Below are 52,017 nucleotides of genomic sequence, written 5' to 3'. Positions count from 1 at the left end.
TAATAAAGAAAGTAAAGAAAATTCTAAAATAAGTTTTGCTAATGCTTTTTTAAAACAAAATGCTAGTAAGTTAAATGAAATTCAAAATGCAAATTCACAAACTCTAGCAAGAAGTGAAGTATTAAATTCTACTAATACAACAAATACTAGCAATAACACTAATTTTAGTATAAGTAGTAAGACAAGTTCTCCTAATTATGGTATATCTAGTGAATTTAAAAACTCTATTTATACTCTAAAATATAAACAAGCAGATATAAGTAATACTTCTACTAATACAGCCTATGGTTATAGTGTAGATAAAGATGGTTATATGGGAGAAGATTTTAACAAAGCTGCAGGACTTCCTGAAGATTTTAAGATACACAAATCTACTTTAGATGAGATTAAAAAAGCTGCCGAAAATGATCCTGTTGCTTCAAGTACAAAAGAATACTTAGGCGTAAGCGAGTATTATACTAATATAGATATGGCTGAAACCATAAAACAATATTATAATCTTTTTTCTAATGCTTTAGGTCAAAGTTTTCCAAATGATAAAACAAGTTTTAGCCAAGCAGATATAAATTCTATGCCTAAGGGGTATGCTATAAATGGAATAAAATCGATGGATTTTAATGATCCAAGCAATAGAATGAATATTACAGGTTTAAAAGATTTTTCAAATTCTTTAATTTCAAATGTTTATAAAACCCCTGAACAAGCAAAAGAAGCTGATGATCTTTGGGTTGATTCAGGATATATGATTGATGGATTATTGCCTAAAACTTTAGGTTTATCCTTAGAAGAAATCAAAAATGTTTCTAAAGGTGAAGATTGGCAATTTAATCCTGATATGTCAGTTTATCCACAAAATGAAGATGGAAGTTATTCTAAAGAAGCTTTGTTTATGAGTTTTTTAAAAGCTCAAAATGGACAACCTGTTGAGAGTCCAAAAACCACACTTAATCCAACAATAGAAGCTTACAATAGAGCTATGGCTAAAGAGAGTTTTTCAACTACTAGTGTAGATATAGGTGATATTATGACAGGCAAAGTAGATTTTGCAAGTCTATTTAAATATCTAGCTAGTAAAAATGGAAAATTAGAAGGGCAACTTTATATGTATGAAAATAACATTCCTAAAGAATCTGCTATGGGTAATTGGGCTTTAGATGCTGAAATTAAACAAGCCATTGCCAATGGCTGGAAAGCAAAACCTAGCACCATTAATTCCTACGCTGATTCTATAATGGATAGATTAAATAATCTTATAGGACAAACTAGGGTTTAGAAGTTTTAATTTTTTAAGTTTGAAACAAATTGCTAATAACAAAATAAGATAAAATTAGTATAATTTTTTTACAAAAAATTTTGAAAGGAAATTATGAAAAAAATTATTTTGATTTTTATCTCTTTTTTTGCTTTAAATTTGAGTGCAAAAGATTTGGTTGTAGGAATGGAGCTTGGATATCCGCCTTTTGAAATGAGCGATAAAACAGGCAAAGCAAGTGGAATTAGTGTGGATTTTTTAGAAGCTTTTGCAAAGAAAAACGGCTATAAACTTGTAGTAAAAAATATCGCTTGGGATGGTTTGATACCTGCTTTAAAAACAGCCAAGATAGATCTTATCATGTCTTCTATGACAATTACCGATGAGAGAAAGAAAGTGGTGGATTTTAGCATTCCTTATGCTAAGGCAAATTTGGCTATTTTAACTCCTTTGAACTCTGATATTACAAATATCAAAGATTTAGATAAAAAGGGCAAAGTTTTGGCTTTAAAGCGTGGTTCTACAGGGCATTTATATGCGGTTAAAAATTTAAAAAATGCAACTATTAATTTATTTGATAAAGAAAATGCTGCTATTTTGGAAGTGATTCAAGGTAAGGCTGATGGATTTTTTTATGATCAACTTACGATTTATCGTACTTGGCAAAAACATCAAGATACAACTAGAGCCATTTTGGCACCTTTTCAAGAAAATCCTGAGTTTTGGGGTATAGCAGTACAAAAAGGCAATGCAAAACTTAAAAAAGAGCTTGATGAATTTATTGCAGAAAGCAAAAAAGATGGGCTTTTTGATTCTTTAGGAGAAAAATATCTTAAAGATGTTAAAGATACTTTTAAAAAGAATAATTTAGAATTCTTTTTCTAAGAAGGATTTTCCTTCTTAGGTTACAAAGCTTTCCACAAGCCTTTGCACTAGCAAATTCCATCCATCTACTAATACAAAAATTAAGAGTTTAAAAGGTAAAGAGATCATAGTAGGAGGTAGCATCATCATACCCATAGCCATTAAAACTGAGCTTACAACCATATCTATGACTAAAAAGGGTAGGTAGATTAAAAACCCTATTTCAAAAGCGGTTTTAAGCTCTGAAATCATAAAAGCAGGAACTAAAACCGTAAGGGGAACATCATCTATGGTTTTGGGATTGGGTAGATTGCGTATGCGATAAAAAAGGGCTAAATCTTTTTCGCGAGTATTTTTAAGCATAAAATCTTTAAAAGGCTTTGCTCCTTTTATAAAAGCCTCTTCATAGCCTATTTTTTCTGCTAAATAAGGTTTTATACCTTCATTATAGGATTTTGTAGCTACAGGTTCCATGATAAAAAAAGTTAAAATTAAAGCCAAGGTTACTAAAATGGTATTAGGTGGCATACTTTGCGTCCCCATAGCTTGTCGCAAAAATGAAAATACCACAATAAGACGCAAGAAAGAAGTCATAACAAAAACTATACTTGGAGCGAGCGCAAGTATGGTTAAAACAATCACTATATTTAAAGTAGTAACAAGCTGATTAGGTGTATTGGGTGCACTTAAGCTTAAATTTACTGTAGGAATAGTTGCTTCAGCAGCAAATAAGCTCATGCTTAAAAGTAAAAATAATAATATTTTTTTCAAAATTTAAAAACCTTTTTTTGTTTTTTACTAAAGAAATTTAAATTTTATCTTTTGATGACTAAAAACTAGTTTAAGGGTATTAGGATTTTAACTTTAAACTGCTAAAATAGTCTTTTAGACTTCTTAATAACAAAGGTAAAAAATGAAAACTTCTATTTTGATTTTAGCGGCAGGATTAGGCACTAGAATGAAATCACAAAAGCCAAAGGTTTTGCAAGAGCTTTGTCAAAAAAGTATGATTTTACACATTTTAAAAAAGGCTTTTGCTTTAAGTGATGATGTAAGTGTAGTTTTATCGCATCAAAAAGAACGCGTTGAAAAAGAAATTTTAGAACATTTTCCAAAAACACAAATTTTAGAGCAAGACTTGCAAAATTATCCAGGAACTGCGGGAGCTTTAAGGGGGTTTGAGCCTAAAAATGAAAGAGTGTTGATTCTTTGTGGCGATATGCCTTTGGTTGAGCAAACAAGTTTGGAAGCTTTGTTGGGTAATAATGCAAAATTAAATCTAGCAGTTTTTAAAGCAAGAGATCCTAAAAGTTATGGTAGAGTGGTAATAAAAAAGGATAGTGTTGAAAAAATTGTTGAATTTAAAGATGCAAATACACAAGAAAAAGAGATAAATACTTGCAATGCTGGGGTTTATGTGATTGACTCGAGGCTTTTAAAAGAGCTTTTACCTTTGATTGATAACAATAATGCGGCAAAAGAGTATTATTTAACCGACATTGTAAAACTAGCAAAAGAAAAAGATGTGATGATTAAAGCGGTTTTTGTAGATGAAGATGAATTTATAGGGATTAATGATAAATTTGAACTCAGTATAGCTGAAAATTTCATGCAAGAAAAAATTAAAAAATACTGGATGCAACAGGGTGTGATTTTTCATTTGCCGCAAAGTAGTTTTATAGGTACAGATGTTGAATTTGTAGGTGAATGCGAAGTATATGAAAATGTAAGGATAGAGGGTAAAAGTAAGATTATAAACTCTATCATTAAAAGCTCAAGCGTGATAGAAAATTCCATTGTAGAAAACAGTGATGTAGGGCCTTTGGCGCATTTGCGTCCAAATTGTGAGTTAAAAAACACTCATATAGGAAATTTTGTAGAATGCAAAAATGCAAAGTTAAATACCGTAAAAGCAGGGCATTTGAGTTATTTAGGAGATTGTGAGATAGATAGTGGAACCAATATAGGCTGTGGGACTATCACTTGTAATTATGATGGGGTAAAAAAGCATAAAACCATCATAGGAAAAAATGTTTTTGTGGGTTCTGATACGCAATTTATCGCACCTGTAAAAATCGAAGATGAAGTGATCATAGCAGCAGGAAGCACAGTAAGTGTCAATGTAGAAAAAGGTGCTTTATTTATCAATAGAGCAGGGCATAAGATGGTAAAAGATTATTATTACAAGAAATTTCAAAAATGAAAACCATACTTTTGGCTATTAGTGGCAGTATAGCTTTTTATAAATCTTACGAGCTTATTTCTTTGTTTAAAAAAGAAGGCTTTAGGGTAAAAGTTTTGCTTTCTAATGGTTTGTTAAAATTTGCTAGTAAAATGAGTTTTGAAGCCTTGGCTGATGAGATTTTATGCGAGGAAAATGAAAGTTGGCAAAACTCAAACAATCACATAGCTTTTAGCAAGGATGTAGATCTTGTTTTGTTTGCCCCTGCAAGTGTTAATTCTATCAATAAACTTGCTTTTGGTATAGCGGATAATCTTTTTATCCAAACCTTAATTGCAGCAAATAAACCTCTTATCATAGCTCCTGCGGCAAATACAAATATGTTTCATCATTTTAGCACGCAAAATTCTTTAAAGATGCTTAAAGAAAATAAAGCTTTGATTATAGAGCCTATTTGTAAAGTTTTAGCTTGTAAAGATGAAGGCGTAGGAGCCTTAGCTGAAGTTAAGGATATTTTTAATATCACCAAAAGAGAACTTTTAAAAGAAAAGTTTTGGTGTGATAAAAGCGTAGTTATCACAGGTGGTGGAACAAAAGAAAAGATCGATGATGTGCGTTGTGTGAGTAATTTTTCAAGTGGAAAAATGGCAAAAGCTATAGCTGACGCTTTTTATTTTTTAGGAGCTAGGGTAAAACTTTTAAGCTCTGTGGAATTTGATACTCCTTATGAGCTTTGCAAATTTGAAAGTTCTAAGGATCTAAAAGAGCTTTTGGATAAAAATTCAAGTCATGACTTTTTGATTATGACGGCTGCAGTGAGTGATTTTATCCCTCAAAGTGTAAAAGGAAAAATTAAAAAAAATGAGCATTTACAGGGTTTAAACTTGCATCTATCTTTAAATGAAGATTTGCTTAAAACTTGCAAATTTCAAGGCAAAAAGATAGGTTTTAAGATGGAATTTGATTCTCAAAATGCCTTAGAAAATGCGAAAAAATCTTTAAAAGATAAGCAACTTGATATGGTTTGCCTTAATATCATTGATCAAAAAAATTATTTTGGAAGCGATCAAAATGAACTTTATTTTATCACTTTCAACAATGAAAATAAAAGCACCTTGCAAAGCAAAGAAAAATTGGCATTTGAATTAGTAAAATGGTGTGAAAAATTATGAGTATGATTAATTCTACCTTGCCTATACAAATGAAAGTTTTGGCTAAATCAGGCTATGGACATTATACGCTTTTGTTAAATCACAAAAAGATTCAAACCAAAAGCATGATAGAGCTTGAAATTGGCGCTGAATATTTAGCCGAACTTTATATGCAAAATGGTGGAGTTATACAATTTAAACATCTTTCAAAGCGTCCTAATTTCAAACCTTTTGAAGAGGGATTGGCTTTGATAATCGCTATTTTAGAGGATAAAATTTCTTATAAAAAATTCATCATACAAAATCTTTTAGATTGTAAAGATATAGAGCGTTATCAGATATTAAAAGAAATGCTTTTTGCAAGTTTTGAAAATATTTATCATATTCCTTTTATCTTTGAAAATAAATCTTGCTTGTTTCAAATGCGTAAAAGAGCAAAATATTTAGAAATTTACTTATATTTTAGTGTTTTTGGAGCTTTGAAAATTTTGATAGATTCACAAGGTGTTAGCGTTTTTACACCTTTTGCCAAGGTACAAAAATTTTTAAACGAACATTTAGATTTTAATGTATCGCAAGAAAACAAGATTGAACCTTTGTTTGTTTTCAAAAGGCTTTTTGATTTTAAAGGATGAAAAATGAATGAATTAAAACACCTTGCTGTTGTTATGGATGGTAATAGGCGCTGGGCTAGGGCTAAGGGTTTTTTGGCAAAACTTGGATACTCCCAAGGAGTCAAAACTATGCAAAAATTGATGGAAGTTTGTATGGAAGAAAATATTTCAAATTTAAGCCTTTTTGCTTTTAGTACGGAAAATTGGAAGCGTCCTAAAGATGAAATTGATTTTATTTTTGAACTTTTAGATCGTTGTTTGGATGAAGCTTTAGAAAAATTTGAAAAAAATAATGTGCGTTTAAGAGCTATAGGTGATTTATCGCGTTTGGAAGATAAAGTAAGAGAAAAAATTACCTTAGTTGAAGAAAAAACAAAGCATTGTGACGCACTTTGTGTTAATTTGGCTATAAGTTATGGTGCAAGAGATGAAATTATAAGAGCTGCTAAGCGTGTGATCGAGAAAAAACTTGAGCTAAATGAAGAAAATTTAACGCAAAATTTAGATTTACCTTTAGATGTGGATTTGATGCTTCGCGTTGGAAATGCTAAAAGACTTTCAAATTTCTTACTTTGGCAGTGTTCATATGCTGAAATTTATTTTAGTGAAACTTTATTTCCATCTCTTACCAAGAGAGAATTTAAAAGGATTATTAAAGAATTTAGAAATAGAGAAAGAACTTTTGGAAAATGATACTTTTCATAATAATCCTAGGGGCTTGTTTAGGTTCTTTTTGCGCAAGTTTGGCAAGTAGGATAATTGAAAAAAAGCCTTTTTTTATCTCGCGCTCTTTTTGTTTTTCTTGTGATACAAAATTAAAATACTATGAAATTATTCCTGTTTTTTCTTATATTTTTTTAAAGGCAAAATGTCAAACTTGCAAATGTCATTTACCTATTTCTTTATTAATCAATGAAATTTTAGGCATAATTTTGCTTATTTTGGTTTATTTTTTAAGTCAAAATTTTTATGATTTTTTATTTTTATCTCTATTTTTATTTAATCTTTTCTTGCTTTCTTTAATTGATATTAAACTCAAAGCCGTACCACAAATCTTACTTTGGAGCGCTTTTTTATTTGCTTTTTTTTACGCCTTTAGGGAAAGTGAAATTTTACATTTTTTGATTTTTAAAGAGTTTAGCAGAGGTTTTTTACTAAATGCTTTTAGTTTTGGAGGATTTGTTTTTTTATTAAAAAGTTTAGTTTTTTTTCTAATGAATTTCCGAAAAAAAGATGAAATTTTGGAAAATTTGGGCGATGCTGATATTATCATTATGTCTTGTATAGGTGGAATTTTAGGTTTTGAGTATGGATTTTTAGTATTACTTATAGCTTCTATTTTAACTTTGCCTTTTTTTATTTTTTTTAAAATTAAAGCAATAAAAGAGCAAGAACTTGCTATGATACCCTTTTTAAATATCGCTTTTGTGGCAGTTTTATTTTATAAAAACTTAGGATTATTCTAATGAAGCTTAGTTTAAGATATGTTTTAAATCAATTTTTAAGTACGAATTTGTCTATATTTTTCGTACTTTTTGCTATTGTATCTATGGTGTTTTTTATTCAACTTGCAAAACTTACTTCAAGTATAGAGATTAGTTTTTTGGATCTTTTAAAGCTTTATGGATTTATGTTGCCTAGAATTTTAATTTTTACCTTGCCTATATCTTTTTTTATTTCTTTAACTTTGGCTTTGTTTAGGCTTTCTAAGGAAAATGAAAGCATAGTACTTTTTACTTTGGGATTTTCACCAATGATTTTGGCAAAATTTTTCCTTAAAATTGCAAGCTTGATTAGTGCTTTTATGCTTGTTGTGGCTTTGGTAATGATACCTATAGTATTTGAACTTCAGGATAACTTTGTAAACTATAAAAGCACTCAAGTGAAATTTAACTACAAAACAGGAGAATTTGGACAAAAATTTTTAGACTGGATGATTTTTATAGAAAAACAAGATAGTGATAAGTATGAAAACATAATTATGTATCGCCCTAAACATAAAACAGATGATAAAGAACAACTTATCATAGCCAAAGAAGCGCATGTGCAAAGAAAAGATGATAGCTTTGCTTTTAGCTTGAATCAAGGCAAAATGTATAATTTTGAGCAAGGTCAAAGTATTTTTAGTGGAGAATTTGACACTTTAGTAGTAAATACTCAGTTTAATACAGACAATCTTCAAACAAAGAAATTTTATGAATACTGGAATGATTTAAACGAAAATCCACAAAGAGCAAGAGAATTTGTGATTTATACAACTATAGCCTTGTTTCCACTTGCTAGTACGCTTTTTGCGCTTTGTTTTGGTTTGGTTACTTATCGTTATGAAAAAGGCTATGTGTATTTAGGTATGTTTGGAGTGATTGCTATATATTTTGGACTTTTAAGTTCTTTTTCTCAACCTCCAATTTTGGCTTGCCTTGGAATTTTTTCTTTAAGTTTATTTGTTTCGGCTTATTGTTTTAAGAAAATGATTTTGAGTCGTTATTGATGAAAATAAAAATTATATTTTCTTATGATGGCTCTGCTTTTTTAGGTTCTGCTACTCAGCCTCATAAAAAAGGTGTTCAAGATGCTTTAAGTGGTGCCTTATCGCATTTGGGTATTGTTTCACCTCTTTTGATGGCTTCTCGTACAGATAAAGGAGTACATGCAAGCTATGCTGTAGCTAGTGTGGAGTGTGGAGATCATTTTGTAAATTTAGAATATCTTCAAAAACAGCTTAATAAATTTTCCCATCCTTTTATCCATATCAAAAAAATTGAAAAAGTAAAAGATGATTTTGAAGTAAGATTTGATGTAAAAAGTAGAGAATACCGCTATATATTTTCTCACTCTTCTTATAGTCCTTTTATGGCTTCTTATGTACATTTTTATCCTAAATTTGACTTAGATAAGGCTAACGAGCTTTTGGGTTTTTTTGTGGGAAAAAAGGATTTAAAGTTTTTTTGCAAAAGTGGAGGAGATAATAAAACGACTTTAAGAGAAATTTTTATTGCTAGAGCTTATGCTTATAAAGATTTTAGCATTTTTCATTTTAAAGCTAATGGTTTTTTAAGAGGGCAAATTAGATTAAGTGTAGCAAGTGTTTTAAAGGTTTTAGAAGGAAAAATGAGTGAAAAAGAACTCAAAGAACAGATTGAGGCCAAAAAGCAATACAATCACTTTTTAGCACCGCCAAATGGGCTTTATTTAAGCCGTATATGTTATTAAAAACTTTCATAGAAATTAAAGGCCTTTTGGGTTAAAATTTTTCTTATTTCTTCTTGATGTTCTTTACCTTTGGTTTCTAGGGTAATTGAAATCATCGCATCGCCATAATCAAGCTTGGTGGAAAATCTATCATAGTCGATTTTTACTATATTTGCATTGGCTATTTTTAAGCTGTCTGTAAGGTGTAATAATGCCCCAGGTTTATCTACTAAAGTAACATGAATTTGCATTTTTCTGTAAGATTTAAATAAACCTTTTTCTATGATGATATTTAGCATTTGTGCATCGATATTGCCTCCGCTTAAAACTATGCCAATTTTTTTATGATTTTGTGTATTTATTTTTTGATGAAGTAGGGTGGCTACACTCGCAGCTCCTGCGCCTTCAACTATGATTTTATGTTTTTCAAGTAAAAACAATACTGCATTAGCGATTTCTTCATCATCAACTTGGATAAAATCATCTACGCATTCTAAAATAATATTAAAATTAATAGGATTTGCATCACGCACAGCAATACCATCGGCTATAGTGCGTACGCTTTTTGCATTTTTGATTTTTTTAGCATGAAAACTTTCATACATTGCAGGAGCTCCTTTGGCTCCAACGCCGATGATTTTAATGTTTGGATTGATTTGTTTAGCTGCACTTGCGATACCACTTATAAGTCCTCCACCTCCAACAGGTGCGATAATCATATCAAGATCGCTTATTTCATCAAGCATTTCAAGCATCAAAGTTCCTTGTCCTGCCATTACAAATTCATCTTCAAAAGGATGAATAAAGCTAAGATTATTTTCTTTAGCATAAGAGGTTGCAAAGGCATAGGCTTCATCAAAATTATCCCCTTTGAGTATCACCTCTGCTCCTAAGACTTTTGTAGCAGAAACTTTTAAGAGCGGAGTGGATTCTGGCATTACGATAACTGCTTTAATGCCAAATTTTTTTGCACTAATGGCCACGCCTTGAGCATGGTTTCCTGCACTTGCCGCAATGACTCCATGTTGTTTTTGTTCAGCGCTAAGATTGGCTATTTTATTATAAGCTCCACGAATTTTATAAGCACCTGTAATTTGTAAATTTTCATTTTTAAGATAAATCTCACTTTGACAAATATCACTTAAAAAAGAAGAGTATATGAAAGGAGTTTTGTTTACAAACCCTGAAATTTGTTGTTTTGCTTTGTAAATTTTATTAAGCTCTAACACTATTTTTCCTTTGTTTTAAAATACGGATATTCTAGCATAATGCAACGATTTTGTATAAAATTTATATCTAATTTTTTACATTCTTTTTTGGCTGTTTCATTACTAATACCAAGTTGAAGCCATAGGTTTTTAATATTTTTTTCAACAAGCTTAGGAAGAATTTCTAGTGCCACTTCGCCTTTTCTAAAAAGTATAAGTGTATCGATTTTTTCTTCTATTTGATCTAAATTTCTATAAACTTTTTCATTTAAAATAAACTCTTCTTTAGGATAAATAGGAAAAATTTTATAATTTTTTCTTTGTAAAAATTCTGCTACCCTATAAGAAGCTTTTGTCTTATCTGGACTTAAAGCAAATATGGCAATATTTTTACTTGTATTTATAATATAAGAGATAGTTTCTTTTTCATTCATTATTAACCTTTGTTTTGGTATTTTATCTTAAATGATTAAAAAATTAACTAAAATGAATTCAAAAAATGAAAAAAGTGTTATAATATAGCAAATTCCGAAGTTTAATAAGGAGGGAAAAATGGAAGAATTTTATCCATATACTTTAACAATCCATCTTCTTTGTGCTATTTTGTTTATAGGTTATTTGTTTGTTGATGTATTTGTTTTGGGTGTAGTTAAAAAGAAAAATCCTAATTTTGACAAAAGTCTTTTTAGTGCTACTGGAGTTAAAATAATGCCTTTTGTGGTTCTTTTGCTTTTTTTAAGCGGAGGTGCTTTGGCAGGTTTTCATTTTAAACCTTTAAATTTACTTTTTGCTGTAAAAATTATTTTGGCTTTTGGAATTTTATCTTTAGTTGTTTTTTCTTTATTTTGTCATTTTACATTAAAGAAGAAAAATCCACTCGGTGCTTTTATTCATCCTTTTGTATTTGTGCTTTGTATCGCGATAGTAATACTGGCTAAATTAATGAATTATTTTTTTATACCTTGCTAAGAAATACTCCACATTCAAGATGTGGAGTATTGGCAAATTGATCAAAAAGAGCAAACTCTTCCACTCTATGTGTTAGGCTTAATTCTTTTAAATTTTCTTTTAAAGTGATAGGATTGCAAGAAATATAAATAATATTTTCATATTTTTTTATTAAGTCAATTACGCTTTTATCAAGTCCTGCACGGGGTGGATCAACTAAAACATGAGAGAAATTAAAATCATCTAATCGAATATCTTTTAAACGAAAAAATTCTCTTTCTTTTTTGATAGCAAGACTTAATTCTTCGCTTGAAAGTCTTGCAAAGTGGATATTTGTTGTATTGTTAAGCTCGCAATTTTTTAAAGCAAAATTAATATTGCTTTTTGAAATTTCAGTGGCTAAAATTTTAAAAAAGAATGGTGCTAAAGCTAAAGTAAAATTTCCATATCCACAGTAAAGCTCAAGTAAATCCATTCTTTTTTGAGTGCTTAAAATTTCACATACCCAAGTAATCATTTTTTCATTTATAGCAGTATTAGGCTGAATAAAACAATCGTTGTTAAATTCATAAAATATTTTTCTATCTTGAATATTTAAAGTTTGTCTTAGATTTTCTGTTTTAAAAATAAGTTTTTTGCCTTTACTTCTTGCTATAAGGTTGATATGAAGAATATTGCTTAAATTTTCTAAATTTGACTTTATATCTTCTATATTTTTATGATAAAGTAAAGTTACGCTAAGTTCTTGCTTTGTGGTTAAAAACTCCACGCCAAAAAGTTTTTCTTTTAATTTATTATCTTGACGCAAGCATTCTAGAAGTTTTGGCATAAAAGCGCAAATTTTTTCATCAGCAAAATCTAAATATTCTATAATATACTTTTTTTTGCTTTTTGGATCAAACATTGCATAAAAAAGCGTATCATTTTCATGATAAAATGAAAGTTCAGCTCTTGTACGATAATGTTTATCTTTTGAGGCAAAAAGTTTAAATTCCTTTGTATAAAATTCTTTAAAATATTTTTTTATGAAAGAGTGTTTTTCATCTAAAGTAAGAAAATTTCCAAAATTTTCAAGACTCATGGAACTTTCTTTCCGATGAGTCTTAGTAAAAGCGTAATAAGTATGAAATTCAAAGGCAAGACAAGCCAAACACTAAGTCCTAAAGATACAGGAATATATCCAGCGATTAAAGAAATACCACAGATAAATAAAGCATAAGGAATTTGTGTTCTTACATGCTCCATATGATCGCATTTTGCGCTCATAGATGAAAGGATTACATTATCTGAAATTGGTGAGCAATGGTTTCCAAAAATCGCACCTGTTAAAACGCAGCTTATATTAATAACCATATAATGATGCATAGCATTTGCATCCATACCATTGATTTTGGCGATTTCATGAGCTAAAGGCACAGCCAAAGGCATTAAAATCCCCATAGTTCCATAGCTTGTTCCTATGGCAAAAGAAATGGCTGAAGCAAAAGCAAAAATAGTAGCAGGCAAAATAAACTCAGGCAATTTATCTGCAAGTAAACTAGTGATAAATAAAGAAGTTCCTAGATCTTTTACTATACTTGAAAGCGACCAAGCAAATAAAAGCAATACTATGGTAAAAATCATGGTTTTCCAGCCATATATCCAAGTTTCTACCGCTTCTTTAAGATTGAAAATTTTACGACGCACCCCGATAAAAATCGCTACAATAGCAGCAAACAAAGCAGCTTGGAATAACACCACAGAAGAATCAGCATTTCCAAAAGCAGCCCTAAAAGTTTCAAAAGACAAAGGATTGGCGCTTGCTTTTGCAAGTTCTTCGCCTTCTAAAGTGCTAAGTCCATTAAAATAAAATCCTAATATAGCTAAAATGATTAAAGTAAAAATAGGAACAATAGCATCAAAAGCACGAATTTTAATACCTTCTTTTGGCGCTAAAAACTGATCTTCTAATTCAGCAGTATCTAGTATGCCTGATTTAGGTAGAGGTGCAATTTGTCCTGTGGTTCTTGCACGCACTTCAGCCTTGTACATAGAACCAAACTCACGTCCCATGATTGCAGTCATGGCTACAAAAAAAAGCATGAAGATATTATAAAAACGATAAGGTATGGTTTCGACAAAAATTCCAAAAGCACTAATATCGCTAATGCCTATGTGTTCATAAGCGGTTTTAATTAAGGAAACTTCTAAGCCTATCCAAGTAGAAATTACAGCTATTCCTGCTACGGGAGCGGCAGTAGAATCGATAATAAAGGCAAATTTTTCACGAGAAATTTTAAATTTATCCGCCAAAGGACGCATAATTGGACCTACGATCAGTAAATTAGCATAATCATCAAAAAATATTAAAAGCCCTAAAAACCAAGTGTTAACTTGAGCTGATACAGCTGATTTGGCTCTTTTGGCAAATTTTAATGCTACAGCTTTTGCACCACCCATTTTTGTGATAAGTGCTACAAGACCACCTATACAAAGAATTTGCAAAATGATTCCTGCATTTACTGGATCTGAAGTTGAGCCTAAGATGTAAGAAATAATCTTTGAAAAAGATTCTACTGCGGTATTGTAATAATTTACAAAAGCTAAATGTTGTGCTTTAAAAATATTTACAGAAAGGCTAAGTAGAAAAGTTCCGCTTAAAACCCCAGCAAAGAGTGATAAAATAACATCTTTTGTGATAAAGGCTAAAGCAATAGCAACTAAAGGTGGTATAAGCGTAAAAGCTCCAAACAAATTAGCATTTGCAGCTGCTTCTGAGGAGTTTGCAAATGCAACTAAAGGTAAAAACAATAAAACTAAAAATTTATTCATTCATCTCTTTCTATATAAAATCCATTCCAAGTTTGTGTTACCGGCATAAGCTCGATTTCATTAACATTAATATGGCTTGGTAGGTTAATGATAGACATTACTACTTTGGCAATATCATTAGCACTGATAAATTGCGTATTTTCATACACTGCATCAGCTTTTTGGATATCTCCTTTAAAACGCACTTCACTAAATTCAGTTTTGCAAAGTCCTGGAGCAATGTTTGTTACTTTGATATTGCTTCCTCTAAGATCATTTCTTAAGGCCAATGAAAATTGTCCTACAAAGGCTTTGGTTCCACAATACACATTGCCTCCAAAATAAGGATTGCGTCCCGCAACTGAACCTAAGTTAAAAATATAAGCATTTTTTTGTTTACGAAGTATAGGAATAACAGCTTTTGCAACATATAAAAACCCTTTGATGTTTGTATCTACCATAGTGTTAATATCTTCAAGGTTTAATTTATCAAATTCATCTACCCCTAAAGCCAAGCCTGCATTATTAAAAAGCACATCAATTTCTTGAAATTCTTTAGGTAAATTTTCAATAGCCCCAAAGATTTCTTTTTGATTTCTTACATCTATGCAAAGGGTGTAAATCTTATCTTTATGAGCATTTTTTAGCTCTTCTAGACGCTCTTTGCGTCTAGCAAGGGCGATTACTTTGTAGCCTTCTTGTATAAAAGCTTCAACACAAGCTCTACCAAAACCTGAACTAGCTCCTGTAATAAATGCGGTTTTCATTCTAAACTATCTCCGTAAAATAGATTTTCATTTGCTTTTAAACCCAAGCTTTTTAGATAATCAGCATTTTCTTTTTTACCTGCTGATAGTGCAAAGTCAAGCGCATTAAAACCAAGATCATCAACAGCATTAAAATTTGCTCCTTTTGAAATAAGAAGTTTTAAAATTTCAACATTGCCATAGGTTGCAGCATGCATTAAAACATTTTTTGAAGTGTGCTCTAGAGCACAAAATGTAATAAAATAAGGCGTATTTGAACCTATGTTCGCACTTAATGCTAATTTTTCATTGTTATTAATATATTTTTGATTAACATTTGCTCCATTATCAAGAAGTAGTTTTATGATATCAAGACGATTAAACTCTATGGCATAAAAAAGCGGGGTTTTACCAAAGGCATTGGCTTGATTAACATTTGCTCCATTTTGGATCAAAAAGTTTGTATTTTCATAATTTTCCAATGCGTAAAAAATAGCACTTTCATAACCTTCATCAATCCTAGCACCAAAACGAATCAAAAGTTCTAAAATTTCTTTTTCTCTTTGATTTAGAAGCGCTGCTTGCAAGGCTATCGTAAGATCATCTTGGCTTGGATTATTTGAAAAAATAAAATCTTGTATATAAGATACCGAATAATTTTTATTTGACATGATTTTTGCTAAAGGACTAATGTCTTTGTAAATTTTTGTTTCACCAACAGCCCAATTTAAAAATTCGTTTAAGGCATTGCTAGCATAGTAAATATTACTACCTTTGTCAAAATTAAAATTACTTTCAAAATACTTTTCTAAAGGTTCTATAGCATTGTTATATTCTTTCCAAAAAGCTTTGTAAAGTCTAAAATTTCCTATACTTTGATATGCCCAATATCTAAAATAAGATTTTAAAATATCATATTTTTTTTCTAAATTTTCGGGTGTATCTAAAGTTTTTTGATAAGCGATGGGATCGATAGCTATTTTTAATAATAAAAAATCAAATTGTTGTAATTTGGGCAAATAAGCCACACCATTACAAGAGCTATTGCTTCCGCGAATTTCATTGGAAATCGCATAGAGTTTTTTTGTAAAATCTTGATTTTTTAAAGATTCTTTACAGCTTGAAGCTATATTTAAATAATCTAAATTTGAACTTTTATTTAGCAATATTTTATTATTTTTAATGTTGTCGCAGTTAATGGCATCGCTAGCCATTAAACTTGCAAAACAACAAAAGGAAGTGAATAATAACTTCAATATTTTTCCTTTGAAAATTTTAATTTTGTTATTTAATCCAAATAAGTATTAAATTTGAATTAATTTTCAAGTTTGAAATTTTCAATCTCATTAAAATTTAAATATCTATAGATATTTGCCTTATGCTCATCACTTAGTTTTTCGCTGACAATTTGTAAGTATTCTTCCTTGCTTGGAATTTTACCCAAAATCGCACAAACTGCCGCAAGTTCTGCGCTGCCTAAATATACTTTAGCACCCATTCCCATACGGTTGTCAAAATTTCTTGTAGAAGTTGAGAAAACTACAGCTCCATCATTTACTCTAGCTTGATTACCCATACACAAAGAACAACCAGGAACTTCTATTCTAGCACCTGCTGCACCAAAGATGCTGTAATAACCTTCATTAGTAAGTTGTGCTTTATCCATTTTTGTTGGAGGCACTACCCAAAGTCTGGTTTTAAGTATGCCTTTATCTTTTAAAATTTCTCCTAAAGCTCTATAATGTCCTATGTTTGTCATACAAGAACCTACAAAAACTTCATCTATATTTTTTGGACGCTTATCATCGGCTAAAATTTCGCTTAAGGTTGCCACATCATCAGGGTCATTTGGACAAGCTAGGATTGGCTCTTTAATGTCATTAAGATTAATATCTATAATATAAGCGTATTTTGCATCTTTATCTGCTCTTAAAAGAGTAGGGTTTTTAAGCCATTCTCTCATTTTTTCAGCCCTTCTAGCAAGAGTAGCTTTATTCTCATATCCTGCTTCTATCATAGCTTCAATTAAAGAAATATTGGATTTGATATATTCGCTTACACTTTCTATGCTTAAATCCACACTGCAAGCAGCTGCAGATCTTTCAGCACTTGCATCACTAAGTTCAAAAGCTTGTTCGACTTTTAAGTTTGGCAAGCCTTCTATTTCTAAAATTTTTCCTGCAAAAATATTTTTCTTATTTTTCTTTTCAACGGTAAGTTGTCCTTGTTTGATTGCATAATAAGGTATAGCATTAACCAAATCTCTTAAGGTAACTCCAGCTTGTAATTCCCCGCTAAAACGCACTAAAACACTTTCAGGGACATTTAAAGGCATAGAACCAGTAACTGCAGCAAAAGCCACAAGTCCACTTCCTGCAGGGAAAGAAATTCCTATAGGAAAGCGTGTGTGAGAATCCCCACCCGTTCCTACGGTATCTGGCAATACAAAACGATTAAGCCAAGAGTGAATAACCCCATCACCTGGTTTTAAACTTACCCCACCACGACTTGTCATGAAATTGGGCAAGGTTTTATGTAAATTTGAATCGCTTACTTTTGGATAAGCAGCTGTATGGCAAAAGCTTTGCATCACAAAGTCTGCATTAAAACCTAGGCTTGCAAGTTCTTTAATTTCATCTCTAGTCATAGGACCTGTGGTATCTTGAGAGCCTACAGTTAAAGTTATAGGTTCTATATACATACCTGGACGCACGCCTTCAACTCCACAGGCACGACCTAGCATTTTTTGAGCCAAGGTATAACCACCGCTTGAAGATTTAGGTTGTTCAGGTTTGGTAAAGATATTTTCACTTTCCATTCCTAAAAATTCTCTAGCCTTAGTACAAAGCCCGCGACCTATGATAAGTGGGATTCTTCCTCCTGCTCTAACTTCATCTAAGAGAGTGTTTGGACTGAGTGTAAATTCTGCAATTGTAGAGTCATTTTTTATAATTTTTCCCTCATAAGGATGAATTTCAAACTCATCGCCCATTTCTAAGTTTGTTACATCACAGATGATAGGTAAAGCCCCGCTATCTTGAGCAGTGTTAAAGAAAATCGGTGCTATAGTTGAACCCATTACTATACCACCGCTATGCTTGTTTGGCACACCTTCTATTTCTTTTCCTAAATGCCATTGTATAGAATTTATTGCTGATTTTCTACTTGAACCTGTTCCTACAACATCACCTACATAAACTACTTCTCGACCGCTTTTTTTAAGCTCTTTGATTTTTTCTAAGGATCCTGCTTGTCTTACCTTTAGCATGGCATTTGCATGCAAAGGAATATCGCTTCTTGTAAAAGCATCTCCTGCAGGGCTTAGATCGTCGGTATTTGTTTCGCCTGCTACTTTAAAAACTATACATTTAATCACTTGAGGTAATTTTTCTTTTTTGTTAAACCAGTCCGCATTTGCCCAGCTTTGTAAAACTTCCTTAGCGTGTGGATTGTTTTTGCTAAGTTCAGCTATGGTATGAAAATTATCATGAACAAAAATAATATTTTTCAACACTTCTGCAGAATCTTTGGCTATGTTTTCATCTTTTAAGGCATCGATTAAAACTTTAACATTATATCCGCCTAGCATAGTTCCAAGCATTCTTAAGGCTCTTTTTTTGTCTATATTTGGAGCACTGATTTTGCCTTTAAGTATAGAATCTAAAAATTCACATTTTACTAAAGCTGCATCATCAACACCAGGATTTACTCTATTTTCTAAAAGATTTGCAAGCTCTTCATTATTTTCATTTTCAAGTAGTTTACAAAGTTCTTTAGTTTGATTTGCATTTAAAGGAAGGGGTGGTATACCCAAAGAGGCTCTTTCTTCAACAAGTTTATTGTATTCTTGCATAAAAAACATTTTCTACTCCTTAAATATTTTTTATTATAATTGTAGCTCTTTGAAGGATAAAAAATGTTTAAAGTTTATTATAAAATGCCTTTATGTTACCTATCTTTACATAGTGATGGAAAATTTTTAACTAGAGTCGATTTTTGTGATAATAAAAGATCAGAAAAAAATTGTAGTTTGCTTGACTTAGCAAAATATGAACTTGATTTATATTTTACTCATAAGCTTAGAAAATTTAGCATTCCTGTTTTGATACAAGGTACAGATTTTGAATCAAAGGTTTATAAGGCTTTAATGAAAATTCCTTATGGTAAAATAGCTACTTATAAAGATATAGCAGAAAAAATTAATCATCCAAAAGCTTTTAGAGCTGTCGGAAATGCAAATTCTAAAAATCAAATTCCTATTTTTATACCTTGTCATAGAGTTATTGCAAGCAATGGCATAGGAGGATATAATGGAGGGCTTGAAATAAAAAGATTTTTGCTTGAAAATGAAGGAGTGAATTTAAAATAAGCTTGGGGTTTGATTTTCTTTGTTTTCAAATTCTTGTTCAAAAATATCATAATTTTCAAGAATTAAACAATATTTAAAATTTTTTAATTTTCTTAAATCTGAAAGCTGATTATAGGAAAAATCACAAAATAAAGAATTTTTAGAAGCAATTTTAAAGTCTTTTATGTTTTTAAATTTTTCTTTCCAGAATTCAAAGGTATTTTGGTTGTTGCTTACAATAAACGCTTGAGAGCTTGAACCAAAAGGAGTGATTTCAAATTTATCATCAATAAAATAAATTTTAAAATCATCAATCTTATTAAAGTCAAATATTATTTTTTGATTTTTTTCTTTTAAAAAAGAAATAATTTTTGCAAAACTATTTGCGTAAAAAAAAGGTAAATTAAGATTTTTAAAATATAAATTTTCACAAATCAAAGTTGTAAAAAAGAAGCTAGATCGCGATAATAAGGTAAAATTAGCATCTTTTAGACTATGAGAATAGGCGCAAAGTTTATTTAAGTAATTTTCTTCACAGTAGCAAAAAATTTCACCCTTTTTTGCTTTGATTAGTTTTTCAAAATCAGCAAAAATATTTCCTTTTAAAATGTTAAAATAAAAAGCCTTGCAAAGACTTAGTTCGTAAGATTTAAAAAGTAAAAATTCACATTCTTTATCTTCACAAAAAAAGCGTAAAAATCTTACAAGAGCTTGTTCTAGATTTTCTACTCTAAAGTAAAAAATGTCTTTATCTTCAATAGCAATGTCATTTTCTGTAATTATAGCATAAGCGCCTTTTTTTATAGCTTGGGCAATTTCTTTTTTATCGTTATTAAAGAAAGCAAAGCCTGCTTTAAGTTCGTTTAAATTTATGGCAAAACCTTCCACACTTAAAACGCTACCTTCATGAATGAGCATTGCGTTTAAAAGTTCGCCTAAATTGCTAATTTGCATATTTTAGCCTACTAAAGAACCGTTTTGTACAAGTTGTTCAGGGGTGATTAAAACAAGTTTATCTCCGCTTTTTGCAGAAAGTATCATACCATCGCTTTCATGTCCAAAAATTTTAGCTTTTTTAAGATTGCTTATAACACATACTTGTTTACCGATTAAATCACTGGCTTTATAGTATTTTGCTATGCCTGAGAGTACTTGACGGATCTCTTTATTGTCAAGTTCGAGTTGAAATTTTAAAAGTTTTTCACTCCCTTCTATATTTTGACAATCAAGTACCTTGGCAACTTTGATTTCAATTTTTGCAAAATCATCGATTTTTATTTTAGGACTTTCTTCTTTTTTAGGTTCTTCTTTAATTTCTTGTTTTAAAAGAGTTTTTTCTACTTTTGGAAATAAAGCTTCACAAGGATTTGCTTTAAAATCTAAAAGTTCATTATCAAGTATCATTTTTGCGTAATTTACAGACGAAATTTCAAAATTTAAAGCCAAAGCTACTTTTTGACAAGACTTTGGTAGAGCAGGGCTTAGCAAAAGACTTGTTTTGGCTAAAATATTTGCACAAAGTGCCACTAAAGCATTAGCTTGTTCGTGTTTGTTTTCTTTGATTAAATTCCAAGGTTCGTATTTGCTAATGGCTAAATTTGCCACACTTAAGGCTTTAAAAAGTTCTTCTAAATAACGATTACACTGTAAGTTTTCTAAAAATTCTACCGCTAAATTTAAGTGTTCTTTTGCTTGATTTAGTTCGGCATTGTAAAATTTTAAAACACCTTCTTTTGAAATATTTCCTTGATCATATTTTGTACTCATACCTATAATGCGATTAAGTAAATTTCCAAATTCATTGCTGAGTTCAGCATTGATACGATTTATCAGCATATTTTCGCTAAAATCCCCATCATTACCAAAAGGCACTTCTCTAAGCAAGAAATATCTAAAAGCTTCGCTTCCATAAGCATCAACTATTTCTTTAGGTTTTACAACATTGCCTTTAGATTTGCTCATTTTTTCACCTTCTTTAGTCCACCAGCCATGTGCACCTATAAATTTTGGCAAAGGCAAATCCACGCTCATTAAAAAAGCTGGCCAATAAATGGCATGAAAACGCAAGATATCTTTTCCTACTAAATGTACATGCGCAGGCCAAAATTTAGCATTTTCTCCCTTGCTTTGAAAATCAAGCGAACTTATATAGATAAAAAGTGCATCAAGCCATACATAAATAATATGTTTATCATCATTAATTTCTTGAGGCAGTTTAATCCCCCAATCAAAACTTGTTCTTGTAATGGAAAGATCTTTAAGGCCGCTTTGGACAAAATTTATAAGTTCATTTTTTTTGTTTTTTGGTAGGATGGGATCTTTTTCTTCATACCATTGTAAAATTTTATCTTGATATTTTGAAAGTTTGAAAAAATAGCTTTCCTCTTTTAAAATTCTAGTTTGTTTGCTACAATCCGGACAAGAACAATCATTGATAAGCTGACTTTGAGTAAAAAAGCTTTCACAAGAAATACAATAGTGTCCTTCGTATTCATCTTTATAAATATCACCTTTTTGCCACATTTTTAAAAACATAGCTTTAACAAATTCAATATGCCTTGTATCAGTTGTTCTTGCGTAAATATCATAGGTGATTTCAAATTCATCCCATAATTTTTTAAATTCAAAACTGATTTTATCAGCATATTCTTGAGGAGTGGAATTTCTTAGTTTGGCAGCTTCTTCGATTTTTTGTCCATGCTCATCTGTTCCTGTTAGAAATCTTGTTTCATGTCCTTGCAAACGATAAAATCTTGCTAAAGTATCGGATATGATGGTAGTATAAGCATGACCTAAATGAGGTACATCATTTACATAATAAATTGGTGTTGTAATATAACGCATTTTTTTCCTTTAAAAGTCAAATCCGCCTTCGGTTTTACCCTTAGACATACTATTATAGACTGCATCAACATAATTTTTTCTAGTTTGGCAGTTAAAAATTTCATTGCAATTATAACAAGAGTTTAGGTTTTTTGAGTTTTGACATGAAAGTAAAATTTCTTTCTTTTTATCCATATCTTGCTCAAATTCATCTCTAGTTTCATTCATTGTAAGCCTTTAAAAGTTTTGAAATTTCATATTCTGAGCCAAAAAAACAAGGAGTTGTCGCATGGATTTTATCAAATTCAAGTTCAAGCAACGAGTGATTTTTTCCATTTGTAGTTTTTCCGCCTGCTTTTTCTATGATAAAGGCTAGAGGAAAGACTTCAAAAAAAGCACGAAGTTTGCCATTAGGCGCATCTTGTGTTGCAGGATAACTAAAAATCCCACCCCCTTTTAATAAAATTTGATTGATATCGCTTACCATAGCCCCAGAATATCTTAAGCGATATCCTTCATCAAAAAGACTTTTGACAAATTTAGCGTGTTTTTCTTCCCAAAATTTTTGCGTTCCGCCTGTAGCATTAATTTTGCCTTTTTCATTCATTTTAAGATCTTTTATAAAAATAAATTCATTATTTGCATTTAGGCGATAAAGTTTTGGTTGATCTTTGCAAATCACAAGTTCTAAGCGCGCTCCATACATACTATAAAGTGCAGCTCTTAAATTTTTGGCATTTGCTTTTTCTTCATAGATGGCAAAAATAGAACCTATAGCAAAATTAACATCCATTAAGCTAGAACCGTCTAAAGGATCATAAGCTACGATAAAATTTGCTTTTTTATTAAGCGTTAAAATTTCGTCTTTTTCTTCACTTATGATGGCTTTAATGCTTGAACATTGACTTAGGGTTTTTGTGATGATTTCATCGCTTAAAACATCAAATTTGAGTTGGGTATCGCCTGTAAAATTTTGATTTTGACTGTAGCTTGTATCGGGAAATTTTAAAGCGTTAGAAATTTCTAAAACAGCTTTTTGTATATAAGAAATCACTTCTTGCATTTTATAATTCTCCTTGTAAATTTTTAGCATTTTTAAGTATGTATCGACAAATAGCTTGTATATCGTTTAAATCAAGCCAAGTAAGATAAGGGTGAGAAATTTTTTCATAGCTTGCAATGGCGTTTGAAAAAGTAAAATAACTTTCATCAATTTCTTTGCAAAATACACTAATGCGTGGTAAATCAAGAGTTTTTAATCCTTCAACCAAACAAATGTCAAAATCAGGGCTTAATTTTAAAGCTTTTAAAATATCTCTATTTTCATGAGAAAAAAAAGTTGTTCTTGTAGGACTTAAAACCATGACTTCAGCTCCACTTTGAAAAAATTTAAAACTATCTTTACCGTTAAAATCAAATTGAGCTTTATCGGCAGGATCGTGTTTAATGATTAAAACTTTTAAATTTTGTTGCAAAAAATTATCAGCTATTTTGGTAATAAGTGTAGTTTTTCCTGAATTTGAAGGCCCGCTAAAAGCTATGATAAGTTGTTTCATAAAATATACTCTTAATTTTTTTTGTAAAATTATATCTTTTTAAACCAAAAAATAGGGTTAAAAGGCTACAATAATACTAAAAAATATGGAAAAAGAATGAAAATTTATAGTGTAATTTTAGGTGCTTTTTTGCTTGGAGCTTGTTCTTTAAAAGATCAGGCGATTGTGGATACAAATTTAAAATCTCAAACTTTAATGTTTACTCAAAAATACAAAATCACACAAGATAAGATTAATGCCATTGTAACCATGTCTTATTTAAACCCAATTCTAGATAAAACAAGTAAAGATGATGTATTGGCTTTGTCTTTTACTCCAAATACATTAAAAATTCAAAATTTAGAAGTTTTTATCAATAATAAAAAAGCCAATATTGAAAAACTGGATGATGAGTATTTAAAATATATAATACAAAACAACTATACTGATTATTTTAAAGTATCTCTTCCTAGTGTCAAGGAAGAGACTAGGCTTGTAGCTAAGATTTGTTTAGATCATTTGCCTTGTTTTGAATTAAATTTTCAAAAATATCCGAAATCTTTATACTATCGTTCAGAAGATGTCGATACACAATATAATTAGCTAGAACTTTTTTTCCGTAAATTCGGCTTTCTTGATAAGGAACTAGCTCCATAGACAAGAAAGGTTCAAATTTGCCCGTCTTAAACATATCATTTCTTGCAAGCATACGGTTAGTAAATCCTATACCACCATTATAAGCATAAGCGACAAAAAGTGGAGATTTTAAACGTGATTCAAGGTAATTTAGATGATAATTTCCAAAGTAATATGCTATTTCAGGTTTAAACATAAAATCTTGATCGAAATTTGGAATTTTTAATTCTTTTTCTCCTATGTGATTGGCTAAAAATGGCATAAATTGCATCATGCCTAAAGCATAAGAAACTGAAATAGCAGTTGGAATAAAACGACTTTCTTGTCTGGCAATAGCCAAAATTAAAGCTTGTCTTGTTTTATTATAGTCTTTTATATTGTCATAATAAGGCATTATAAAATAATGTTTTTTAAAATTATTTTTGCGTTCTAATATGTAAGCATAAATAGGCAAGGTTTCTTGTGTGTCAAATTCTTTTGCCAAGACATCTAGTTGACTTGCATTAGCATCGCGAATTTGTTTGTTTATTTTTTGCCAAGCAAAAGGATCTTGCATATTAAAATTATTTTTTTTCTTGCTTGGATTAAGGCTTTCTATCTTTGGAAAAGGTGTGTTAGTAAGTTCTTTTGCGTAAAGACTATAAATATTTAAAGAAGAACTTTGCGATAAAGTTTTTAAATCTTCTTCATTGTTTTTAATCAACCACATCCAAAATATAGCATTGTCTTTATTGCTTTGCGATTTAAAACTTTGAGCCGCCTTTTTAAAAAAGTCATAAGCAAGCTCTGTTTTATCATAAGTTAAGGCATTGACTCCTAAATAGAAAGCAGAATCTTCACTTACATTTTCAGGATTTATTTCTAGCATAGAATGTCTAAATTTTGGATTTTCTTTTTTAATAATAATATTTTGTGCAAAATCTTTAAAACCAATGTGGTTTGGTAGTTTATTGACTAAACTTGTATTTAAATCTAAGTCGTATTTTTTAGAATAATTATAAAGTTTAAAAAAACCATTAATATCTTCTTTTTGTACCATATAGCTCATAGGATCAGAAGTATTAAAAGCTAGCAATAAATTTGTCAAATCAGGTCTTTGATTTTCAAAGGTTTGAGCTAAAGTAGTTCGGTCTTTGGAATTTAAACTCGCTATAAAAACTAATGAATTTAAGCGCACACTTTGACAAGTTAAATTTGCATCTAAGATAGTATTTGCTGTATAGGTATAGCATTTAGCATATTTTGGGTTGATATAAGGCTTTAAAGGGATGATTTTTTCAAGTTCGGATTTAATTTTTCCTATATAGCGAAAAATATGAGAATTTAAATCCTGTGCATCTTTTTTACTGATTTTATTTTTTTCTAAAAGCCTATAAATATAATAATCCTTAGCAAGTGAATTTTCTTCTTTTTTGAGTTTTTCTATGCTATATTGTGTAGCATTTAAACTTGAAAAAATAAATAAAAAAACGAGTATTTTTTTTATCACAATATACTCCTTAAGATATTCCCAAGAAAAATACCAAGAAACTGCAATGCTAAGACTATAATCAAAGGTGCAAGATCAATATTACCAATGCGTGTTGGAATTTTTCTAACTAAGGCGTAAGCAGGGTAGCTTAGTTTATATAAAATTTGCACTATAGGATTATAAGGATCAGGATTTACCCAGCTTAAAAGTGCCGTGATAATAATAATCCAAGTATAAATGTTAATGACAATTTGTAGTACTTGAAAAATAGAAATAATAAAAGAGTCTATAACCATAATTAAATCCTTGCTAATTCGTGAATAAAATTTTTAATATAAGGATAAAGATCGCTAAGCTCAGGTCCGTGAATATTTCCTGTTAAAATTATCCTTAAAGGCATGAAAAATTTTTTACCTTTTAAGCCGCTTTTGCTTAAAAGTTCATTTTTAAAATCTTCATAGTTTTCAAAAAGTTCAATATCTTTTAAGAGTTCTTTTAAAATTTTACATTCTGTTTCAAACTCTCCAAAGTCTTTTGTGTTGAAAATAGCTCGCATTTTTTCTTTAAGTTCTTTTGTGGTGCTTGCTTCTTGAGTGTAAAATTTAGCAAGTTGTGCAAGATCTTTGTTTAAATCTAAAGTTTTATTAAGCTCATCATCTTTTATCATTTTGATATGTTCACGATTAATTTGCAAAAGTTTTTTAAGATCAAATCTTGCTGGAGCTTTTGAAACTTTAGAAATATCAAACCATTTTATAGCTTCTTCTAAGGTAAAAATTTCACAAGGAGTTTTATTGCCTAGCATGATAAGATAATTTGCGATTGCACTAGGTAAAATTCCACTTTCAAGTAGCCATTTTACAGAAGAATGTGCTTCTCTTTTGCTCATTTTAACACCTTCTTCGTTTAAAATGATAGGCAAGTGCGCATAAGTTATGGCTTTGTTATAGTCTAAACTTGCGCGGATATGTTCTTGTTTTGGAGTGTTTGAAACATGATCTTCTCCGCGTATAATACAAGTAACATTTTCAAGCATATCATCAACCGCACAAGCAAAATTATAAGTTGGAGTTTTATCCGTTCTCATAATCACAAAAGAGTCTATATTTTCAGGTTCAAAACTTAATTCACCTTTGATAAAATCTGTAAATTTCATAGTGTGAGTAGGTTTTTTAAGACGGATAACAAAGGGTTTTTCACATTCTAAAACATCGATATCGGCTAGTTTTTCACAAGTGCCATCGTAGCGATAAGCTTTACCTTGTTTTTTAGCTAGCTCTTTTTTTGCTTCAAGTTCTTCTTCGGTGCAAAAACAAGCAAAAGCTTTCTTTTCACTTATAAGTTTTAAAGCCATTTGGCGATGGAATTTTAAATTTTCACTTTGTATATAGTAATGCTGCCATGAAATACCAAAAAGATTTAAAATTTCTTTGATTTCTTCTTCTTTTCCTGCTATATTTCTAGCCTTATCAGTATCTTCAATACGTAAGATAAAATCCATATTTTTTTGTCTTGCACAGATATAATTAAAAATTGCTGCGCGTAAATTTCCTATGTGCATATCACCTGTGGGAGAAGGTGCAAAACGGTACATTTTATAGCCTTTAAAATTATTTAAAAGTTTATTATAACAGAAAAATTTATACGGATATTTAATTTTACTTGGTTATAATACTTTTATGATATTTTTAATTTTTTTTTTCATTGTATTATTGATTTTTGGCTTAGCAAATGTTTATATTTATAAAAGATTAATCAAGAAAATTACTCTTTTTAAGTATTTTTATAAAATTTTTGCCTTTATTTTTATTGTGCTTTTTTTAGCCCAAGCTGTGTTTTTAATATTTCGTAGAGATGAATATTTAAGTGATACTTGGTATGAAATTTTAGCCATGCTTTATGCGCCGACTTATTGTTTGTTTTTTATGACTTTAGCTTGGGATTTTATTAAATTGATTTTAGCTCTTATGGGTAAAAGAGATAAAAAATATAATCTTATTTTGCGTTTGATTTTTGAGCTTTCTCTTATAGTTTTAAGTGTGTTTTTAATTTATATAAGTATAAATAATGCTCTAAAAACACCTGAAGTAAAGAGTGTTGATGTTGAAATACCAAATCTTAAACAAGATTTAAAAATTGTCATGCTTACTGATATACATTTGGGTAAAAATTTGCATGAAAATTTTTTAGATAAGCTCATCACTAAAGTGAATTTGCAAAGTCCTGATATGGTTGTAATAGTAGGAGATCTGATTGATACTAATCCTAAAGATTTAAAAAATTACATCTCAAAACTTAATGATTTTAATTCCACTTATGGAACTTTTTATGCCTTGGGAAATCATGAGTATTATCATGGTATCAATGAAGTTTTGGATTTGCTTAGAAAACATACTAATATGAAAATTTTAGTCAATCAAAATTTAGATTTAGATTTTATAAATATTGCTGGACTTGGGGATTTAGCCGGACTTGATAAGGGTTTATATGCTCCTGATTTAGCAAGAATAAAAGTGGATTTAAATACAAGCAAACCTAGTGTTTTACTCACACATCAACCCAAAACAGCTTTGCTTTATGATTTAAGTGATTTTGATCTTGTTTTAAGCGGGCATACTCATGGAGGACAAATTTTTCCTTTTATGTTTTTAGTTAAACTTCAGCAAGGTTTTGTTCATGGGCTTTATGATTTAGGAGAAAAAACTAAGCTTTATGTGAGCAGTGGAGCAGGATTTTGGGGACCAAGTCTTAGAGTTTTTGCCCCAAGTGAAATAGTGATTTTAAATTTAAAAGGAAAAAAATGAGTTTTTCGAAAGAAAGTTCGAGACTTTTTGGTTTTGTAGCAGGGGTTAAATTTCCTAAAATGATACAAAAAGTTATTAATGAAAATTATGTTAAGTATTTTAATATCGATATGAGTGAATTTAAAGCCCCTTGTGAATACGAGAGTTTAAATGCTCTTTTTACAAGAACTTTGCAAATTCCAAGAAAACTTGAAGAGGGCTTTATCAGCCCAAGCGATGGTAAAATTTTAGAGTGTGGAAGTACTTTTTTGGCAAATGAAGAACATTTTGCTTTTTCTATAAAAGGACATACTTATAGCGTTGAGGAGCTTTTAAAAGATAGTTTTGAAAAAGATGAACTTAAAAATGGGCTCGATTATGTCAATATTTATCTTTCTCCAAAAGATTATCATCGTTATCACAGCCCTTGTGATATGCAAATTTTAAGCGCAACTTACACAAGTGGAGTGCTTTATAGTGTAAATGAAAAACATTTAGAACGCATTAGCAATTTATATGTAAAAAATGAAAGAGTAAGTTTGAAATGTCAAAATGAAAAAGGTATTTTTTGGCTTGTTTTTGTAGGAGCGCAAAATGTAGGAAAAATGCGTTTTAATTTTGATATAAGCATACAAACCAATGCTAAAATTTCTCATAATTTTACTAGAAAATATGAAAATTTAAATCTAAAAAAAGGCGAAGAACTAGGAAATTTTGAACTGGGTTCTACTATAGTTTTAATCTCTCAAAAAGGACTTTTAACTTTTAATTTAAAAGCAGGGCAGGGTATTAAATTTGGAGAAAAAATAGCGGATTAGTTTTTAGGAGTTTTATTTGCCATTTGATAGATAAAGGCAAAAACTTCAGCTACAGCTTTATACATATTAGGTGGAATTTCATCGCCTAAGTCAAGTTTGCTTAAAATTTCTATTAAATCTTCATCTTCTTTAATAGGAACTCCGTGTTCCTTGGCTAAAGAAATAATTTTAGCAGCACTTTCGCCTTTGCCACTTGCAAGCACTTTTGGTGCAGAGTTTTTTTCTTTTTGATAGCCTAGAGCTACAGCTTTTTTAATCGATCTTTTAATTTTGCTCATACTTTTTTATCCATACCCATTTCAAGATCTAAATTTTTCATATTTCTAGTATCAAATTTACTTCTTATGATATCACCTACAAAGAAATTTGCACTTAAAAGTCCTGCTTTATTGATATTTCTTTTAAGCTCATGGGCATTTTCATAGATGGTTTTTCTAAATTCAATATTTTCTGCCATAATATTAATATCTATATATTTTTCATTATTTAAAGAAATAAGAATTTCTAAATCCCCAAGTTTTGCAAATTCGAGTTTAATCTGAGCAAAAAATTTGTCCTTTTTTCCGCGTCTAAACATAATTTTAGAATCATTTAAATCATCCCAAGAAAAAGGCAGATAAGTATTTATAGAATCATTAGCTAAAGACATAAGCTGATTGATTTCAATTTGCGCTAAAAGACGATTAGCTTGATTGTATACAGCTTCATTGCCTTCATTTTTAGCTAAATTTGAAATTTGCAAAAGTGTTGATTTTACATCATGATGTAAAGATTCAGCTATATCTTGTTCTGTTTTTGGTTTAATTTGCGCTAGATCTTTGGTAGAAAGATTGAGTTTGTGTTCGAGATTTTTAAGTTCTGCTTGATTAAGCTTGGCATTTTGAGTATAGGGTTCAAGTTCTTTCAAGCTTTCATTAAGTCTACGAGAAAGATTGTTTAAATTTTTACTTAAATCTTGCACTTGTTCTAGATCTAAATTTTCTACATTAAATGCTAAATTTTTTACAGTATTTTGTTTTATAAATTCCTGATTTTTAAAAATATTTTGCATAGTTTGGTTATTGTTAGATTGAATATTTTGAGTATTATTTAAATTTTGCGTATTGTTTGTGTTAGGATTTGAAGTGTTGGTATTTGTATTGATTGAAGTTTTGTTTTCTATTTTTGTTTCATAAAATTTTGGATTTTCTTTGATATTTTCTTTTGATTTTTCTTGTTTTTCATCTTTAATTTTTTCTTGGTTTAGAGTAGAATTTTTTATATCATTATCTGGCTTATTTTCTGTTTCATTGTTTTGAATATCATTTTTTGTATCTTGGGTATCTTCTTCATGGGTTTTTATACCAGAATCTAAATTTTCATCTTCTTTTGATGCTTTTATATGTTTTTCTTCATCTTGGTTTTTTGTGTTATGATTAAGTTTTTCTTCTTTGATATTTTCTTTGTTACTTAAAAGATTTTCTAAAATATTTTCTTTATCTTGTATTTTAGAAGATTGATTGCCTAGTATATTTTTTAAAGTATTTTCAAGTTTTTCAAAGGCGGTAGCAGTTTGCTTAAGGATGTTTGGATCTTTTATCATTAAATTTTCTGGCTTATTAAGAGCTTTGAAAAAATCATTTTTGATGGAATTTAATTCTTTTAAAATTTTATTAGCTATAGGGGTGATTTTTTCTTGAGCATGACTGGGATTTTTACTTATATAATTTTTAAAATTTTCCAATTTAGAACTTAAATTTAAAAGTGCTTTAAAAGAACTTTGATTTAAAATTTGCTTATTTTCATTTTTGCTAGAATTAATAATATTTTTTAATTCTTTTAAAGTGTCTTTTGGGTTTAAATTTGCATTTGCAAGTTGGGCTATCTGAATACTTAGTTTTTCACTACTAAGACCTTTGATTGTACTTAAAAGAGAGTGAAAACTTTTGGGTAGTAATTCTTCGTTTAGAGCATCTTTTAATTTAGCTTCTAAAAATACGCCTGAATTTTTAAACAAAGGAGCTAAGTTATTGTTTTTTATTTCACTGGCAGGTTTTAAAATTTGATTTAATCTGTCTAAAACTTGTGTAAAAGTATCGCTTTTTGCAAGTTCTGTGCTTAAAGTTTTTAATTCATTAGCAAAATTAGGAGCTAAATTTAAATTTTTTCCTTGTTTAAGTACAGGGGAATCGGGATTTTTTTGAGCATTGATTTGATCTAAAAGTTTATTAACAAGTTCTTTTAATTTGGTGCCTGTTTCATTTTGAACAAATTTTGCTAGTATTTCTTCACTACTAGCGTCCTTGCTTAAACCTAAGTTTTGCTTTAAAGCTTGTGCAAGTGCTTCTTTTGGATTGTCCTTTAAATTTGTTTTATCTTTTGAAGTAGAGTTATCTACTTTTAAATCATTTTTTTGCGTATTGGCAATTTGACTTGCTAGTTGAGTATTAATCATCAAATATCACCATATTTCCAGGCTTTTTCTTAAATTTTTTATTTAAAATATTTGGTTTATTGATAGCAAAAAGAATTAAAAATGCTAAAGAAACTATATAAAACCATATAAAACCTTTGATTTCAAAGTATTGCATTAAAAAACCTAAAATTAAAGGGCCAAACAAAGAGCCCAAAGAATAGCAAAAAAGAACACCACGACCTAACTCTACGCCTTTATTTTTGCTTACTAAAACATCATTTGCTCTAGCAAGTGCTAAAGCATATAAACAAAATATTCCTATACCTAGAGTAATTCCTAAAAAATATTGCATATGCAAGTGAAGTTTAAAAAAGATAAATATAAGCATAGTGATAAATCCTATGCTTGCGCAAGTGATAATGGCAAATTTGCGACCAAGTTTATCTGAAATAGTTCCTATGATGGTTTGTGCAATAAAACCACCTAAAACCCCACAAAATATAAAATAAGAAACCGCTTTTGCATCAAAACCTTGCAAAAGTATAAATAAAGATGCCATAGAAAAAAAGCCATTTATAAGCATTCCGGCTATAAAGCTTGTGACGATAGCCAAAGGGGCTATATCAAAAATTTTAGGTATAGAAATAGGACTTGATGCGGGCAAAACAGGTTCTTTGATTTTAATCAAATTTAAAGGCAAAGATGAAAGTAAAATTAAAGTTGCACTGAGAATAAATACACTATGTTTGCTTAAATTTAACGCTATGATTAAAACTCCAATACCAAAAGCAAGATAAAAAACAATTTCATAAAAACCTAAAATTCTAGATCGAATGGCATTTTTGCTTTTTTCATTAAGCCATGATTCTATGACCATTAAAAGACCATAGTAGCAAATCCCTATGAAAAATCTTAAAATAGCCCAAAAAATAAGATTTTCGCTTACTGTATGAAGCATAGCTGAAATTCCAAAAATAGCCCCAAATAGCCCAAAAGAGCGTATATGACCTATACGAGAAATAATTTTATGAGCACTGATGGTTCCAACAAGAGCGCCTATAAAAAAACAAGAACTTACCACTCCAACAGCTAAAGAACTTTCTCCGTTTTCTTTTAATATAACACCTATAGAGCTTACTATCAAGGCATTACCTGCAAATAAAAATGCCATACCAGCAAAAAGTGCTGTCATTGATTTAATAATTTTTTTTGGACTCATACTTTTTTATATATAAAATAAAAATAAACACACAAACTAGCAAGGATGAAATTCCACAAATATAAGCAAAGATATCTAATTTATCTTGGCGATGTAAAAATAAAAATCCAGCAACCAATATCACATAAGCCATCAATTTAAAGAGAGTAAAAAACATAGCAAAAAAATGGATTTTCTCTTTAATATTTGGCTTTAAATCGTCTTTTAGAACTTTAAAATGAATAATTTTTGATAAATTTTGTTTTTTTTTGATAAAAAGCGATGAAATGAAATTAAAATCTTTTTCATAATTTTTTGATTTTTTTATAATGACTTTTTTATAATTTAAATAAGAAGTAAAAATAATCAATAAAACACTAAAAAAAGCTATTTCATAGCTTAAAAATGTATCTAATTTAAAATGATTTAATGATGAAAATATGATCCAAAAAAATAAATGAATAATGGCAAAAATATAAAATAGAGCTTTTTTATGTTCCATTATTTATTCTTTTCTTTTTGAATTTTTTCTTTGATCAACTTATCTCTTTCTTTAAATTCTTCATAGCTTTTTACTTGAACTTTATAAGCTTTGTAAACATTAAGTATAGCAGCACTGATCCCCCAAAAAACTCCAAGCCAAAAAAGCCAAGGATAAGGAGTAAATTTTTTAAGCAAATATCCTATTCCCACACCTATAAATACAGCAACAACCATAGAGATGCCAAGACTTAAACCATCCGCAGCTTCAAGAGTTTTGCGAATGATTTTTTGTCTTTTGCTGTTGGAATTTTCTAAGTGATTTTTTTCTTCTTTTAAAATATTGCTCATATTCTTTTAAAGCTTTCCCTAACAGCTTCTAATGTTGTATCTACAATTTTATCATCCATTTTTGAACATATAAAGCCTGTTTCAAATTGAGAAGGTGCTAAATAAATTCCATTTTCAAGCATATTTTTGTGAAATTTTGAAAATAATGCTAGATCAGATTTTAATGCATCTTGGTAGTTTGATACAGGATTTTTGGTGAAAAAGTATCCAAACATAGAACCTACATGACAAACTTGCAGCGGAAGTCCTTTTTCATCTGCTAGTTTTTTCATTCCTTGAGTAAGTTTTTTTGCTAATTTTCCAAGCTTGTCATAAAGCTTGGTTTTCTTTTTGGCTTTTGTAAGACTTGCTATGCCTGCAGCCATTGCTAAAGGATTTCCACTTAAAGTTCCTGCTTGATAAACTCCACCCAAAGGACTTAAAATATCCATAATTTCAGCTCTAGAAGCAAACGCTGCTGCAGGTAGACCACCTCCTATTACCTTACCAAAAGTAATTATATCTGCTTGGATATGATTGATTCCATAGGAACCAAGGTAAGATGCTCTATATCCACTCATTACTTCATCAAAAATCAGCAGAGTTTGATTGTTTTTACAGATCTTAGTAAGTTCTTCCAAAAAATCTTGTTTAGCTGGAATTAATCCCATATTTCCAGCAATAGGCTCAATGATAACACATGCAATATCTTTATTTTTTTCAAAAAGCTCTTTAACGCTATTTATATCATTATATTTTGCTACTAAAGTGTGTTTAGCTACATCTTCTAAAACACCCAAAGAACTAGGAGAGTTAAAAGTAGTAGCACCACTTCCTGCACTCACTAATAATGAATCAGAATGCCCGTGATAACATCCTTCAAATTTTAAAATTTTATCTTTTTTAGTAAAACCACGGGCAAGACGAATAGCACTCATGGTTGCTTCTGTTCCACTGCTTACAAAGCGGATCTTTTCTAAATGAGGAAAATCAGATAAAACAAGCTTGGCAAGTTCAGTTTCTAATAAAGTCGGAGCTCCAAAACTTGAACCTTTGTGAAGTGCTTTTTGACAAGCTTTTTGTATATCTTTATCGCAATGTCCAAAAAGCAAAGGCCCCCAGCTTTGAACATAGTCTATATAAGAATTTCCATCTATATCGAAAATATAAGCACCTTTTCCATGGGAAATAAATTTTGGCTCACTTTGAACATTTGCAAAAGCACGAACTGGAGAATTTACACCACCTGCGATGAATTTACACGCTTCTTTAAAAGCTTTTTTGTTTGTCATTTTTCTTCCTTGCTAAATTGCTTGATGTAATTATATAAAGTTACAATTTCATCATTTGTTAAAGAGTAATTTGGCATGATTGATTTTGCGTCTTTACTCTGATTAAGAGAATTTTTAAAATTCTCAAAACTAAGATTTTGTATACTTGGAACTTTATAAGCTGTTTTAATACCATTTTTCATATAATATCCTAAAATTTGTTCGCTTCCATCTGCTCCATGACATTCTTTACAACTAATGCCCCTTGGATTTTCATAAAGCATTTTAGAGTATTCTTTAAGAGTGATAAAATCAGCACCAAAAAGACTGATACTAAATAAAAAAAACATTAAAACAATTTTCAAAGTTTCACCTTGTTAATGAAGTTTTAATATGATACAATTTTTACTTTAAAAAAGTGATTAAATTTATAGAAGGAAAATAATGACTTTGCTTGATGGTAAAGCTTTAAGCGCAAAAATCAAAGAAGAATTAAAAGAAAAAAATCAATTTTTGAAAAGCAAAGGGATTGAAAGCTGTTTAGCTGTTATCTTGGTTGGAGATAATCCTGCAAGTCAAACTTATGTAAAATCTAAGGCTAAAGCCTGTGAAGAATGTGGAATTAAATCTTTAGTTTATCATCTTAATGAAAATACTACACAAAATGAACTTTTGGCATTGATTAATACCTTAAATCACGATGATAGTGTTCATGGAATTTTGGTTCAGCTTCCCTTACCTGATCATATTTGTAAAGATTTAATACTCGAAAGTATTATAAGTAGTAAAGATGTTGATGGCTTTCATCCTATTAATGTAGGATATTTAAATTTAGGCTTAGAAAGTGGGTTTTTGCCTTGTACTCCACTTGGAGTTATGAAGCTTTTGAAGGCTTATGAAATTGATTTAGAAGGAAAAGACGCTGTTATTATAGGTGCTTCAAATATAGTAGGTCGTCCTATGGCTACTATGCTTTTAAACGCTGGAGCTACAGTAAGCGTTTGTCATATTAAAACCAAAGATTTGAGCCTTTATACTAGGCAAGCTGATTTGATTATAGTAGCAGCAGGTTGTGTGAATTTACTTCGATCGGATATGGTAAAAGAAGGAGTGATTGTTGTTGATGTTGGAATCAATCGTCTTGAAAGTGGAAAGATAGTTGGAGACGTGGATTTTGAAGAGGTATCTAAAAAATCTAGTTATATAACTCCTGTTCCAGGTGGAGTAGGTCCTATGACTATAGCCATGCTTTTAGAAAACACAGTTAAATCTGCTAAAAATAGACTTAATTAGGGAAAATCTATGGAAATTTTAAAGAAATTATATAAATTTTCACAGTCTTGGACTGGAACTGTAGTTATTGTTCTTTTGGTGATTTTTTTCTTTATACAAGCTTTTGTTATTCCTTCTGGTTCTATGAAAAACACCTTATTGGTAGGGGATTTTTTATTTGTTAAAAAATTTAGCTATGGTATCCCAACTCCTCATATTCCTTGGTTGGAAATTCCTGTTTTGCCGGATTTTAATAAAGATGGGCATTTGATAAAAGCACAAGGGCCACAAAGAGGAGATATAGTTGTTTTTAGAAATCCTAGAAATGAAAAAGAACACTTTGTAAAGCGTTGTGTAGGCACAGGAGGAGATAGGATAGTTTATGCAAATAAAACACTTTATGTAAGAATGCATGAGGGTGATGAATTTATGAAAGAACATTATCCAAATGATCTTGTTACTCTTGGAGGGCAAATTTATGTAAAAGAACCTTATAAACAAAAAGGTATTCATTATGATCCAAAAAAAGATATAGAAAGCGATATTTTACGCTTTCTTAGCATAGGTGATTTTGCCATGTCTCCAACTTATATTAAAGAACTTGGAAATCATATAGGTTTTAGCGGCGGAAATGCTTATGTTTTTGATGTACCTGAAAATGAGTATTTCATGATGGGTGATAATCGTGATTATTCTTATGATAGTCGTTTTTGGGGTTCTGTTCCTTATAGGTTGATAGTAGGTAAACCTTGGTTTGTATATTTCTCTTGGGATAAAGATAAAAATGTTCGCTGGGAAAGGATAGGGCGTTTTGTTGATACCTTGGAAAATGATGAACAATATATCCATGATCATGATGATGAGGATAAATTAAGCTAATGTTTGTGAAAAACACAAACATTATATTTTTAAAAGCGTGATTTCATCACCTTTTTTTAATTCACCTGTATTTTCTTCACTTATAAGTAAAAACTCACTTTTAATAAGTGGAAGTATCATACCAGATCCAAATTTATTTTCATTAAATGGTGTAAAAATATCTTTTTCTAAATTTCCTAAAATGAGATTGTTTCTTCCACTTTTAAGCTTTAAATCCATACCCATTGTAGCATGAAATTTTAAAGGATTGTCTAGGTTTCCACTTAATAAAGCAATAATTTTTTTAGCAAAAATAAAACAAGAAAGATAAGCTGCCATAGGATTTCCTGGTAAAATCAATACGAAATTCTCACCCTTTTGATAAAGCTTAGTAGGTCTTGCAGGGCGTGCTTTTAGTCCTTTAAAAAGCGAAGTAAAGCCTAATTCATCTAAAGCTTTTTCCATAAAATCAGCCTCGCCAACGCTTGCACCTCCTGAAGTGATTAAAAGATCAAAATTTGTATTTTCTAAAGCCTCTTTAGTGCTTTTAAAATCATCTTTAATAATACCCAAATAAGAAGCATTTTGAAGCATAGTTAGTAAAGGCAAAGCATTAGCATTATAAATACTTTCTTCATCGCATTCTTGCCAAGGTTCTTTTAGCTCATTTCCACTTGAAAAAATACCTATGCGAATTTTTCTTATGACTTCTATTTTATAAAGCCCTTGAGAAGCAAGCAGGGCGATATGTTTATCATTAAGTTTGGCACCTTTTTGAAGTAAAATTTCACCTTTTTTTAATTCTTCGCCTTTATAGCGATAGGCATTGTATTGTTTAGGAGCTTTTTTAATGATGAGTTTATTTTCTTCTATATACTCATCTTCTAGCATTAAGATAGTATCAGCATTTTTGGGAATTTTAGCCCCTGTCATGATTTTATAGCATTCATTTTTAGCAACTGTATAAAAATTTTTATCTCCTGCAAAAATAGTCCCTTTAATCTCCAAAGCCTCATTGATATCAGTATAATTAAAAGCGTAGCCATCAAGAGCAGCATTGTCAAAACTAGGTAGATTTTTTCTAGCGTATAAATCTTTAGCTAAAATTCTATCCTTTGCTTTTTCAAGGCTAATAAGCTCACTTTCATCTAAACATGAAATTTGATCTTCTAAGTCTTTTAAGGTTTCAAAGATATTTTTCATTCTTCAAGCCTTGTGATTTTCACACCCAAATCTTTAAATTTTTCTTCTAAATTTTCATAACCCCTATCAAGATGATAAATTCTATGGACTTTGCTTGTACCTTTAGCTGCAAGAGCTGCTAAGATAAGGGCTGAAGAAGCGCGCAAATCTGTAGCCATGACATCAGCAGCGTTAAGTTCTTTTCCGCCTACTATAGTAGCAATATGACCATTGAGTTTAATATCCGCACCCATTCTTAAAAGTTCACTTACATGCATGAAACGATTTTCAAATAGTCTTTCATCAATAATACTAGTTCCATTAGCTTTTAAAGCTAGTGCCATAAACTGCGCTTGCATATCGGTTGGAAAGCCTGGATATTCACTTGTCATGATTTCTACAGGTTTAATTTCTTTAGCAGGAAGTAGGGTGATACTATCTTCTGTAATCAAAGTTTCAAAACCCATTTGATGAAGTTTTGCTAAAACTGCACTAATATGAGTGGCGTTAACTTTATCTAAAGTAATTTTAGAATTTGTAATAGCCCCTGCACAAAGATAAGTTCCTGCCTCAATTCTATCAGGTATAACGCTAAATTCTTTAAATTCTAAAAGTTCTCCATCGCTGCCATAAATTTCAAGTTCATCTGTACCTATGCCTTTGATTTCAAGTCCTGCGTCTTTTAAAACTTCGCAAAGTTGAACTACTTCAGGTTCTTTTGCAACATTTAAGAGTTTGGTTTTACCTTTAGCTAAAGCTGCTGCCATGATGATGTTTTCACTACCTGTAACCGTGATTTTATCAAAAAGAATTTCATTACCTTTTAAATTTCCACTAGCTACGACATAGCCTTGTTTGATTTGTATATTTGCCCCCATTTTTTCCAAGGCTAAAAGATGCAAGTCAATAGGTCTTTGTCCTATGGCACATCCACCAGGCAAAGATACTTCACAATGCCCAAAACGAGCAAGCAAAGGCCCTAGAGTAAGTATGGAAGCACGCATTTTGCGCACAATGTCATATTTGGCTATGGTTTGATTAAGAGTGTTTGTGTTTAATAAAGCACTATTGTTTTGAAAATTGACTTTAGCTCCTAAATTTTCTAACAAAGATATAAGAGTTTTTGTATCAGCAACATTAGGAACATTGTTGATTTTTACTTCATTTTTAGCAAGTATACTTGAAACGATCAAGGGTAGGGTAGCATTTTTTGCTCCGCTTATTGTAACATTTCCGCTTAGATGATTTGTGCCTTCGATTTCTAGATAAGTCATATTTTTCCTTGAAAAAGTTTAAAAATGCATCATTATAGCATTCTTAAACTTTTGAAAAAATATAATCAAGCTTGTTGGCTTTGGAGTTCTTGAATTTGAGCTTGAATTACATCTGCTTGAGATTTTAGCACATCAATTTGTTTTTGAAATGTCGTTTTCATTTGTTCGTTAGCGTTTGTCATTTTTTGAGTAAGTTCTGCAATTTTAGCTAAAATTTCAGCTAATTTTGCTATTAAAGCCTCTAATGCGGGATTTACGCCACCTTTGCTACTTTGGATGGAATTTTGGTCTTTGTGGTTTTCTATTTTTTCTTGACTTACTTTGATTTCATATTTTTTTCATTTTTTGAATTTGTTTGACTTAAACTTCTTGCTTCATCTGAAATTTGAATTTTAACCACATTGTCACTATGAACATTACTTACCAAATCATTGTCTTTGTTTATTTGTGTTTGATAATTGCTAAAATTTTTTGTCAAAGTATCTATTTTCATCTTAAATCTTTTTAAATTAATTTATATTGTTATCGGTTTTTTTATTTATAAATTTATATTAATGATAATTATTTTAAGGATATTTTATTTTAGATTTTCATATTTATATTTTAAATGCAAAAAAGTTTAAAGTTTCATAAAATTTTTAAGTATTTTTTTGCCTTTTTGCGTTAAAACTGCTTCAGGGTGAAATTGCAATCCATAAATAGGATATTTTTTATGTTTAATTGCCATAATGATATTTTCTGAATTATGAGCTAAAATTTTGCATTTTTTAGGCATAGAACTGATATACAAAGAATGATATAAGCAAATTTCAATTTCTTTTTTAATACCCTTAAAAATAGGATCTTTTTTAAAATAAAGTTTAGAAATTTTACCATGCGTAGGATTTTGCATTTTAGAAATGCTACCGCCAAAAACTTTAGCTATACACTGATGTCCTAAACATATACCTAAAATTTTTTTATTTTTTTTAAAATATTTGATTGCTTTTAGGCTTAATTTAGATTCCTTGGGAGAATGAGGGCCAGGAGAAATGATAAGATGAGTAAAATCAAATTTTTCTAATTCTTTAGCTTTTTTAAAGGCGTCATTTTTTATCACTTTACATTCAAAACCAAGTTCTTTAAGATAATAGATGATGGTGTAACTAAAAGAATCATAATTATCTATAAATAAAATTTTCTTCATTGTAATTTTACCTTTTTTAAACCACGCACGGAATTAATGCAATAAATATTTTCTGCTTCAAATAAATCTTGCTTAAATAATGCTTTTTCTTTTATCAAACCAAGATTGATTAAGAAATTTCTATATACTCCATTTAACATACCGCTTTGAATTTGTGGAGTATAAAACTGAGCGTTTTTTTCTAAGATGAGATTGGTTCTTGAGCCTTCACAAAGTTCATCTTTTTCGTTAAAAAAAGCTATGTCGTAACACAAGTTTTGATGCCATTTGTATGAGTGTTGATTATAAAAAGTACGCAAAGAGCTTTTGTGATAGAGATTGTCACTTTTTGAGTTAATTTTATCATCACTTAAAAGCAAAATATCGTTTGAATTTTGTTTTAAGGCGCTTTGTTGGAATTCATATCTTCCGTCTTTATATAAAATCAGTTTTAAAATTCCTTCTTTGTGTGGATTTTTAAAGGGTAGGGGAAAATGATAAAATAAAGAGTGTTTTTTGTGAAAAATTTTTTCATCGAGTTTAAAAAGTGTAAAATTTTGATATTCTTTATAAGAACTTTTTTGATTTAAAATATTATAAAAATCTTTAAAGATGTTGTGAGTATTAAAATTAAATTTAAGAGCTGAATTTATAAGCCTTAATAAATGTTCTTTTAAAAATAAAATTTGAGAATTTTTAAAATACATGGTTTCAAAAAGATGAAAATCACAAGGATTTAAGATCGCGCTTTTAAGTTTTAATTCTTCAAATTCATCTTTGAATTTTGAGTCCCAAACCAAGCCACTACCGGTGCTATAAGTATAAATTTCATCTTGTTTTTCTAAGGTGCGTATGGCTACGCTAAATTTATTTTTATTTTTGTGTATTAAACCTATAGTTCCGCAGTAAATACCACGATCTCTTTGTTCTAATTCTTCAATAAATTTAATGCTTTCAAGCTTTGGAGCACCTGTAATAGAACCGCAAGGAAAGAGAGCTTTAAAAATTTGATATAAAGAAATATTTTTTTTAAGTTTTCCTTGTACGCTTGAAGTCATTTGATGTAAAGTAGGATGACTTTGAATTTCAAAAAGTTTGGTTTTTAAGCTTTTTTTTGTGATGATTTTTGAAAGATCGTTGCGTAAAAGATCGCAAATCATAACATTTTCACTTAGATTTTTTGTATCATTTTGCAAGAAGGTTTTATTTTCTTCATCTTTTATAGGATCTTTATCACGCTTAATTGTGCCTTTCATAGGTTTTGTAAATATTTTTCTTTTTTTGGTCTTGAAGAAAAGTTCAGGTGAGAAGGACAAAATTTCTCTTGTTTCATCTTTTATAAAAGCTTTAAATTCAGTATTTTGTCTAGAAAGCAAAAGTTTAAAAAGTTCAAAAGAATCCATTTTGCTATGAAATTTAAAATTTTGAGTGAGGTTGATTTGATAAACTCTTCCTTTGGAGATTGCCTCTTTAACCTTGATGAAATTTTCTTTGTAATTATCTTGATCTAAAAAATTTATAAATTCAGGAATAAATTTTTCTTCATCAATATCTTCTTTTTGAAATTTTTTTCTTTTTTTAAAAGCAAATATAGACAAATAAGCTTTTTTACTTGTGAAATTTTTATCTTGAAAATATCTATATAGCTCATAATCAGCAAGCATTAAAATATAAAAATCATTTTTATATTTTTCTATAAATTTAAAGCACTTTTTACTTTCTTTGTGGTTAAAGGCTTTTAAAGTGTGTTTTAAATCATAGTAAAAATATCCACCAAAAACAGCATAGTTTTCAAGAGTCACTTAATTCCTTTGCAACCTGTGCGGCAAGTTTTAATTTATCATTATCAAAATGAGTGTAAATTCTTGAGGTATTTAAACTCGCATGCCCTAAAGCTTCTTGAACTAAAACTAAATCTTTTTGCTTTTTATAAAGTAGAGTGGCAAAAGTATGACGCAACATGTGAGCACCATTTTTTTGTTTGCGAATTCCTGCACGAAATAAAAGCTGTTCTACTATGCGACTGACATAAGATTGGGTCAGTGGAGTGCCTTTTTTATTGACAAAAAGCAGGGCGTCTTTGCTCATATAATTAATACTTACATTTTTAAGCAAATCGTAAATAAGTTCTTTTTTTATCATTACAACACGATATTTATTGCCTTTAGCTCTTATTCTTATGATATAAAGATCGTTTTCTTCGCTAATATCACCCATTTTGATATTGATAGCTTCGCTTACCCGTATGCCTGTAAAAATGATGATTTTAATAATAAGTTTATTGCGTATGGTATTGTTTTTAAAATCTGCATTTTCAATAGCATCAAGAAATTTTTTAAGTTCTTCTTCACTCATAAATTCAGGTAATTTTACCCCTTTAGAACCTGCTATACCTGCCCAGTTTTTAAGATTGATATCGAAAATATGTGCTTTTTCATCTTCTTCATTTTGCTTGTCTAAAAAATCAAAAAAATTAATCACAGCAATACGGTAATTTTTTTTGCTTGCATCTGATAAAGCACCTGTTATACTTGCTAAAACTTCTATAATGAGTTCTTCATCAATCTGTTTTAAAGAGTAAAGCTTATAAAAATTTAAATATTCAAATACTTTTTTTAAAGGATTAAAATAAGTATTAACTCCACTTAAACCAGCATTTCTTGCTTTTTTTGCTAGAGCGTCAAGTTCATCAATATTTTTTACACCTTTTGTAAGAGCAAAATTAACTTCTGCTAAAGCTTGTGGATTTTTTAACTCTTTATTAGATAGTGAGTTGAGTTTAAATTTTACATATTTTGCTAACCAAAATAAGAATGATTTTTCAAAATTTTCTTCACAATCTAAAGGGTATTTCATAAAAACTTTTCCTAAATCTAAAATTTTAGCTTTTTAACTAGAAAAGGTATTTTAGTATTAACTTAGTAAAAAAAAGCTTTTTTAGGAAAAAGTTTGTTTTTATATGCAAGGCAAAAAGCTTGAAATATTTTTATTAAATAAATCTTATATCAATCATAAAAAGATATGATAAAAGGTAAAAATATATAAAATTTATAATTTTGTATTGAAAACTATAATTTTCAAACTTTTTTATATACACCTAGATTATTCTACTTTGATATAGATTAAGCTACTATTTTTACATACTTTTATGATTTTACCTTTTGAGTGAAATAAACTTATCCATAAAATATAATGTAAAAAATTGATAATTTTATTTTGTAAATTAAAATTATATTTTATTTTTCTTGAAAACTATAAAGAATATTTAAAAATTAAATGATTTTATATTATTATCAAAATATACATAAAAATGATAACTTGTGCATTAAATTTTTTAATCCCCTATTCTTGATTTTTAGTTAAAGTAAATATTCTTAGTTATAAAATTTTTAAGAATATTTTTATTTTAATAGTTTTATAATGGTTATTACATAAAAACTTAATAAAAAGTTTTATCAAAACCAAATTTCAAGGAGAAGGTAATGAAATTTCCAGTAAAATTAGCAAGATCTATTGTTGTATGTGCTTTTTTAGCAGGTATAAGTGCCAGTGCATTAAGTGAAGGTAAAGAATATGTAATTCTTAAAAATCCTATTGCTAACGCTGATAATTCATTGATTGAAATTTTTTCTTATCGCTGTACTCATTGCTATGATCATCACAAATTTAATACCATGGGTAAAGTTAAAGAAAAATTACCTAATTTAACTTATAAATTTTATCCTGTAAGTTCTATGGGAGATTATGGAAAGCAAGCTAATGAAATTTTTGCTTTTGCGGCATTTAAAGATGGTGTAAATAAAGCTGATCCTACGGATAAAAATAGCTTAACTCATAAAGTTGCTGAAGCTTATTTTAATGCATATTTTAAGAAAAAACAAAGATGGGAAAATGGTAAAAATCCTGAAGCTTTTTATAGTGTCGGTTTAAAAGCAATGAATGTAAGTAAAGCTGATTTTGAAAATTTCTTAAAAACTCCAGAGGCTGCAGAGCTTTTAAAAAGTTATGAAATTGCCAATCCTATTTCGCAAAATTATGGCACCCCTGCTTTTGTTGTTAATGGAAAATATCAAATCGTTCCAAGTGCAATCAACTCTCCAGAGGCTTTGATTGAAATTACTAAAGAACTTAGCAAGCAAAAATGAGTTGTATAAAAATGAAAGATAATTGCAGAAATTTTTCACTTTCCAAATGGCAAGATACGCGCAAACCTTGGTTAATTTTGATTATAGTTACTATAGGGCTTACTTGTATAGCGCATTTTTTATTTCAAGAATATCTTTTTATGGAACCTTGCGAACAATGTGTGTATATAAGATTTGATATGCTTGTTATGGCTATAGGTGGTATGATTGCATTAATCAACCCTAAAAATAATATTATAAAAATTTTTTCTTATGGCTTAGCTTTTTATGGAATTTGGCTTGGCTTGGAGCATTGTATAACTTTAAATCATATTCATGAAGTGGTTCATTCTGAAAATCCTTTTGCAGGTGTAGATGGATGTCGTGAAATTCCTATTTATCCATTTAATTTACCTTTGCATGAGTGGGCTCCTAGTTGGTTTTTGCCAACAGGAGAATGTGGGATGGATACCCCTGTAGTTCCAGAAAATGCTTATAATCATCTTAATGCTTTTCAAAAATTTTTTATAGGAACTCCACCTAATTTTGAAAATGGGCTTTATAGCAATGGTTGGTATTTGATTCCTAGTTTAAAGTTTATGAATATGGCAATTTGCTGTCTTATAGCATTTTTATGTTGTTTTATTGTGCTTTTTGCAATGTTTATAGTCTATGTTTTAGATAAAAATAAACCTAATGCTAAAATTTTTGCATTGGTGATTGTTATTTTGGTTTTGGTGCTTAAATTTATAGGCGAACCAAAAAATCCAAATCAAAATATAGCTAGTTTAAATCATTTAAATCAAGTCATTTAAAGATACTCTTAAAATACGCAACAAATTATTTTTGTTGTGTATTATTAAAATTTTATTAAGCTATCTTAGGATGGCTTGAATAATTTTAAAGGATTGATCATGAGACTTAGCAAAACTCTTTGTATGGCACTTTTGGCGGGTTCTACCCTACTTGCACCTAATGCTTTAATGGCCATGGGTGGTCCTAGTGGAGCGAAAATAGATTGGCAAATTCAAGGACAAATAGGTGCGATTAAAATGAATCCTTATGGATTGTCTCCTTTGACCGCTATTATTATGGATAATGGTTATGTCTTAAGTGATATAAAAGTAACCATTGTTCCTAAACCAAATGGTCAAACTATTTCTTATAATGTGAATTCTAAAATGGCTAAGACTTATGGTGGAATTCCTATTTTTGGACTTTATCCTTCTTATTTAAATACAGTAAAGGTAAGTTATACTAAAACTGCAAATGGTAAAAGTCAAAAAGTCATTGATGAGATTTATAAAATTACAACTCCAGGGGTTAGCATAGAACCAAGTGGAAGTACTGATCAAAGAGGAACTCCTTTTGAAAATGTGAAAGTATTAAAAATGGATCCAAAATTTTCAGATAGGCTATATTTAGTAAATAATGCTCCTGGAAAACAATCTGGCAAAGGCTCACAATCTGTATGGAATAATCCTGTAGGTGGTGCTATGGAATGGGATGAAAATTCAAATGTCTTTATCATAGATACTAAGGGTGAAATCAGATGGTATTTTGATAACGATAAACTAATGAACTGGGATAATATTTACAATCGTGGAATTATGATGGGTTTTCATCAAAACAAAGATGGAGCTTTAACTTGGGGATTTGGTCAAAGATATGTAAAATACGATATCTTAGGAAGAGAAATTTTCAATCGCAAATTACCTGCTACCTATATAGATTTTTCTCATGCTATGGACAATATGCAAAATGGGCATTATTTATTAAGAGTAGCTTCAGCAAATACTTTGCGTCCAGATGGTAAGCATGTACGCACAGTGCGTGATACTATTATAGAAGTAGATGAGAATGGTAATGTTGTTGATGATTGGAGATTGTATGAGATTTTAGATCCTTATAGAAGTACTATTATCAAAGCTTTAGATCAAGGTCCAGTGTGTTTAAATATAGATGCAAGCAAAGCGGGTAAAACTTTAAGCGATGAAGAACTTGCTAAAATGGATGAAAGCGACAAATTTGGAGATATAGCAGGTACAGGTATAGGTAGGAATTGGGCTCATGTAAATAGCGTTGATTATGATCCAAGTGATGATAGTATTATTATTTCTAGTCGCCATCAAAGTGCTGTTGTTAAAATTGGTCGTGATAAAAAAATAAAATGGATTTTAGGGGCACATAAAGGGTGGAATAAAGAATTTCAAAAATATTTATTGCAACCTGTAGATAAAAATGGCAAAAAAATTGTTTGTGATGATTATAGCAAATGCCCAGGTTATGAAAATGACAATGGTGGATTTGATTTCACTTGGACGCAACATACAGGCTGGAGAATTGATAGTAAATCAAACAAGCGTTATATTTATATAAGTGTTTTTGATAATGGTGATGCAAGAGGAGCTGAACAACCTGCGTTTGCAAGTCAAAAATATTCTCGTGCTGTAATTTATAAAATCGATCAGCAAAATAAAACTGTGGAACAAATTTGGGAATATGGTAAAAATCGTGGAAATGAATGGTTTTCTCCTGTAACTTCTCTAACTCAATATGAACCAGATAAAGATTCTATTATGGTTTATAGCGCAACAGCTGGAATGGCTTTTGATCTTAGCAAAGGTGTAAGTCTTGGGGAGCCAAAACCTGAAATTGATGAATTTAACTGGGGTGCTAAGGAGCCTTCGGTTCAAATTCAATTTAGCGGTTCAGGCACGGGTTATCAAGCAATGCCTTTTAGTGTTGATCAAGCATTCAATCCTAAAAAATAACAATAAGCCCAAAAATAAATTTGGGCTTATTTATTTTTTTTAAATAAAATTATCTCTGAAAATTTTATTTAATCAAGGATATAGTATGCGTAATTTTTTTTGCAAATTTGTTTTAGCGCTTGTATTTTGCTCAAGTTTTGCGTTAGCAAATAATAGTTTTATTACTCTTAATCCAAATTTACCCAACTCCGAAAATAGTGTAATAGAAGCATTTTCTTATAAATGTATACATTGTTATAATCATCATAAATTTGGAACCCTTGAAAAACTAAGAGAAGCTTTTCCAAATTTGCATTTTAAACTCTATCCTGTAAGTTTAATGAATGGAGATTTTTCCAAAGAAATGAATGAGCTTTTTGCCTTTGCTCAATACAAAGATGAGCAAAATGGTAAAGACGCGAGTTATTCTGATAGTTTATCTCATAAACTTGCTGATGTTTATTTTGTTTCTTATTTTTTAAACAAGCAAAGAAATTTTTCGAATTTAGATGAATTTTACGACATAGGTTTAAAGGCTATGAATGTAAATAAAAATGAAGTATTAAATTTTTTAAATACCCCAAAAGCTAAAGAAATTTTAAGCGAGTTTCAAAGAGCTAATGATATAGCTAAAACCTATGGCACCCCTGCTTTTGTTGTTAATGGAAAATATCAAATTAACCCAAGTGCAATCAATTCGATGCAAGATTTAGAAGATCTAGTTAAAAAATTAAGCAATATGAAATAATAAATTTTTTAAGGCAATAAAAATTGCCTTAAAATTATTTTTTGATCATATTTGTATAAGGTCCATAGCGATGTTGGGTTGTAGAAAAGCTATCATCATAAGGTCCTACATCCATATCTAAAGGTTTAACCTTTCTATCTGGAAAGTCTTTATCTCTATTTGCTTTAATAGGGCGAGCTTGTGAATTCATGTAAGCTGCTACATCATAAGCATCTTCAAGACTTAAGTCAGGCGCACCTTGAGGCATATTTTCTTTAATATAAGAAGCAGCTTTGATAAGACGATACATTCCAGCTCCTGTATTATAACTATCATTGCCCCAAAGTGGTGGATAAAGATAATACGCCCCTGCACTATCCTCATTTTTAAGCCCTAATCCATTTTCTTGATGACAAACGGCACATTTATCCATATAAATTGCCTTACCTTTTTTAGGATCAGCTGCTCTCGAGATGAAATCTATCTTCTTAAGCCCCTGCCCTTCTATCTTAGCTCCTACTGGAACTCCTTGAGATAACCATTGCATATAAGTTAGCATGGCTTTCATTTCAGGCGCATCACTAGGCATTCTTTTGCCATTCATAGAGCGTTCAAAACAGCCATTGATCCTATCTGCTAAGGTAATTACTTTATCTCCTCTGGCATTATATTGTGGAAATCTTGCCCAAATTCCTACAAAACCTGATTGATTTTGTACACTTCCACCATTAGCATGGCAACTTGAACAAGAAAGATTATTTCCCGCAAATCTTTTTTTAGGATCTTTGGCCTGTGGACCTACATATTTACTTGTTTCATTAAGAATTTTATTTCCCAAAATAACCATTTTGCTATATTCTGAATTTTTTGGCATTTTAGTTTCATCTATAGTACCATCTTCATTTAAAGCCTTAGGTAAATTCCATTTGGCAGTAGGTAGATCAATACCTGTTGCACTCTTAGTTTTTTCCAAATTTGGATCTAAGGCTAAAGCACAACTTCCACATAACAACAAAGTTAAAACTATAGAAAATTTATTCATCATTTTTCCTCCTTAAATTTGTCTAATTCGAATTCAGTATATAACTTTGCTTCAAAAAAGTCAATAAAAGTTAATAATATTTCAATAAAAAACTTCAAATTCTTAAAACAATATTTATTTGCCTTATAATTAAAACTTTAAAATAAAAATAAAGTTTTTTTTGATAAAATTGAAGCTTGCAATATTTTTAAAGGTTGGTTTAATGAAAAATTTAAGCATTCAAGAAAAAAAAGACTTAGATAACTGCGTTTTTCAAAATCTTGGAAGGCAAGATACCTTTACTTTAAGTGTGATTTTTAAAAATTTTTATTTAAAAATTAAAGCATTTATTTATTCTAAATAATACCACTTAAAATCTTTTTTTGTGTAAGAAAGATCTTTAAAAGAAGGCGATTGGATAAATAGTTTGCACTCTTTATCCAAATTTTCTATTCCGTATATTTTCATAGCCATTCTTGAGTCATGTCTTGTAAGTTCTATTCCAACGCAAGCTTGATTGTTGATTTTATAAAGCAAAGTACCGCCATCTTTTTCATCTATATTTAAAACATCCAAATTCTTATCTTTACTCATATCTTTTACATCTTTACTAAAAGAATATCGGAGTTTATAATATATCATAATATCCTGCATGGTATTTTTCAAATTTTGTAAATTTTCATTAATCAAGTATCCATTATTTTTATAAAGTTTTAAAAAATCTTCATTAAGAAATTTTTGAAAACTTTTATCTTTAGATAATTTTTGACAAGAGTTATAGCTATTTAAAATTCTAACTTGACCAGCTTCTATTAAAAGCTCAAGGCAATCTTTATTTTCTTGTGAAAATTGTACTAATTTAACTTCTTGAATCTTAAAATCTTTGTTCGGTTTTTTTTCATAAGCAAAATCATTTAATTTTTCGTAAATATTAGCAAAACTTAAAGAATATAAACTAAAAAAAAATAAAATACACTTTTTCATTGAAAAAAATCTTTGTATTTATTTTTTAGAAATTCCACGACTTCTAAAATTTCATCAACCCCTTCTTTGTTCGAATTTTCGAGCACATTATCTATATTATCGATATAAGCTTCTATTGCATTTTCTAATTTTTCTCTTTTAACTCCAGCGTATAAAAGCATAGCTTCTAAAACTATGCTAAGCTCATATTGTAAATCTTCTAGTTCATTTTTTAAGGTTTTATTATTGTTTTGATTCATTGTTTTCCTTTTTAAGTTCTTTGCTTTTAATTAAATCAATAATTTGAGCCTTAATATGATTATAATTTGCTCCATCTTTAAATGTCGCAAAAAGTCCACCACTAGCATTTTTATGTCCACCACCACCTACTAAATTTTTAGCCATTAAACTTACATCTATTTTTCCATTTGCACGAAAACTTAAGGTTTTTCTAGAACTAACATCAATAAAAAAGTCATAATCAGGATTTTTTACTAAAAAATCATTTCCAATAACAGAAGTATTGCCTATATTTGAAGTTAAGATGCCTTTATGGCCTTCATATTCTATACTGAAATTTTCTTTTAGCTCACTTAGTTTTTCAACTACAAAATAAGAAATTAAATTAGAAAGAGTATCATCATTTTTTCTGGCAAAATAATCCTTTTTTATAAAATGAGTAGCATTATCGAGTAAAATATTCGCATTTTCTTTTCCTATAAATTTCCAAGCCTTATCAAGCAAGAAAAACATATAATCAATTTGCGATTCTTTAAACATTACGCGATTTATTTCTTTTGCATTGGCAATCAAGCCTAAAAAAACCTTTCCAAGTTCAAAATTTTCATCCTCGCTTAGCCAAATATCAACAGCATTAACTACATCAACAAATTTTGAAAGTTTTAAAACTGGGGTGCAGATTTTAGAGAAAAAATCATAAACGATTTTAGTTGCACATCTTTTAGAATCAAGTAAATACCAAGAATATTTTTGAGCGCATTCTTCACCACTCTGATGATGATCAAGAAGAAAAATTTTAATATTTTTCTCTTTACAAATTTTTTCAAATTCTTCGCATTGATTTAAATTTAAATTTAAATCTGTTATTAGAATAATAGCTTTTCCGAAATTTTCATCTTTTTCTATATCGCCTATAATAGAGTTAAAATTTTCATTAATTTCTTTACCATAATTAGAATTATAAAATTTCACATTTTTAAAATAAAAATTTACTACAAATTGACAAGCATAACCATCAAGATCTGTGTGCGAAAGATGATAAATTTTCATTATATTCCTTAAAGTTCTATCCTAATAATACCCTCGGTATTAAAATTTGTATTTTCTGCAATTTCTGCAAAACTTAACACTACTATATTAATGCTAAAATTATAACAAATATCAGCAATGAATTTTCTAAGTTGCGGTTCAACGCAAAGTATAAAAGGCTTGATACGACCATTTGCTACCGCGGCAACTTCAGCCCTTAGAGTATCTACTAAAGTGCCTGTTTGAGCTACACTTAAAGGCAAGTGATAACTTCCATCTCTAAATTGTACATTTTCCATTAAAACTGCAGAGCTAGCAGAGTCTAAGATAAAAATATCCAAATTTCCTTTATCATCTAAATACATATTTGTAAT

At 29.7% G+C, this 52,017-nt stretch carries 54 protein-coding genes and 1 pseudogene (1 of these 55 cut by a window edge); 21 read left to right on the top strand and 34 right to left on the bottom strand.

Translation table 11 applies throughout. The features are described 5' to 3' along the window. The coding region (locus tag AJN64_RS09170) for a Cj0814 family flagellar-dependent secreted protein (RefSeq protein ID WP_083271905.1) at positions 1 to 1,273 on the top strand (1,273 nt) is incomplete at its 5' end. 93 nt (positions 1,274 to 1,366) lie between these two features. Beyond that, on the top strand, positions 1,367 to 2,137 hold the full coding sequence (locus AJN64_RS01170; protein WP_044260929.1) for a transporter substrate-binding domain-containing protein: 771 nt from the start codon (positions 1,367 to 1,369) through the stop codon (positions 2,135 to 2,137). A gap of 15 nt (positions 2,138 to 2,152) precedes the next feature. Here the strand turns inward: AJN64_RS01170 and fliP are convergent, their stop codons facing one another. Further along, the gene (gene fliP, locus AJN64_RS01165; RefSeq protein ID WP_002852529.1) at positions 2,153 to 2,887 is read right to left on the bottom strand and encodes a flagellar type III secretion system pore protein FliP; all 735 of its coding nucleotides are present in this window, start codon (positions 2,885 to 2,887) and stop codon (positions 2,153 to 2,155) included. Between the two features lie 142 nt (positions 2,888 to 3,029). On the opposite strand from fliP, the gene glmU reads away from it, so the two are divergent. Genes glmU through truA form a run of 7 tightly spaced genes read left to right on the top strand, consistent with a single transcriptional unit; the run spans position 3,030 to position 9,276 of the window. Then, entirely contained in the window at positions 3,030 to 4,319 is a 1,290-nt protein-coding gene (glmU, locus tag AJN64_RS01160) for a bifunctional UDP-N-acetylglucosamine diphosphorylase/glucosamine-1-phosphate N-acetyltransferase GlmU (protein WP_053872635.1), read from the top strand. Next, positions 4,316 to 5,470, top strand: a complete 1,155-nt coding sequence (gene coaBC, locus AJN64_RS01155) for a bifunctional phosphopantothenoylcysteine decarboxylase/phosphopantothenate--cysteine ligase CoaBC (protein WP_070284743.1) — start codon at positions 4,316 to 4,318, stop codon at positions 5,468 to 5,470. Before glmU ends, coaBC begins: the two co-directional genes overlap by 4 nt. Beyond that, the gene (locus AJN64_RS01150; protein WP_002892499.1) at positions 5,467 to 6,084 is read left to right on the top strand and encodes a hypothetical protein; all 618 of its coding nucleotides are present in this window, start codon (positions 5,467 to 5,469) and stop codon (positions 6,082 to 6,084) included. Before coaBC ends, AJN64_RS01150 begins: the two co-directional genes overlap by 4 nt. A 3-nt stretch (positions 6,085 to 6,087) precedes the next feature. Then, entirely contained in the window at positions 6,088 to 6,756 is a 669-nt protein-coding gene (gene uppS / locus AJN64_RS01145) for a polyprenyl diphosphate synthase (RefSeq protein WP_002852565.1), read from the top strand. Next, positions 6,753 to 7,529, top strand: coding sequence for a prepilin peptidase (locus tag AJN64_RS01140; protein WP_053872911.1), 777 nt, complete (start codon positions 6,753 to 6,755; stop codon positions 7,527 to 7,529). The genes uppS and AJN64_RS01140 overlap by 4 nt, the downstream gene beginning before the upstream one ends. Further along, positions 7,529 to 8,554: an LptF/LptG family permease gene (locus AJN64_RS01135; RefSeq protein WP_002861467.1), complete on the top strand. Its 1,026-nt coding sequence runs from the start codon at positions 7,529 to 7,531 to the stop codon at positions 8,552 to 8,554. Before AJN64_RS01140 ends, AJN64_RS01135 begins: the two co-directional genes overlap by 1 nt. Further along, on the top strand, positions 8,551 to 9,276 hold the full coding sequence (truA, locus tag AJN64_RS01130) for a tRNA pseudouridine(38-40) synthase TruA (protein ID WP_072225843.1): 726 nt from the start codon (positions 8,551 to 8,553) through the stop codon (positions 9,274 to 9,276). Before AJN64_RS01135 ends, truA begins: the two co-directional genes overlap by 4 nt. On the opposite strand, the gene ilvA is transcribed toward truA, so the two are convergent. Beyond that, positions 9,273 to 10,484: a threonine ammonia-lyase gene (gene ilvA / locus AJN64_RS01125; RefSeq protein WP_053872913.1), complete on the bottom strand. Its 1,212-nt coding sequence runs from the start codon at positions 10,482 to 10,484 to the stop codon at positions 9,273 to 9,275. The genes truA and ilvA overlap by 4 nt on opposite strands. Beyond that, on the bottom strand, positions 10,484 to 10,897 hold the full coding sequence (locus tag AJN64_RS01120; RefSeq protein WP_002856772.1) for a CoA-binding protein: 414 nt from the start codon (positions 10,895 to 10,897) through the stop codon (positions 10,484 to 10,486). The genes ilvA and AJN64_RS01120 overlap by 1 nt, the downstream gene beginning before the upstream one ends. Positions 10,898 to 11,015: 118 nt before the next feature. Here AJN64_RS01120 and AJN64_RS01115 point away from each other — a divergent pair, with 118 nt between their 5' ends. Continuing rightward, positions 11,016 to 11,432 (top strand): hypothetical protein, encoded by a 417-nt coding sequence (locus tag AJN64_RS01115; protein WP_053872914.1) that lies wholly within the window; start codon positions 11,016 to 11,018, stop codon positions 11,430 to 11,432. On the opposite strand, the gene trmA is transcribed toward AJN64_RS01115, so the two are convergent. From trmA to AJN64_RS01090, 5 genes are read right to left on the bottom strand one after another with little or no spacing between them, the layout of a single operon-like run. Next, positions 11,419 to 12,492, bottom strand: a complete 1,074-nt coding sequence (gene trmA, locus AJN64_RS01110; RefSeq protein WP_053872915.1) for a tRNA (uridine(54)-C5)-methyltransferase TrmA — start codon at positions 12,490 to 12,492, stop codon at positions 11,419 to 11,421. The two genes, AJN64_RS01115 and trmA, sit on opposite strands and share 14 nt — an antisense overlap. Further along, on the bottom strand, positions 12,489 to 14,222 hold the full coding sequence (locus AJN64_RS01105) for a Na+/H+ antiporter NhaC family protein (RefSeq protein WP_053872916.1): 1,734 nt from the start codon (positions 14,220 to 14,222) through the stop codon (positions 12,489 to 12,491). The genes trmA and AJN64_RS01105 overlap by 4 nt, the downstream gene beginning before the upstream one ends. Beyond that, positions 14,219 to 14,968 carry an SDR family NAD(P)-dependent oxidoreductase gene (locus tag AJN64_RS01100; RefSeq protein ID WP_053872917.1) on the bottom strand — a complete coding sequence of 250 codons (750 nt, stop codon included), beginning with the start codon at positions 14,966 to 14,968 and terminating at the stop codon, positions 14,219 to 14,221. Before AJN64_RS01100 ends, AJN64_RS01105 begins: the two co-directional genes overlap by 4 nt. Further along, complete coding sequence (locus AJN64_RS01095) at positions 14,965 to 16,203, bottom strand: ankyrin repeat domain-containing protein (protein ID WP_070248175.1); 1,239 nt, start codon at positions 16,201 to 16,203, stop codon at positions 14,965 to 14,967. The genes AJN64_RS01100 and AJN64_RS01095 overlap by 4 nt, the downstream gene beginning before the upstream one ends. 59 nt (positions 16,204 to 16,262) lie before the next feature. Further along, on the bottom strand, positions 16,263 to 18,809 hold the full coding sequence (locus AJN64_RS01090; protein ID WP_070292553.1) for a bifunctional aconitate hydratase 2/2-methylisocitrate dehydratase: 2,547 nt from the start codon (positions 18,807 to 18,809) through the stop codon (positions 16,263 to 16,265). A gap of 54 nt (positions 18,810 to 18,863) precedes the next feature. On the opposite strand from AJN64_RS01090, the gene AJN64_RS01085 reads away from it, so the two are divergent. Further along, a complete protein-coding gene (locus AJN64_RS01085) occupies positions 18,864 to 19,316 on the top strand; it encodes a methylated-DNA--[protein]-cysteine S-methyltransferase (RefSeq protein WP_002856786.1) in 453 nt (150 codons plus the stop codon). Here AJN64_RS01085 and AJN64_RS01080 read toward each other — a convergent pair. Genes AJN64_RS01080 through mobB form a run of 5 tightly spaced genes read right to left on the bottom strand, consistent with a single transcriptional unit; the run spans position 19,308 to position 23,674 of the window. Then, positions 19,308 to 20,249 (bottom strand): hypothetical protein, encoded by a 942-nt coding sequence (locus tag AJN64_RS01080; RefSeq protein WP_070292552.1) that lies wholly within the window; start codon positions 20,247 to 20,249, stop codon positions 19,308 to 19,310. The two genes, AJN64_RS01085 and AJN64_RS01080, sit on opposite strands and share 9 nt — an antisense overlap. Before the next feature lie 3 nt (positions 20,250 to 20,252). Beyond that, positions 20,253 to 22,139 carry a methionine--tRNA ligase gene (gene metG / locus AJN64_RS01075; protein ID WP_070292551.1) on the bottom strand — a complete coding sequence of 629 codons (1,887 nt, stop codon included), beginning with the start codon at positions 22,137 to 22,139 and terminating at the stop codon, positions 20,253 to 20,255. A 9-nt stretch (positions 22,140 to 22,148) separates the two neighbouring features. Beyond that, the gene (locus AJN64_RS01070) at positions 22,149 to 22,346 is read right to left on the bottom strand and encodes a hypothetical protein (RefSeq protein WP_002861479.1); all 198 of its coding nucleotides are present in this window, start codon (positions 22,344 to 22,346) and stop codon (positions 22,149 to 22,151) included. Then, entirely contained in the window at positions 22,339 to 23,181 is an 843-nt protein-coding gene (locus AJN64_RS01065) for a class 1 fructose-bisphosphatase (RefSeq protein ID WP_002861480.1), read from the bottom strand. The genes AJN64_RS01070 and AJN64_RS01065 overlap by 8 nt, the downstream gene beginning before the upstream one ends. A gap of 1 nt (position 23,182) precedes the next feature. Then, a complete protein-coding gene (gene mobB, locus AJN64_RS01060) occupies positions 23,183 to 23,674 on the bottom strand; it encodes a molybdopterin-guanine dinucleotide biosynthesis protein B (protein WP_053872921.1) in 492 nt (163 codons plus the stop codon). Between the two features lie 96 nt (positions 23,675 to 23,770). Here mobB and AJN64_RS01055 point away from each other — a divergent pair, with 96 nt between their 5' ends. After that, positions 23,771 to 24,256, top strand: coding sequence for a hypothetical protein (locus AJN64_RS01055; RefSeq protein WP_053872922.1), 486 nt, complete (start codon positions 23,771 to 23,773; stop codon positions 24,254 to 24,256). Here the strand turns inward: AJN64_RS01055 and AJN64_RS01050 are convergent. From AJN64_RS01050 to gltX, 3 genes are read right to left on the bottom strand one after another with little or no spacing between them, the layout of a single operon-like run. Beyond that, positions 24,153 to 25,778, bottom strand: coding sequence for a lytic transglycosylase domain-containing protein (locus tag AJN64_RS01050; RefSeq protein ID WP_074469977.1), 1,626 nt, complete (start codon positions 25,776 to 25,778; stop codon positions 24,153 to 24,155). The genes AJN64_RS01055 and AJN64_RS01050 overlap by 104 nt on opposite strands. Continuing rightward, positions 25,775 to 26,056, bottom strand: a complete 282-nt coding sequence (locus AJN64_RS01045; protein WP_002852501.1) for a YggT family protein — start codon at positions 26,054 to 26,056, stop codon at positions 25,775 to 25,777. Before AJN64_RS01045 ends, AJN64_RS01050 begins: the two co-directional genes overlap by 4 nt. 2 nt (positions 26,057 to 26,058) lie before the next feature. Then, on the bottom strand, positions 26,059 to 27,354 hold the full coding sequence (gltX, locus tag AJN64_RS01040) for a glutamate--tRNA ligase (RefSeq protein ID WP_044780349.1): 1,296 nt from the start codon (positions 27,352 to 27,354) through the stop codon (positions 26,059 to 26,061). A gap of 85 nt (positions 27,355 to 27,439) precedes the next feature. Between gltX and AJN64_RS01035 the strand changes: the two genes are divergently transcribed. Both AJN64_RS01035 and AJN64_RS01030 read left to right on the top strand, forming a co-directional pair. Beyond that, on the top strand, positions 27,440 to 28,564 hold the full coding sequence (locus AJN64_RS01035) for a metallophosphoesterase (RefSeq protein ID WP_053872924.1): 1,125 nt from the start codon (positions 27,440 to 27,442) through the stop codon (positions 28,562 to 28,564). Continuing rightward, a complete protein-coding gene (locus AJN64_RS01030; protein WP_002861486.1) occupies positions 28,561 to 29,361 on the top strand; it encodes a phosphatidylserine decarboxylase in 801 nt (266 codons plus the stop codon). Before AJN64_RS01035 ends, AJN64_RS01030 begins: the two co-directional genes overlap by 4 nt. On the opposite strand, the gene AJN64_RS01025 is transcribed toward AJN64_RS01030, so the two are convergent. From AJN64_RS01025 to AJN64_RS00995, 7 genes are read right to left on the bottom strand one after another with little or no spacing between them, the layout of a single operon-like run. Then, complete coding sequence (locus AJN64_RS01025; protein ID WP_002852641.1) at positions 29,358 to 29,639, bottom strand: FlhB-like flagellar biosynthesis protein; 282 nt, start codon at positions 29,637 to 29,639, stop codon at positions 29,358 to 29,360. The genes AJN64_RS01030 and AJN64_RS01025 overlap by 4 nt on opposite strands. After that, positions 29,636 to 31,795, bottom strand: coding sequence for a flagellar hook-length control protein FliK (locus tag AJN64_RS01020; RefSeq protein ID WP_053872925.1), 2,160 nt, complete (start codon positions 31,793 to 31,795; stop codon positions 29,636 to 29,638). Before AJN64_RS01020 ends, AJN64_RS01025 begins: the two co-directional genes overlap by 4 nt. Then, positions 31,788 to 32,975, bottom strand: coding sequence for an MFS transporter (locus tag AJN64_RS01015; RefSeq protein WP_053872926.1), 1,188 nt, complete (start codon positions 32,973 to 32,975; stop codon positions 31,788 to 31,790). The genes AJN64_RS01020 and AJN64_RS01015 overlap by 8 nt, the downstream gene beginning before the upstream one ends. Then, positions 32,953 to 33,456: a hypothetical protein gene (locus AJN64_RS01010; protein ID WP_053872927.1), complete on the bottom strand. Its 504-nt coding sequence runs from the start codon at positions 33,454 to 33,456 to the stop codon at positions 32,953 to 32,955. Before AJN64_RS01010 ends, AJN64_RS01015 begins: the two co-directional genes overlap by 23 nt. Beyond that, on the bottom strand, positions 33,456 to 33,785 hold the full coding sequence (locus tag AJN64_RS01005; RefSeq protein WP_004315509.1) for an AtpZ/AtpI family protein: 330 nt from the start codon (positions 33,783 to 33,785) through the stop codon (positions 33,456 to 33,458). Before AJN64_RS01005 ends, AJN64_RS01010 begins: the two co-directional genes overlap by 1 nt. Beyond that, on the bottom strand, positions 33,782 to 35,056 hold the full coding sequence (gene hemL, locus AJN64_RS01000) for a glutamate-1-semialdehyde 2,1-aminomutase (RefSeq protein ID WP_070292550.1): 1,275 nt from the start codon (positions 35,054 to 35,056) through the stop codon (positions 33,782 to 33,784). Before hemL ends, AJN64_RS01005 begins: the two co-directional genes overlap by 4 nt. After that, positions 35,053 to 35,400 carry a c-type cytochrome gene (locus tag AJN64_RS00995; protein WP_002852485.1) on the bottom strand — a complete coding sequence of 116 codons (348 nt, stop codon included), beginning with the start codon at positions 35,398 to 35,400 and terminating at the stop codon, positions 35,053 to 35,055. Before AJN64_RS00995 ends, hemL begins: the two co-directional genes overlap by 4 nt. A gap of 79 nt (positions 35,401 to 35,479) precedes the next feature. On the opposite strand from AJN64_RS00995, the gene folD reads away from it, so the two are divergent. Continuing rightward, entirely contained in the window at positions 35,480 to 36,328 is an 849-nt protein-coding gene (gene folD, locus AJN64_RS00990) for a bifunctional methylenetetrahydrofolate dehydrogenase/methenyltetrahydrofolate cyclohydrolase FolD (protein ID WP_002852542.1), read from the top strand. A gap of 9 nt (positions 36,329 to 36,337) precedes the next feature. After that, positions 36,338 to 37,186: a signal peptidase I gene (gene lepB, locus AJN64_RS00985; protein WP_002866938.1), complete on the top strand. Its 849-nt coding sequence runs from the start codon at positions 36,338 to 36,340 to the stop codon at positions 37,184 to 37,186. Positions 37,187 to 37,207: 21 nt separating this feature from the next. Here the strand turns inward: lepB and AJN64_RS00980 are convergent, their stop codons facing one another. The 6 genes and pseudogenes from AJN64_RS00980 to AJN64_RS00955 form a co-directional block, all read right to left on the bottom strand. Beyond that, positions 37,208 to 38,368 carry a molybdopterin molybdotransferase MoeA gene (locus AJN64_RS00980; protein ID WP_053872928.1) on the bottom strand — a complete coding sequence of 387 codons (1,161 nt, stop codon included), beginning with the start codon at positions 38,366 to 38,368 and terminating at the stop codon, positions 37,208 to 37,210. Next, positions 38,365 to 39,621, bottom strand: a complete 1,257-nt coding sequence (murA, locus tag AJN64_RS00975; protein ID WP_053872929.1) for a UDP-N-acetylglucosamine 1-carboxyvinyltransferase — start codon at positions 39,619 to 39,621, stop codon at positions 38,365 to 38,367. The genes AJN64_RS00980 and murA overlap by 4 nt, the downstream gene beginning before the upstream one ends. 65 nt (positions 39,622 to 39,686) lie before the next feature. Continuing rightward, a pseudogene (fspA2, locus tag AJN64_RS00970) lies at positions 39,687 to 40,114 on the bottom strand (flagellum-secreted nonflagellar protein FspA2). 126 nt (positions 40,115 to 40,240) lie between these two features. After that, positions 40,241 to 40,807, bottom strand: a complete 567-nt coding sequence (locus AJN64_RS00965) for an anthranilate synthase component II (protein WP_053872930.1) — start codon at positions 40,805 to 40,807, stop codon at positions 40,241 to 40,243. Continuing rightward, positions 40,804 to 42,588 carry a bifunctional chorismate-binding protein/class IV aminotransferase gene (locus AJN64_RS00960; protein WP_053872931.1) on the bottom strand — a complete coding sequence of 595 codons (1,785 nt, stop codon included), beginning with the start codon at positions 42,586 to 42,588 and terminating at the stop codon, positions 40,804 to 40,806. Before AJN64_RS00960 ends, AJN64_RS00965 begins: the two co-directional genes overlap by 4 nt. Next, the gene (locus AJN64_RS00955; protein ID WP_070292549.1) at positions 42,578 to 43,642 is read right to left on the bottom strand and encodes a tyrosine-type recombinase/integrase; all 1,065 of its coding nucleotides are present in this window, start codon (positions 43,640 to 43,642) and stop codon (positions 42,578 to 42,580) included. The genes AJN64_RS00960 and AJN64_RS00955 overlap by 11 nt, the downstream gene beginning before the upstream one ends. 626 nt (positions 43,643 to 44,268) lie before the next feature. Between AJN64_RS00955 and AJN64_RS00950 the strand changes: the two genes are divergently transcribed. From AJN64_RS00950 to AJN64_RS00935, 4 genes are all read left to right on the top strand, one after another. Continuing rightward, on the top strand, positions 44,269 to 44,931 hold the full coding sequence (locus AJN64_RS00950) for a thiol:disulfide interchange protein DsbA/DsbL (protein WP_052780819.1): 663 nt from the start codon (positions 44,269 to 44,271) through the stop codon (positions 44,929 to 44,931). Further along, positions 44,928 to 45,725 carry a protein-disulfide oxidoreductase DsbI gene (gene dsbI / locus AJN64_RS00945; protein WP_053872212.1) on the top strand — a complete coding sequence of 266 codons (798 nt, stop codon included), beginning with the start codon at positions 44,928 to 44,930 and terminating at the stop codon, positions 45,723 to 45,725. The genes AJN64_RS00950 and dsbI overlap by 4 nt, the downstream gene beginning before the upstream one ends. Before the next feature lie 99 nt (positions 45,726 to 45,824). After that, the gene (locus AJN64_RS00940; RefSeq protein WP_070292548.1) at positions 45,825 to 47,684 is read left to right on the top strand and encodes an aryl-sulfate sulfotransferase; all 1,860 of its coding nucleotides are present in this window, start codon (positions 45,825 to 45,827) and stop codon (positions 47,682 to 47,684) included. 85 nt (positions 47,685 to 47,769) lie between these two features. Then, positions 47,770 to 48,411 (top strand): thiol:disulfide interchange protein DsbA/DsbL, encoded by a 642-nt coding sequence (locus AJN64_RS00935; RefSeq protein WP_002861504.1) that lies wholly within the window; start codon positions 47,770 to 47,772, stop codon positions 48,409 to 48,411. Positions 48,412 to 48,445: 34 nt separating this feature from the next. Here AJN64_RS00935 and AJN64_RS00930 read toward each other — a convergent pair whose 3' ends face one another. Continuing rightward, positions 48,446 to 49,432, bottom strand: a complete 987-nt coding sequence (locus AJN64_RS00930) for a c-type cytochrome (RefSeq protein ID WP_044779283.1) — start codon at positions 49,430 to 49,432, stop codon at positions 48,446 to 48,448. 202 nt (positions 49,433 to 49,634) lie between these two features. Here AJN64_RS00930 and AJN64_RS09455 point away from each other — a divergent pair, with 202 nt between their 5' ends. Further along, positions 49,635 to 49,775 carry a hypothetical protein gene (locus AJN64_RS09455; protein WP_053872213.1) on the top strand — a complete coding sequence of 47 codons (141 nt, stop codon included), beginning with the start codon at positions 49,635 to 49,637 and terminating at the stop codon, positions 49,773 to 49,775. On the opposite strand, the gene AJN64_RS00920 is transcribed toward AJN64_RS09455, so the two are convergent. The 4 genes in view from AJN64_RS00920 to flhA are tightly spaced (at most 8 nt apart) and all read right to left on the bottom strand, a layout consistent with a single transcriptional unit that may run on beyond the window. Further along, complete coding sequence (locus tag AJN64_RS00920; RefSeq protein ID WP_002861507.1) at positions 49,763 to 50,395, bottom strand: hypothetical protein; 633 nt, start codon at positions 50,393 to 50,395, stop codon at positions 49,763 to 49,765. The genes AJN64_RS09455 and AJN64_RS00920 overlap by 13 nt on opposite strands. Further along, positions 50,392 to 50,634 (bottom strand): hypothetical protein, encoded by a 243-nt coding sequence (locus AJN64_RS00915; RefSeq protein ID WP_002852415.1) that lies wholly within the window; start codon positions 50,632 to 50,634, stop codon positions 50,392 to 50,394. The genes AJN64_RS00920 and AJN64_RS00915 overlap by 4 nt, the downstream gene beginning before the upstream one ends. Then, positions 50,618 to 51,664 (bottom strand): DHH family phosphoesterase, encoded by a 1,047-nt coding sequence (locus tag AJN64_RS00910; protein WP_002861508.1) that lies wholly within the window; start codon positions 51,662 to 51,664, stop codon positions 50,618 to 50,620. Before AJN64_RS00910 ends, AJN64_RS00915 begins: the two co-directional genes overlap by 17 nt. Before the next feature lie 8 nt (positions 51,665 to 51,672). After that, positions 51,673 to 52,017, bottom strand: the end of a protein-coding gene (gene flhA / locus AJN64_RS00905) for a flagellar biosynthesis protein FlhA (RefSeq protein WP_070292547.1). It continues 1,830 nt past the right edge of the window; the window shows 345 of its 2,175 coding nt (coding positions 1,831-2,175); the start codon falls outside the window, past its right edge; the stop codon is at positions 51,673 to 51,675.

It is taken from the genome of Campylobacter sp. BCW_4332 (assembly GCF_001763175.1).
In the GTDB taxonomy this organism is placed as follows: domain Bacteria; phylum Campylobacterota; class Campylobacteria; order Campylobacterales; family Campylobacteraceae; genus Campylobacter_D; species Campylobacter_D jejuni.
Note: the sequence above shows the minus strand (reverse complement) of the source record. Positions and strands in the feature narration are given on the sequence as shown.

Coding starts and splice junctions, on each gene's coding strand:
- AJN64_RS01170 (WP_044260929.1), top strand. CDS start 1,367: ATGAAAAAAATTATTTTGATTTTTATCTCTTTTTTTGCTTTAAATTTG.
- glmU (WP_053872635.1), top strand. CDS start 3,030: ATGAAAACTTCTATTTTGATTTTAGCGGCAGGATTAGGCACTAGAATG.
- coaBC (WP_070284743.1), top strand. CDS start 4,316: ATGAAAACCATACTTTTGGCTATTAGTGGCAGTATAGCTTTTTATAAA.
- AJN64_RS01150 (WP_002892499.1), top strand. CDS start 5,467: ATGAGTATGATTAATTCTACCTTGCCTATACAAATGAAAGTTTTGGCT.
- uppS (WP_002852565.1), top strand. CDS start 6,088: ATGAATGAATTAAAACACCTTGCTGTTGTTATGGATGGTAATAGGCGC.
- AJN64_RS01140 (WP_053872911.1), top strand. CDS start 6,753: ATGATACTTTTCATAATAATCCTAGGGGCTTGTTTAGGTTCTTTTTGC.
- AJN64_RS01135 (WP_002861467.1), top strand. CDS start 7,529: ATGAAGCTTAGTTTAAGATATGTTTTAAATCAATTTTTAAGTACGAAT.
- AJN64_RS01120 (WP_002856772.1), bottom strand. CDS start 10,897: ATGAATGAAAAAGAAACTATCTCTTATATTATAAATACAAGTAAAAAT.
- AJN64_RS01115 (WP_053872914.1), top strand. CDS start 11,016: ATGGAAGAATTTTATCCATATACTTTAACAATCCATCTTCTTTGTGCT.
- trmA (WP_053872915.1), bottom strand. CDS start 12,492: ATGAGTCTTGAAAATTTTGGAAATTTTCTTACTTTAGATGAAAAACAC.
- AJN64_RS01105 (WP_053872916.1), bottom strand. CDS start 14,222: ATGAATAAATTTTTAGTTTTATTGTTTTTACCTTTAGTTGCATTTGCA.
- AJN64_RS01100 (WP_053872917.1), bottom strand. CDS start 14,968: ATGAAAACCGCATTTATTACAGGAGCTAGTTCAGGTTTTGGTAGAGCT.
- AJN64_RS01090 (WP_070292553.1), bottom strand. CDS start 18,809: ATGTTTTTTATGCAAGAATACAATAAACTTGTTGAAGAAAGAGCCTCT.
- AJN64_RS01085 (WP_002856786.1), top strand. CDS start 18,864: ATGTTTAAAGTTTATTATAAAATGCCTTTATGTTACCTATCTTTACAT.
- AJN64_RS01080 (WP_070292552.1), bottom strand. CDS start 20,249: ATGCAAATTAGCAATTTAGGCGAACTTTTAAACGCAATGCTCATTCAT.
- metG (WP_070292551.1), bottom strand. CDS start 22,139: ATGCGTTATATTACAACACCAATTTATTATGTAAATGATGTACCTCAT.
- AJN64_RS01070 (WP_002861479.1), bottom strand. CDS start 22,346: ATGAATGAAACTAGAGATGAATTTGAGCAAGATATGGATAAAAAGAAA.
- AJN64_RS01065 (WP_002861480.1), bottom strand. CDS start 23,181: ATGCAAGAAGTGATTTCTTATATACAAAAAGCTGTTTTAGAAATTTCT.
- mobB (WP_053872921.1), bottom strand. CDS start 23,674: ATGAAACAACTTATCATAGCTTTTAGCGGGCCTTCAAATTCAGGAAAA.
- AJN64_RS01055 (WP_053872922.1), top strand. CDS start 23,771: ATGAAAATTTATAGTGTAATTTTAGGTGCTTTTTTGCTTGGAGCTTGT.
- AJN64_RS01045 (WP_002852501.1), bottom strand. CDS start 26,056: ATGGTTATAGACTCTTTTATTATTTCTATTTTTCAAGTACTACAAATT.
- gltX (WP_044780349.1), bottom strand. CDS start 27,354: ATGTACCGTTTTGCACCTTCTCCCACAGGTGATATGCACATAGGAAAT.
- AJN64_RS01035 (WP_053872924.1), top strand. CDS start 27,440: ATGATATTTTTAATTTTTTTTTTCATTGTATTATTGATTTTTGGCTTA.
- AJN64_RS01030 (WP_002861486.1), top strand. CDS start 28,561: ATGAGTTTTTCGAAAGAAAGTTCGAGACTTTTTGGTTTTGTAGCAGGG.
- AJN64_RS01025 (WP_002852641.1), bottom strand. CDS start 29,639: ATGAGCAAAATTAAAAGATCGATTAAAAAAGCTGTAGCTCTAGGCTAT.
- AJN64_RS01020 (WP_053872925.1), bottom strand. CDS start 31,795: ATGATTAATACTCAACTAGCAAGTCAAATTGCCAATACGCAAAAAAAT.
- AJN64_RS01015 (WP_053872926.1), bottom strand. CDS start 32,975: ATGAGTCCAAAAAAAATTATTAAATCAATGACAGCACTTTTTGCTGGT.
- AJN64_RS01010 (WP_053872927.1), bottom strand. CDS start 33,456: ATGGAACATAAAAAAGCTCTATTTTATATTTTTGCCATTATTCATTTA.
- AJN64_RS01005 (WP_004315509.1), bottom strand. CDS start 33,785: ATGAGCAATATTTTAAAAGAAGAAAAAAATCACTTAGAAAATTCCAAC.
- hemL (WP_070292550.1), bottom strand. CDS start 35,056: ATGACAAACAAAAAAGCTTTTAAAGAAGCGTGTAAATTCATCGCAGGT.
- folD (WP_002852542.1), top strand. CDS start 35,480: ATGACTTTGCTTGATGGTAAAGCTTTAAGCGCAAAAATCAAAGAAGAA.
- lepB (WP_002866938.1), top strand. CDS start 36,338: ATGGAAATTTTAAAGAAATTATATAAATTTTCACAGTCTTGGACTGGA.
- AJN64_RS00980 (WP_053872928.1), bottom strand. CDS start 38,368: ATGAAAAATATCTTTGAAACCTTAAAAGACTTAGAAGATCAAATTTCA.
- murA (WP_053872929.1), bottom strand. CDS start 39,621: ATGACTTATCTAGAAATCGAAGGCACAAATCATCTAAGCGGAAATGTT.
- AJN64_RS00965 (WP_053872930.1), bottom strand. CDS start 40,807: ATGAAGAAAATTTTATTTATAGATAATTATGATTCTTTTAGTTACACC.
- AJN64_RS00955 (WP_070292549.1), bottom strand. CDS start 43,642: ATGAAATACCCTTTAGATTGTGAAGAAAATTTTGAAAAATCATTCTTA.
- AJN64_RS00950 (WP_052780819.1), top strand. CDS start 44,269: ATGAAATTTCCAGTAAAATTAGCAAGATCTATTGTTGTATGTGCTTTT.
- dsbI (WP_053872212.1), top strand. CDS start 44,928: ATGAGTTGTATAAAAATGAAAGATAATTGCAGAAATTTTTCACTTTCC.
- AJN64_RS00940 (WP_070292548.1), top strand. CDS start 45,825: ATGAGACTTAGCAAAACTCTTTGTATGGCACTTTTGGCGGGTTCTACC.
- AJN64_RS00935 (WP_002861504.1), top strand. CDS start 47,770: ATGCGTAATTTTTTTTGCAAATTTGTTTTAGCGCTTGTATTTTGCTCA.
- AJN64_RS00930 (WP_044779283.1), bottom strand. CDS start 49,432: ATGAATAAATTTTCTATAGTTTTAACTTTGTTGTTATGTGGAAGTTGT.
- AJN64_RS09455 (WP_053872213.1), top strand. CDS start 49,635: ATGAAAAATTTAAGCATTCAAGAAAAAAAAGACTTAGATAACTGCGTT.
- AJN64_RS00920 (WP_002861507.1), bottom strand. CDS start 50,395: ATGAAAAAGTGTATTTTATTTTTTTTTAGTTTATATTCTTTAAGTTTT.
- AJN64_RS00915 (WP_002852415.1), bottom strand. CDS start 50,634: ATGAATCAAAACAATAATAAAACCTTAAAAAATGAACTAGAAGATTTA.
- AJN64_RS00910 (WP_002861508.1), bottom strand. CDS start 51,664: ATGAAAATTTATCATCTTTCGCACACAGATCTTGATGGTTATGCTTGT.